The 57,153-nt window shown below is 64.8% G+C and carries 52 protein-coding genes, 1 tRNA gene and 4 pseudogenes (2 of these 57 running past the window's edge); 38 read left to right on the top strand and 19 right to left on the bottom strand.

Annotation, left to right across the window (positions count from 1 at the left end; genetic code table 11):
• From CP958_RS13985 to CP958_RS13975, 3 genes and pseudogenes are all read left to right on the top strand, one after another.
• A pseudogene (locus tag CP958_RS13985) lies at positions 1 to 1,298 on the top strand (DNA translocase FtsK 4TM domain-containing protein) (it extends 1,134 nt beyond the left edge of the window).
• A gap of 91 nt (positions 1,299 to 1,389) precedes the next feature.
• Complete coding sequence (locus CP958_RS13980; protein ID WP_242442649.1) at positions 1,390 to 2,040, top strand: outer membrane lipoprotein carrier protein LolA; 651 nt, start codon at positions 1,390 to 1,392, stop codon at positions 2,038 to 2,040.
• Between the two features lie 244 nt (positions 2,041 to 2,284).
• A complete protein-coding gene (locus CP958_RS13975; RefSeq protein ID WP_096700031.1) occupies positions 2,285 to 3,076 on the top strand; it encodes an exodeoxyribonuclease III in 792 nt (263 codons plus the stop codon).
• Positions 3,077 to 3,236: 160 nt separating this feature from the next.
• Here the strand turns inward: CP958_RS13975 and CP958_RS13970 are convergent, their stop codons facing one another.
• Entirely contained in the window at positions 3,237 to 3,869 is a 633-nt protein-coding gene (locus CP958_RS13970) for a response regulator transcription factor (RefSeq protein WP_096702542.1), read from the bottom strand.
• Between the two features lie 167 nt (positions 3,870 to 4,036).
• Between CP958_RS13970 and ribA the strand changes: the two genes are divergently transcribed.
• Positions 4,037 to 5,149, top strand: a complete 1,113-nt coding sequence (gene ribA, locus CP958_RS13965; RefSeq protein WP_096702541.1) for a GTP cyclohydrolase II — start codon at positions 4,037 to 4,039, stop codon at positions 5,147 to 5,149.
• A gap of 151 nt (positions 5,150 to 5,300) precedes the next feature.
• Positions 5,301 to 6,386, top strand: a complete 1,086-nt coding sequence (locus tag CP958_RS13960; protein ID WP_096700030.1) for a hypothetical protein — start codon at positions 5,301 to 5,303, stop codon at positions 6,384 to 6,386.
• A gap of 3 nt (positions 6,387 to 6,389) precedes the next feature.
• On the opposite strand, the gene CP958_RS13955 is transcribed toward CP958_RS13960, so the two are convergent.
• On the bottom strand, positions 6,390 to 6,998 hold the full coding sequence (locus CP958_RS13955) for a YggS family pyridoxal phosphate-dependent enzyme (RefSeq protein WP_242442923.1): 609 nt from the start codon (positions 6,996 to 6,998) through the stop codon (positions 6,390 to 6,392).
• A gap of 70 nt (positions 6,999 to 7,068) precedes the next feature.
• Between CP958_RS13955 and CP958_RS13950 the strand changes: the two genes are divergently transcribed.
• Entirely contained in the window at positions 7,069 to 7,662 is a 594-nt protein-coding gene (locus CP958_RS13950) for a thiamine phosphate synthase (RefSeq protein WP_096702539.1), read from the top strand.
• Here CP958_RS13950 and CP958_RS27025 read toward each other — a convergent pair.
• The 3 genes from CP958_RS27025 to CP958_RS13935 form a co-directional block, all read right to left on the bottom strand.
• Positions 7,649 to 7,936: a hypothetical protein gene (locus tag CP958_RS27025; RefSeq protein WP_242442896.1), complete on the bottom strand. Its 288-nt coding sequence runs from the start codon at positions 7,934 to 7,936 to the stop codon at positions 7,649 to 7,651. The genes CP958_RS13950 and CP958_RS27025 overlap by 14 nt on opposite strands.
• Positions 7,933 to 9,558: a tetratricopeptide repeat-containing glycosyltransferase family protein gene (locus CP958_RS13940; RefSeq protein ID WP_242442895.1), complete on the bottom strand. Its 1,626-nt coding sequence runs from the start codon at positions 9,556 to 9,558 to the stop codon at positions 7,933 to 7,935. Before CP958_RS13940 ends, CP958_RS27025 begins: the two co-directional genes overlap by 4 nt.
• A 66-nt stretch (positions 9,559 to 9,624) precedes the next feature.
• Complete coding sequence (locus CP958_RS13935; protein WP_096702538.1) at positions 9,625 to 11,016, bottom strand: porin; 1,392 nt, start codon at positions 11,014 to 11,016, stop codon at positions 9,625 to 9,627.
• A 309-nt stretch (positions 11,017 to 11,325) separates the two neighbouring features.
• On the opposite strand from CP958_RS13935, the gene CP958_RS13930 reads away from it, so the two are divergent.
• The 18 genes and pseudogenes from CP958_RS13930 (at position 11,326) to CP958_RS13865 (ending at position 28,009) form a co-directional block, all read left to right on the top strand.
• Positions 11,326 to 11,856, top strand: coding sequence for a DUF3576 domain-containing protein (locus CP958_RS13930; RefSeq protein WP_096700134.1), 531 nt, complete (start codon positions 11,326 to 11,328; stop codon positions 11,854 to 11,856).
• A 78-nt stretch (positions 11,857 to 11,934) separates the two neighbouring features.
• Positions 11,935 to 14,523 (top strand): leucine--tRNA ligase, encoded by a 2,589-nt coding sequence (gene leuS / locus CP958_RS13925; RefSeq protein ID WP_096703037.1) that lies wholly within the window; start codon positions 11,935 to 11,937, stop codon positions 14,521 to 14,523.
• On the top strand, positions 14,510 to 15,082 hold the full coding sequence (gene lptE / locus CP958_RS13920) for an LPS assembly lipoprotein LptE (protein WP_096702537.1): 573 nt from the start codon (positions 14,510 to 14,512) through the stop codon (positions 15,080 to 15,082). Before leuS ends, lptE begins: the two co-directional genes overlap by 14 nt.
• Positions 15,079 to 16,101 (top strand): DNA polymerase III subunit delta, encoded by a 1,023-nt coding sequence (gene holA, locus CP958_RS13915; protein WP_096702536.1) that lies wholly within the window; start codon positions 15,079 to 15,081, stop codon positions 16,099 to 16,101. The genes lptE and holA overlap by 4 nt, the downstream gene beginning before the upstream one ends.
• Positions 16,102 to 16,123: 22 nt before the next feature.
• Positions 16,124 to 17,179, top strand: coding sequence for an SGNH/GDSL hydrolase family protein (locus CP958_RS13910; protein ID WP_242442894.1), 1,056 nt, complete (start codon positions 16,124 to 16,126; stop codon positions 17,177 to 17,179).
• Positions 17,179 to 17,385: a hypothetical protein gene (locus CP958_RS27020; RefSeq protein ID WP_242442928.1), complete on the top strand. Its 207-nt coding sequence runs from the start codon at positions 17,179 to 17,181 to the stop codon at positions 17,383 to 17,385. Before CP958_RS13910 ends, CP958_RS27020 begins: the two co-directional genes overlap by 1 nt.
• A complete protein-coding gene (locus tag CP958_RS13905; RefSeq protein ID WP_242442922.1) occupies positions 17,304 to 17,840 on the top strand; it encodes a 4'-phosphopantetheinyl transferase superfamily protein in 537 nt (178 codons plus the stop codon). The genes CP958_RS27020 and CP958_RS13905 overlap by 82 nt, the downstream gene beginning before the upstream one ends.
• A gap of 103 nt (positions 17,841 to 17,943) precedes the next feature.
• Complete coding sequence (locus tag CP958_RS27360) at positions 17,944 to 18,462, top strand: NAD-glutamate dehydrogenase domain-containing protein (protein WP_277948883.1); 519 nt, start codon at positions 17,944 to 17,946, stop codon at positions 18,460 to 18,462.
• Positions 18,381 to 19,325, top strand: a pseudogene (locus CP958_RS27355) (NAD-glutamate dehydrogenase); the annotation flags it as partial. The gene CP958_RS27360 and the pseudogene CP958_RS27355, both read left to right, overlap by 82 nt.
• 112 nt (positions 19,326 to 19,437) lie before the next feature.
• Positions 19,438 to 22,758 carry an NAD-glutamate dehydrogenase gene (locus tag CP958_RS13900; RefSeq protein WP_277948882.1) on the top strand — a complete coding sequence of 1,107 codons (3,321 nt, stop codon included), beginning with the start codon at positions 19,438 to 19,440 and terminating at the stop codon, positions 22,756 to 22,758.
• A 30-nt stretch (positions 22,759 to 22,788) separates the two neighbouring features.
• Positions 22,789 to 23,367 (top strand): D-sedoheptulose 7-phosphate isomerase, encoded by a 579-nt coding sequence (locus CP958_RS13895; RefSeq protein WP_096700130.1) that lies wholly within the window; start codon positions 22,789 to 22,791, stop codon positions 23,365 to 23,367.
• Positions 23,368 to 23,438: 71 nt separating this feature from the next.
• Complete coding sequence (locus CP958_RS13890; RefSeq protein ID WP_096700129.1) at positions 23,439 to 23,873, top strand: SxtJ family membrane protein; 435 nt, start codon at positions 23,439 to 23,441, stop codon at positions 23,871 to 23,873.
• A 12-nt stretch (positions 23,874 to 23,885) separates the two neighbouring features.
• Positions 23,886 to 24,035: a DUF5989 family protein gene (locus CP958_RS26440; protein ID WP_008616124.1), complete on the top strand. Its 150-nt coding sequence runs from the start codon at positions 23,886 to 23,888 to the stop codon at positions 24,033 to 24,035.
• A gap of 9 nt (positions 24,036 to 24,044) precedes the next feature.
• The gene (locus CP958_RS13880) at positions 24,045 to 25,883 is read left to right on the top strand and encodes a carbamoyltransferase (protein ID WP_096700128.1); all 1,839 of its coding nucleotides are present in this window, start codon (positions 24,045 to 24,047) and stop codon (positions 25,881 to 25,883) included.
• An 18-nt stretch (positions 25,884 to 25,901) separates the two neighbouring features.
• On the top strand, positions 25,902 to 26,159 hold the full coding sequence (locus CP958_RS25945; RefSeq protein ID WP_141400369.1) for a hypothetical protein: 258 nt from the start codon (positions 25,902 to 25,904) through the stop codon (positions 26,157 to 26,159).
• 140 nt (positions 26,160 to 26,299) lie between these two features.
• Complete coding sequence (locus CP958_RS13875) at positions 26,300 to 26,728, top strand: hypothetical protein (protein WP_141400368.1); 429 nt, start codon at positions 26,300 to 26,302, stop codon at positions 26,726 to 26,728.
• The gene (locus CP958_RS13870; protein WP_141400367.1) at positions 26,718 to 26,981 is read left to right on the top strand and encodes a hypothetical protein; all 264 of its coding nucleotides are present in this window, start codon (positions 26,718 to 26,720) and stop codon (positions 26,979 to 26,981) included. The genes CP958_RS13875 and CP958_RS13870 overlap by 11 nt, the downstream gene beginning before the upstream one ends.
• 80 nt (positions 26,982 to 27,061) lie before the next feature.
• Positions 27,062 to 28,009, top strand: a pseudogene (locus tag CP958_RS13865) (IS630 family transposase).
• 1 nt (position 28,010) lies between these two features.
• Here CP958_RS13865 and CP958_RS13860 read toward each other — a convergent pair.
• Positions 28,011 to 28,265 (bottom strand): annotated as a pseudogene (locus CP958_RS13860) (integrase core domain-containing protein); the annotation flags it as partial.
• 137 nt (positions 28,266 to 28,402) lie between these two features.
• On the opposite strand from CP958_RS13860, the gene CP958_RS13855 reads away from it, so the two are divergent.
• Positions 28,403 to 32,734: a hypothetical protein gene (locus tag CP958_RS13855; RefSeq protein WP_141400528.1), complete on the top strand. Its 4,332-nt coding sequence runs from the start codon at positions 28,403 to 28,405 to the stop codon at positions 32,732 to 32,734.
• Positions 32,735 to 32,835: 101 nt separating this feature from the next.
• On the opposite strand, the gene CP958_RS13850 is transcribed toward CP958_RS13855, so the two are convergent.
• Together CP958_RS13850 and CP958_RS13845 are read right to left on the bottom strand one after the other, a co-directional pair.
• Positions 32,836 to 33,474, bottom strand: a complete 639-nt coding sequence (locus CP958_RS13850; protein WP_096702533.1) for an ABC transporter substrate-binding protein — start codon at positions 33,472 to 33,474, stop codon at positions 32,836 to 32,838.
• A 23-nt stretch (positions 33,475 to 33,497) separates the two neighbouring features.
• Positions 33,498 to 34,310 carry a VacJ family lipoprotein gene (locus tag CP958_RS13845; protein ID WP_096702532.1) on the bottom strand — a complete coding sequence of 271 codons (813 nt, stop codon included), beginning with the start codon at positions 34,308 to 34,310 and terminating at the stop codon, positions 33,498 to 33,500.
• 272 nt (positions 34,311 to 34,582) lie between these two features.
• Between CP958_RS13845 and CP958_RS13840 the strand changes: the two genes are divergently transcribed.
• The 8 genes from CP958_RS13840 to CP958_RS13805 all read left to right on the top strand — a co-directional run bounded on the left by CP958_RS13840 (position 34,583) and on the right by CP958_RS13805 (position 44,532).
• Positions 34,583 to 35,545: a metalloregulator ArsR/SmtB family transcription factor gene (locus tag CP958_RS13840; RefSeq protein ID WP_096703034.1), complete on the top strand. Its 963-nt coding sequence runs from the start codon at positions 34,583 to 34,585 to the stop codon at positions 35,543 to 35,545.
• Positions 35,542 to 36,438 carry a methylenetetrahydrofolate reductase gene (metF, locus tag CP958_RS13835; RefSeq protein ID WP_096702531.1) on the top strand — a complete coding sequence of 299 codons (897 nt, stop codon included), beginning with the start codon at positions 35,542 to 35,544 and terminating at the stop codon, positions 36,436 to 36,438. The genes CP958_RS13840 and metF overlap by 4 nt, the downstream gene beginning before the upstream one ends.
• Before the next feature lie 87 nt (positions 36,439 to 36,525).
• Complete coding sequence (metH, locus tag CP958_RS13830) at positions 36,526 to 39,999, top strand: methionine synthase (RefSeq protein ID WP_096702530.1); 3,474 nt, start codon at positions 36,526 to 36,528, stop codon at positions 39,997 to 39,999.
• Between the two features lie 238 nt (positions 40,000 to 40,237).
• Positions 40,238 to 41,218 carry an MBL fold metallo-hydrolase gene (locus CP958_RS13825; RefSeq protein ID WP_096703032.1) on the top strand — a complete coding sequence of 327 codons (981 nt, stop codon included), beginning with the start codon at positions 40,238 to 40,240 and terminating at the stop codon, positions 41,216 to 41,218.
• A 513-nt stretch (positions 41,219 to 41,731) separates the two neighbouring features.
• Positions 41,732 to 41,816, top strand: a tRNA-Leu gene (locus CP958_RS13820).
• Positions 41,817 to 41,841: 25 nt separating this feature from the next.
• Positions 41,842 to 43,170, top strand: a complete 1,329-nt coding sequence (locus CP958_RS13815) for a hypothetical protein (RefSeq protein ID WP_141400527.1) — start codon at positions 41,842 to 41,844, stop codon at positions 43,168 to 43,170.
• A gap of 186 nt (positions 43,171 to 43,356) precedes the next feature.
• Positions 43,357 to 43,683, top strand: a complete 327-nt coding sequence (locus CP958_RS13810; RefSeq protein ID WP_096702528.1) for a DUF3768 domain-containing protein — start codon at positions 43,357 to 43,359, stop codon at positions 43,681 to 43,683.
• Positions 43,684 to 43,759: 76 nt separating this feature from the next.
• Positions 43,760 to 44,532, top strand: a protein-coding gene (locus tag CP958_RS13805) for an IS5 family transposase (protein ID WP_242442893.1) whose coding sequence is annotated in 2 segments (ribosomal slippage) — positions 43,760 to 44,090 and positions 44,090 to 44,532 — 774 coding nt in all. Because the reading frame shifts where the segments join, the coding sequence is not laid out codon by codon here.
• Between the two features lie 101 nt (positions 44,533 to 44,633).
• Here CP958_RS13805 and CP958_RS13800 read toward each other — a convergent pair.
• A complete protein-coding gene (locus tag CP958_RS13800; RefSeq protein WP_141400526.1) occupies positions 44,634 to 45,704 on the bottom strand; it encodes a hypothetical protein in 1,071 nt (356 codons plus the stop codon).
• A gap of 307 nt (positions 45,705 to 46,011) precedes the next feature.
• Here CP958_RS13800 and CP958_RS13795 point away from each other — a divergent pair, with 307 nt between their 5' ends.
• Positions 46,012 to 46,515 (top strand): hypothetical protein, encoded by a 504-nt coding sequence (locus CP958_RS13795; protein WP_096702526.1) that lies wholly within the window; start codon positions 46,012 to 46,014, stop codon positions 46,513 to 46,515.
• A 47-nt stretch (positions 46,516 to 46,562) separates the two neighbouring features.
• On the opposite strand, the gene CP958_RS13790 is transcribed toward CP958_RS13795, so the two are convergent.
• The 4 genes from CP958_RS13790 to CP958_RS13775 all read right to left on the bottom strand — a co-directional run bounded on the left by CP958_RS13790 (position 46,563) and on the right by CP958_RS13775 (position 48,678).
• Positions 46,563 to 47,153: a hypothetical protein gene (locus tag CP958_RS13790; RefSeq protein ID WP_096702525.1), complete on the bottom strand. Its 591-nt coding sequence runs from the start codon at positions 47,151 to 47,153 to the stop codon at positions 46,563 to 46,565.
• A complete protein-coding gene (locus CP958_RS13785; protein WP_096702524.1) occupies positions 47,150 to 47,647 on the bottom strand; it encodes a hypothetical protein in 498 nt (165 codons plus the stop codon). Before CP958_RS13785 ends, CP958_RS13790 begins: the two co-directional genes overlap by 4 nt.
• The gene (locus tag CP958_RS13780; protein WP_141400525.1) at positions 47,640 to 48,098 is read right to left on the bottom strand and encodes a hypothetical protein; all 459 of its coding nucleotides are present in this window, start codon (positions 48,096 to 48,098) and stop codon (positions 47,640 to 47,642) included. The genes CP958_RS13785 and CP958_RS13780 overlap by 8 nt, the downstream gene beginning before the upstream one ends.
• A gap of 250 nt (positions 48,099 to 48,348) precedes the next feature.
• Positions 48,349 to 48,678 carry a hypothetical protein gene (locus CP958_RS13775; protein WP_096702522.1) on the bottom strand — a complete coding sequence of 110 codons (330 nt, stop codon included), beginning with the start codon at positions 48,676 to 48,678 and terminating at the stop codon, positions 48,349 to 48,351.
• Between the two features lie 886 nt (positions 48,679 to 49,564).
• Between CP958_RS13775 and CP958_RS13770 the strand changes: the two genes are divergently transcribed.
• Positions 49,565 to 51,154 carry an MASE1 domain-containing protein gene (locus CP958_RS13770; RefSeq protein ID WP_096702521.1) on the top strand — a complete coding sequence of 530 codons (1,590 nt, stop codon included), beginning with the start codon at positions 49,565 to 49,567 and terminating at the stop codon, positions 51,152 to 51,154.
• A 135-nt stretch (positions 51,155 to 51,289) separates the two neighbouring features.
• Here the strand turns inward: CP958_RS13770 and CP958_RS13765 are convergent, their stop codons facing one another.
• The 6 genes from CP958_RS13765 to CP958_RS27350 form a co-directional block, all read right to left on the bottom strand.
• Entirely contained in the window at positions 51,290 to 52,528 is a 1,239-nt protein-coding gene (locus CP958_RS13765; protein ID WP_170958977.1) for an outer membrane beta-barrel protein, read from the bottom strand.
• A 281-nt stretch (positions 52,529 to 52,809) separates the two neighbouring features.
• The gene (locus CP958_RS13760) at positions 52,810 to 53,268 is read right to left on the bottom strand and encodes a hypothetical protein (protein WP_141400524.1); all 459 of its coding nucleotides are present in this window, start codon (positions 53,266 to 53,268) and stop codon (positions 52,810 to 52,812) included.
• A 394-nt stretch (positions 53,269 to 53,662) separates the two neighbouring features.
• Entirely contained in the window at positions 53,663 to 54,037 is a 375-nt protein-coding gene (locus tag CP958_RS13755; RefSeq protein WP_096702518.1) for a hypothetical protein, read from the bottom strand.
• A 34-nt stretch (positions 54,038 to 54,071) separates the two neighbouring features.
• Positions 54,072 to 54,386 (bottom strand): hypothetical protein, encoded by a 315-nt coding sequence (locus CP958_RS25940; protein WP_141400523.1) that lies wholly within the window; start codon positions 54,384 to 54,386, stop codon positions 54,072 to 54,074.
• Between the two features lie 5 nt (positions 54,387 to 54,391).
• Positions 54,392 to 54,577, bottom strand: coding sequence for a hypothetical protein (locus tag CP958_RS13745; RefSeq protein WP_096702516.1), 186 nt, complete (start codon positions 54,575 to 54,577; stop codon positions 54,392 to 54,394).
• Positions 54,578 to 54,651: 74 nt separating this feature from the next.
• Entirely contained in the window at positions 54,652 to 55,281 is a 630-nt protein-coding gene (locus CP958_RS27350) for a response regulator (RefSeq protein ID WP_170958976.1), read from the bottom strand.
• Positions 55,282 to 55,613: 332 nt separating this feature from the next.
• Here CP958_RS27350 and CP958_RS13735 point away from each other — a divergent pair, with 332 nt between their 5' ends.
• The 3 genes in view from CP958_RS13735 to CP958_RS13725 are tightly spaced (at most 56 nt apart) and all read left to right on the top strand, a layout consistent with a single transcriptional unit that may run on beyond the window.
• Entirely contained in the window at positions 55,614 to 56,186 is a 573-nt protein-coding gene (locus CP958_RS13735) for a site-specific integrase (RefSeq protein ID WP_096702514.1), read from the top strand.
• A 56-nt stretch (positions 56,187 to 56,242) separates the two neighbouring features.
• Positions 56,243 to 57,049: a hypothetical protein gene (locus CP958_RS13730; protein WP_096702513.1), complete on the top strand. Its 807-nt coding sequence runs from the start codon at positions 56,243 to 56,245 to the stop codon at positions 57,047 to 57,049.
• On the top strand, positions 57,049 to 57,153 hold the beginning of the coding sequence (locus CP958_RS13725) for a hypothetical protein (RefSeq protein ID WP_096702512.1). It continues 345 nt past the right edge of the window; 105 of the gene's 450 nt are visible here — the first part of the coding sequence; the start codon lies at positions 57,049 to 57,051; the stop codon falls past the right edge of the window. Before CP958_RS13730 ends, CP958_RS13725 begins: the two co-directional genes overlap by 1 nt.

The raw sequence follows: 57,153 nt of genomic DNA, 5'->3' as shown, positions 1-57,153 counted from the left end.
GGTCTGGCCGACGACATCGCCCGCTCCATGAGCGCGCTCTCGGTGCGCATCGCCACCGTGCCGGGGCGCAGCGTGATCGGCATCGAGCTGCCCAACCAGAAGCGCGAAACCGTCTATCTGCGCGAATTGCTGGCCGCCGAGCAGTTCGAGAAGGCCTCGGCCAAGCTGACCCTGGTGCTGGGCAAGGATATCGGCGGCGCGCCGGTGATGGTCGACCTCGCCCGCATGCCACACCTGCTGATCGCCGGCACCACCGGCTCGGGCAAGTCGGTGGCCATCAACACCATGATCCTGTCGCTGCTCTACCGCCTGACCCCGGAAGAGTGCCGCATCATCATGATCGACCCCAAGATGCTGGAATTGTCGGTCTATGACGGCATCCCCCATCTGCTGGCCCCGGTGGTCACCGAGCCGGGCAAGGCGGTGGTGGCGCTGAAATGGGCGGTGCGCGAGATGGAAGACCGCTACCGCGCCATGAGCCAGCTCGGCGTGCGCAACATCGCCGGCTACAACCACCGCCTGGCCGAGGCCCGCGACCGGGGCGAGGTGCTGACCCGCACGGTGCAGACCGGCTTCGACCCCGACACCGGCAAGCCGCTCTACGAGGAGCAGACCCTGGCGCTGGAGCCGCTGCCCTTCATCGTGGTGATCGTCGACGAGATGGCCGACCTGATGCTGGTGGCCGGCAAGGACATCGAGGCCGCCGTGCAGCGTCTGGCCCAGATGGCCCGCGCCGCCGGCATCCATATCCTGATGGCCACCCAGCGCCCCTCGGTGGACGTCATCACCGGCACCATCAAGGCCAATTTCCCCACCCGTATTTCCTTCCAGGTGACCAGCAAGATCGACAGCCGCACCATCCTGGGCGAGCAGGGCGCCGAGCAGTTGCTGGGCCAGGGCGACATGCTGTACATGGCGTCGGGTGGGCGCGTCACCCGCGTGCACGGCCCCTTCGTCTCCGACGACGAGGTGGAGAAGGTGGTGGACCATCTGCGCTCCCAGGGCGAGCCGTCCTATGTGGAGGCGGTCACCGAGGAGGAGCAGGGCGAGTTCGGCCTGGGCGGCGGCGAGAGCGGCGCGGTTATGGCGGCGGTTCGGGCGACGACCTCTACGATCAGGCGGTGGCCCTGGTCTGCCGCGAGAACAAGGCCTCCACCTCCTTCGTGCAGCGTCACCTGCAGATCGGCTATAACCGCGCCGCCCGCCTGATCGAGCGCATGGAAGCCGAAGGCGTGGTGGGCAAGCCCAACCATGTGGGCAAGCGCGAGGTCCTGGCCCGTACCGGGGTCGAGTATTGAGGAAGGGTGCCGGGTGGGAGGACCATATTTCTTCCATAATCCTGGTGTCTTGCTGTCCTGGCGGTTCACACGGCGAATGGAACGGATGGTGATGAAGAGTTTGAAGATTTGGGTCGTCGCGGCCCTGCTCGGCGTGTTCTCGGCAGGCGTCCAGGCCGCCCAGCCGGCGCGCACGCCCTTGTCGGCCCAGGACAGGGCCGACATCGCCCGCGCCGAGGAGTACCTCAACGGCGTCACCACCCTGAAGGCCCGCTTTCTCCAGGTCTCGCCCAACGGCTCGTCCGTCGAGGGCGACGCCTATCTGTCGCGGCCGGGTAAGCTGCGGCTGCAATACGATCCGCCCAGCCCGCTGCTGGTGGTGGCCGACGGCAGCTTCCTGATCGTCCATGACAGCCAGTTGGGCGAGCCCAGCTATATTCCCCTGGGCTCCACCCCGGCCGGCATCCTGGTGCGGCCCGGCGTCAAGCTGGACGGCGGCGACGTGACGGTGACGCGGGTGACCCGCCTGCCCGGCGTGGTGCGCATCTCGGTGGTGGAAGCCGACGATCCGGCGGCCGGCGAGATCACCCTGGTGTTCTCCGACAAACCCTTCGCCCTGCGGCAGTGGCAGGTCAAGGACGCTCAGCATCAGGTGACCACCGTGTCGCTGTACCAGGCCCAGAGCGGCCTGACCCTCGACGGCAAGCTGTTCGAGTTCAAGAATCCCAAGTTCACCGCACCCGCCCTCAACACCGGCAACTAAGCCATGCCTAGAATGCATAGCGGCCATGCGCTGAATGCGCCTGTGAAGACAAAAACGGCACCCCAAATTCCAAGGAGCACGGCCGAGACTGCAATGGTCCGGCCCTGCGGGGTTGGTTTCCCCTGCCACCCCGCGCTCCACACGGAGCAATAGGGCGCCCGGTTACCCCCCTGACCGGGCGCCCTTTTCGTGTATTCTCCGCGCCTTCGCCAGATCATCCCGGCCATGAGGGAATCCCCGACCCGTGCGTCTCGTCACCTGGAACATCAACTCGATCCGCCTACGTATCGACCTGCTGCGGCAGGTGGCGTCGGTGATGAACCCCGACATCGTCTGTCTGCAGGAGATCAAGGTCGACGACCCGCTGTTCCCCCTGGACGAATGCCGGGAGATGGGGTTCGAGCACGTGGCCTTTCACGGCATGAAGGGCTACAACGGCGTCGCCATCCTGTCGCGACTGCCCATGGCCGAAATCCGGCCGCTGTCGCGCTGCGGCCGCGACGACCGCCGCCACCTGATGGCGCGCCTCGAGAACGGGGTGGAGGTGCATTGCCTTTACATCCCGGCGGGCGGCGACGAGCCCGACCCCGAGATCAACGACAAGTTCGCCCATAAACTGGATTTCGTGCGCGAGATCACCGCCTGGGCCGCCGCCGAGATCAAGCCTGATTCCAAGGCCATCCTGGCCGGTGACTTCAATATCGCGCCCCTGGAAACCGATGTGTGGTCCCACAAGCAGCTTCTCAAGGTGGTCAGTCACACCCCGGTCGAGGTGGAACTGCTCAATGCCTTCCAGGCCTCGGTGCCTTTCGTCGACGCGGTGCGCCATTTCGTGCCGCCCGAGGAAAAGCTGTTCACCTGGTGGAGCTACCGTTCCCCCGACTGGCAGCGGAATGACCGTGGCCGCCGTCTCGATCACGTCTGGGTGACGCCCGCCCTGGCTCCCGCCTTGCGCGGCACCCTGGTGGCGCGCGAGGCCCGCTCGTGGACCCAGCCCTCGGACCACGTGCCGGTGATGGTGGATTTCGACCTGTAGGCGGGGGAGAGCGCGGCCTTCGATGGTTCATCGACACGGATGCCACGGATGCCGCTGCGCGGCCGCGGATAAAAAATCCTCTATGATTATTTCATAGTCATCCGCGAGCGGTGCGCAGCACCGCATCCGTGTCCATGTGTGTCTTATGACACCGTCGGAATCAGGTGGGGTCTGATGACAGCCGGTACCCGCCGTTTTCGCTGACCAGCACACCCCCGCCCAGCTTGCGGCGCAGCTTGTAGATATGGGTCTCCAGGGTGTGGGTATCGATGCCGGCGCCGTAGCCCCAGACCTCGCCCAGCAGGGTCTCGCGGGCCACTACCTGCCCGGCGGCGCGGTGGAGGCGCCCCAGGATGGCGGTTTCCTTGGCGGTAAGGCGCACCAGCGCCCCGCCGTCGCCGTCCAGGACCGAGCGGCCCTCGTCGAAGCGCCAGCGGCCGACGCTGACGTTGGACCGGCGGGCGAGAATGTCGCGGATGCGGGTGACCAGGAGGGGCAGGCGGAGCGGCTTGGACACCACGGCTTCGATGCCGCAGCAGCGGGGCGTGCCGGCCGGCCCCAGCAGCAGCATGGGCAGGACGATGCCGTCCTCGCGCAGCCGCAGGCACAGGGCGGGACCGTCCAGGGCTTCATCCACCACCGCCAGATCGTGATCCCGGGCTCGACCCAGGGCTTCGGCGGCGTCGGTGGCCTCGGTCACCGACCATCCGGCGGTGGCGCGCAGATGCTCGGCGACGCTGCGGCGCAACGGGACGTCGGCGATGGCCAGAAGGATGCGGGGTACAGGGATCATGTTCGGCCTTTCGGACTGTAACCCTATATCACACGGCTTTGTGGTCTGGCGATGGCGCGCGAGTGGCGGGAGTGGGGCGGGGACGGGTTCGGACTCATCGGCTTTTCCTTTTTCCCGCCGGGGAAAAGGCTGTATGGTTCCGGCCGGCCGAAAAACGAAGCCTGTCCATGACCCGAAGCCTCGATACCACTCCCAAGCCGGAAACGGCGGCTCTTCCCTCGCTGATCGTTGTCGATCGCGCCATCGCCGAGCTGCGCCGCGGCGGGCTGGTGCTGGTCGAGCATGCCGACGGGTCGGCGCTGATGATGGCGGCCGAAGCGGTATCGGATGAAAGTCTGGTTCTGCTGGCGACGGCGGCCGGTTCCGATCCTCTGCTGGCCCTGACCGGGCGCCGGGCCGGGGTGCTGGGCCTGGGCGATACCGAGGCCGGAGTGTTCCGGGTGACCTCGGCAAACGGTTTCGATACGGCAACGATTGCCTGGCTGGCCGATCCCGGCGCCCGCTCGCTGCCCATGCCGGCCTTCTCGGGTCTGGATGCCCGTCGCGCCGGCGGCGTGGACGAGGCCTGCGTGGCGCTGGCCAAGCTGGCCCGGCTGCTGCCGGCGGTGGTTCTGGCCCCGACCGGTACCGTTCCGGCCCAGGCGGTGCGGGTGGCGGCGGCCGAGATCACCGGTTATCAGGAGAACGCCGCCCGCTCGCTGCGGCAGGTGAGCCAGGCCCGGGTGCCGCTGGAAAATGCCGAGAACGCCCGGATCGTCGCCTTCCGCCCGTCCGATGGCGGCATCGAGCATCTGGCCATCATCATCGGCGATCCCGATCCCGACCAGCCGGTGCTGACCCGGCTGCATTCCGAATGCTTCACCGGGGACCTGCTGGGCAGTTTGCGCTGTGATTGCGGCGACCAGCTGCGCGGCGCCATCGCTGAAATCGCCCAGACCGGCAGCGGCGTGCTGCTCTATCTCGCCCAGGAGGGCCGGGGTATCGGACTGGTGAACAAGCTGCGGGCCTATCAGTTGCAGGACGACGGTTTCGATACCCTGGACGCCAATCTGCAGCTGGGCTTCGACGACGACGAGCGCATCTATCTGCCGGCGGCGCAGATGCTGCGGCTGTTGGGGATCTGCCGGGTGCGGCTGCTCACCAACAATCCCATGAAGGTGGATGCCCTGGCCCGCCACGGTGTCGAGGTGACCGAGCGGGTGCCGCACGTGTTCCCCTCCAACGACCATAACCAGGGTTATCTGCGGACCAAGGCGACGCGTAGCGGCCACCTGTTCTAGGCTGCCGGGGCTCCCGGCAGGATTTGCCGCACGCTTTCTGCCCCATGGCGGCTCTTGCCGGGGCGGTTTGAATAAAATCGCAGCAATTTCAACGTTATGAAACTGGCATCACGGTTGCAAGGATGGTGGCGTCCTTCATCCGAGGTGCGCTATGTCGCTATCCGCCGTGTCCTCCTACCAGATGTCGAGCCTGCCCGGCTCGCTGGTGCCGACTCTGCCCACCGAGAATGCGGTGACGGCGGCGGAAGCCACGAAGGCCGCCAATTCCTCTCCCGACGTCAAGCAGCTCAGCATGTTCGCCGAGGGCGACGATGAGCCGTCGTTCTGGGACCTTCTCGACGTCATCAATCCGCTGCAGCATATTCCCATCGTCAACGACCTGTACCGGGAGGCCACCGGTGACAAGATCGGCGTGGCCGCCCGTCTGGTGGGCGGTACCCTGTTCGGCGGACCGCTGGGCCTGATCGCCTCGGCGGCCAATTGTATCCTCGAGGAATCCACCGGCCATGATGCCGGCGGGCATGTGCTGGCCCTGTTCCGGGACGATGATCCCGCCACCGGCACCGGCACCGCGCTGGCCTCGGCCGAGGAAAAGGCGCCGGCCCCGGAGGCTCAGGCGGCCCGTCTGGAAGCCTCTTCCCAGCAGCAGAGCCAGGTCCTGGCCGCCGCCGGACCCAAATCTCCCGAAGCGAAGCCCGCCGAATCCAAGACTGCCGAGCCCAAGGCCGATGATTCCACCAAGGCCCGGCCGCTGATCATGCCCGATCTGGTGGGCGACGACGCCCAGCCCGCCGCCGCCGTCTCGGCCGCCGCCGCCTCGGCCGCCGTCGCGCCGGTTCAGGTCGCCTCGGCCTCCGAGCAGGTGGCGGCAGCCGCCAACCGGCCCATGCCATTGGGTCGCGAGCCCCGTTTCATGCCCATTCCCGGACGCACCACGCCGCTCGCCACCCAGGCGCCCCTGGCCATCGGCACCACGGTGTCCACTACCGGCCTGCGTTCCAACGCTCCGATCGTCGGTCACCGTCCCAGCGCCCAGCGCGCCACGTCGGCGGCCACGGCCCAGCAGATGGTGGCCGCCCAGGCCGAAGCCTCGGCCACGTCGGGTTCCAGCGGTTCCGGTGTTCCGGGGGGCCAGTCGGGCGACTGGTTCAGCGCCTCCATGATGCAGGCCATGGACAAGTACGAGAAAAGCTCGCGTCTCGGCGGCGGCGCGACAGGAACCGTTACCGAACAGTAACGGTCAGCCCCGATGGCCGAAAATGGCCGAGCCCACCCGCACATGGGTGGCACCCTCGGCGATGGCCGTCTCGAAATCACCGCTCATGCCCATGCTGACCATGGCAAGTCCATGGCGCGCCGCCATGGCCGCCAGCAGGTGGAAATGGGGGGCGGGGTCTTCCTCGGCGGGAGGGATACACATCAGGCCGGCCAGCGGCAGCCGGTATTGCTCACGGCAAATGGCGACCATGGCGTCCAACTGCTCCGGCTCCACACCGGCCTTTTGCGGCTCGCGGCCGGTGTTGACCTGAATCAGCACCTTGGGACGGCGGCCGCTGCGTTCCATCTCATCGGCCACCGCGCGGGCCAGCTTGGGGCGGTCGATGGTCTCGATGACGTCGAACAGGGCGACGGCGTCGCGCACCTTGTTGGTCTGCAGCGGTCCGATCAGGTGAAGCTCGAGGTCGGGGAAGTCCGCCTTCAGCTCGGGAAACTTGGTCTTGGCCTCCTGCACCCGGTTCTCGCCGAAGACCCGCTGGCCGGCGCCCAGGGCTTCCCGTACCGCCTCGGCGGGGTGGGTCTTGCTGACCGCGACAAGGGTGACGGGGCGGCCATGGGCGGCGGCCTCCATGCGGGACAGGATTGCGGCAAGGCCGGTGGCGACGGCGGACAAGGCGGGGGCTCTCCGATAGAATGCGGCCATGACCGTAGCAAACACCCGACCCGGACTCAACACGGCCCCCAGTATCCTGCTGGTCACCGACGAGATTCGTCTGCCCGATCCCCTGGAAGCCATGGGAATTCTGCCGCCGGGTGCCGGAGTGCTCCTGCGTCATTACGGAACCGATCAACGGCGGAATATGGCCAAGGCGGTGGCGGCCCTGGCCCGGCGTCGGCGTCTTGTCCTGATCGTGGCGGGGGACTGGCGGCTGGCGGCGGAACTGGGGGCCGAGGGAGTGCATTTGCCGGAAGGGCTGGCGCGTCACGGTCTGCTGGCCGGCGCCCTCGGTTGGGTACGGCGTCGCCGGCGTCTGCTGCTGATCGCCTGCCACGGCGCCATGGCTCTGGGGCGGGCCAGGAATCTCGAGGCCGATGCCGCCCTGCTGTCGCCGGTCTTTCCCACCGCCAGCCATCCCGGCGCGGCGTGTATCGGGCCGGTACGGTTTGGATTGTGGGCGCGCCGCGCCGGCTTGCCGATCATCGCCTTGGGCGGCATGAGCAAACGGCACCTGCGCCGTCTGCCTCGCGGTACGGCGGCGGGAATGGCGGCGATCGGTTCACTCAGCGGGTGCTGAGCGCCTCGGCCACGGCCGCGGCCACCGGGCGCCAGTCGCCCACCGACGGCTGGCGGAACAGCCTGGCGGTGGGATACCACGGCGAATCCGTCCGCTGATCCAGCCAGCGCCATTCGGGATAGGCCGAGGCCATCAGCCACAGCGGACAGCCCAGCGCACCGGCCAGATGGGCCGTCGAGGTATCCGACGACACCACCAGATCGCAAGCCTTCATCAGGGCGGCGGTGCCGAGGAAGGCGCCGTCGGCGTCGCAATCCTTGGGCAGCGGGGTCAAGGGAAATGGTGCCTGCCCGACCGGCTCGTCGCCGCCGTGGACGCTGAAGAAATCCACCCGGTCGGCCACGGCGCCCAGGGGCGCCAGATGGGACAACGGCACGGAACGGAAGTGATCCAGATCATAATCCGTGTTGCCCTGCCAGTTGATGGCCACCGCCAGCCGTCGGTGGGCGACTGGCGCCCGGTGGCCGCGGCCGTGGCCGAGGCGCTCAGCACCCGCTGAGTGAACGAGGCCATCAGCCACAGCGGACAGCCCAGCGCACCGGCCAGATGGGCCGTCGAGGTATCCGACGACACCACCAGATCGCAAGCCTTCATCAGGGCGGCGGTGCCGAGGAAGGCGCCGTCGGCGTCGCAATCCTTGGGCAGCGGGGTCAAGGGAAATGGTGCCTGCCCGACCGGCTCGTCGCCGCCGTGGACGCTGAAGAAATCCACCCGGTCGGCCACGGCGCCCAGGGGCGCCAGATGGGACAACGGCACGGAACGGAAGTGATCCAGATCATAATCCGTGTTGCCCTGCCAGTTGATGGCCACCGCCAGCCGTCCGGGACGGCGGATGCGGCGACGCCACTCCTCCACCGCCGCGTCGGGAGCGCGGAGATAAGGGATTCGGGCGGCGCCGAACGGCTCGGTGGGCCATAGCAGCAGGGGAAGGCTGGCGATGCCGACCTTGTGGTCATGGACGGGTTCCGGCGTTCCCATGGCGTGATAATCCAGCCGGGGATGGGCGGGAAAACACACGCGCAGCATGGCGTTCATGCGGGCCGGCAGCGACAGGATGATACGGGCGCCGCGCTCCAGCAGGGGCAGGACGAAGCGGATATACTGGAACGTATCGCCCGCGTATTGATCCTGGTCGATCAGGATGATGCGTCCATCCAGCCGGTCCGGCAGGCGGGCGAAGGGGCGATCATGCCGCGCTTCGTAATCGGCCCAGCCGACGAGGTAATCCTCCTGACGAAGGGCGGCGAAACCGCGATTGAAGCGGGCCAGTCTGTTGTTCGGAGCCAGTTCCACCGCCCGGTCGAGAGCGGCGCGGGCGGCGGCGACCTCGCCCTTGAGCAGATGGGCGTTGCCGCGATTGATCCAGGCGCCCACATGGCCGGGGGCGCCGGCCAGCGCCCGCTCGCACAGGGCCAGCGCCTCGTCGGCCTCGCCCGCCAGATGCAGGGCCGAGGCCAGGGTGGCGGCGACGTCGGGATTGTCGGGGGCAAGGCTCAAGGCCTGGCGCAATTCGCTCACCGCCTCCGGATAGCGGCGGGCGGCCTGCAGGGTCTCGGCCAGGGTCAGGCGAAAGGAAAGGTCGGTCGGCTGGGCGGCGATGGCGTGACGGATGAACTTTTCGGCCTCGTCACGTTCGGCCGCGCCGCGCACGGCCAGCAGCGCGCGGGCCAGATTGGCGTGGGCGGCGGGGTTGGCGGCATCGAGGCCGATGGCGTGGCGGATGTCCCGCGCCGCCTCGTCGGCCCGGCCCAGTTGCAGGCGGGCGCATCCCAGCAGATGCCAAAGGCGGGCATTTTCCGGCTGGGCGCGCAGCAGCGCCTCGGCGGCTTCGGCGGCTTCGGCCGGCCGGCCCTGCCGCATATGAAGCACGGCCTGTTCGAAACTGGGTACGGTCATCGTCGGCTCACAAAAGAAAAAGGGCGGCCGAAGCCGCCCTCTCCCCAACAAGATGTCGACGGCCGATTAGAAGGCCAGCGACAGACCGGTCATCGCGGTCCAACCAGCGTTGTGATACTGGTTGTTGGCATTGGTGGTGTTCGTGCCATAACGCTGATCGGTGTACTCGATGTAGCCGACCGAAGCCAGGACGTCGACGCCCGGGCCGAGGTTGTACTTGCCCGAAGCCTGGTAGGCCTCGATGGTGTCGTCCTTGTCGGCGCCCGGAGTGCCCATGCGCAGGTTGGTGTCGCCAACCACCGAGGACTTGAAGTAGGCGAAGGACACGGCATACGGGCCGGAAGCGTACTGCAGGCCGATGTCGTAAGCCACGCCACCGAAGTCCAGTTCGGAATTGACGGTGCCCCTGGTCGCGGCGGTAGCGGCGTTGGCGTAGTAGCCCTTGCCGCCGTAGTTGCCGACCTGTGCGGTGCCGCCCAGAACGGCGGACTGCACGCCACCGTTCTTCTTGTCGTCAGACGCGCGCTGCACGGAGCCACCCAGGGTGAAACCGGCATAGGACAGCTGAGCGCCATAGGCCTGCTGGGTCAGGGCGTTTTCCGCACCGCCGGTGGCGGTCAGATCGACCCAGACGTAGCCGGCCGAGGCCTTCACGCCCACCGGGCCGAAGGTGTTGGCGTACATGGCGGCGCCGCCGAAGGCGCCCATGCCGCTGGAACCAGCGCCACGGCTGTGCTGGCCACCGAACGAGTTGTTGGTGTTGAGCTGGTTGGTGCTGGCGCCGTTGCCGCTCCACAGGGTCTTGGAGACGTTCGGGATGTACGAGGCGCCCAGGGTCAGACCGTAGAAGGACGGAGCGACATAGGTGATCTTCTCGGCCTTGTCGTCCGAGATGATGGCGGTGGTGCTGGACGAGGTGGTGTAACCCACGCGCTGGTTCATGCCCATCACGCCCGACGGCTTGGCGATGGCCCAGTTGCCCATCATCATGCCGCCGTTGCCGAAGTTGCTGGCGGCGTCGGGAGCCTGCACGTGCAGCAGGGCGGTGCCGTTGGCGTGGGCGCCGATCAGCACCTTACCGAAGCCACCCTCGATCCAGGCGTAGCTCTGGTCGATGCCGTCGGTGACGCCGTCGGTGTGACCGCCGCCTTCCAGGGACATCATGACGCCGACCTTCAGGCCGTTGTCCAGAGCGGTCGAGCCCGAGAACCAGACTTCGTTGTCGCCCTTGACGTCGACGTTCTGGCGCTGCACGCCGCCGGCGCTGCCGCCGTTGGCGCTGGCGCCGATGGTGCCGTTGTTGCCGTTCTGGAATTCCTTCTCCTGCCAGGCGCCAACGACCCACCACTTGGAGTAGCCGCCGACGTTCAGCTTGATCTTCTCAGCGGCGGAAGCGGCGCCGGCGGTCAACATGCCGGCGGCAACCAGCGCGGTGCTGGCGCAAAGAATCTTCTTCATGGTATCTCCTCTCTTTGGCCTTGCGACGACGACCCCCAATGGCCGCAACCGCTATCCAAATGAACGAACGGTCGACATCACGCCATGGCCGGTGATGACAGTCAAGCAAGGCGGGGCGTCCGCTGTATCGAAAACTCCGCACTGTGGCATCGATGCAACACAAGGGGCATCCAGGGGCGTTTGGCGTTACCGCTTGCAGGGCGGGCGTCTCTCGTAGCATTGTTGCCTGTCGCGACGGTGGGGCTCTGCCGTCGGAGGATTTTCGCGTGCCAACAGGCGGCGCATCGGCGCGGCGGGGTGAAGACGGTGATGACGAGGAAGATTTCGGTGGGTGGCCTGGGCGCTCTGGCGCTGATCGGTGTGACCCTGATGCTGTCGGCCTGCGGTGAATCCCAGGCGGTCTATCCGACCAAGGAAAAGGGCGAATCCGCGCCGCGCATGTCCAACGAAAAGCGCGAGACCATCTTCGGGCCGGAAGGACTGTTCGGCAAGAGCAAGCCGGACAACGAAGGCGTGGGTATCGGCGTCAACGCCTTCCTGTGGCGGGCGTCGCTCGACACCGTCTCCTTCATGCCCATTACGACGGCCGATGCCTTCGGCGGCACCATCATCACCGATTGGTATCAGCTGCCCGAGACGCCGAGCGAGCGTTATAAGGTCAACGTCTTCATTCTCGATCGCACGTTGCGCGCCGACGGCGTGAAGGTTTCGCTGTTCAAGCAGGTGCGCGACGGCTCGGGCAACTGGGTGGATGTGCGCGTCGACCCCAAGATGGCGGTGGATCTCGAGAATTCGATCCTGACCCGCGCCCGTCAGCTTCGGGTCGTGTCGACCGAATAGAGTCACTCAAGGTGGCGGGCGGCGCGGAAGTCCGCCCGCCACCTTGAACCTATCCCACCAAAAACAATGGACGGACCCATGTCGCGCCCGGAAGGCATCAGCGGCGACCGCTACAACGTCAAGGAAACCGAAGCCCGCTGGCAGCAGGCCTGGGAAGAGAAGCGCTGCTTCGAGGCCGAGATCGTGCCGGGCAAGCCCAAGTACTACGTGCTGGAGATGTTCCCCTATCCGTCGGGGCGCATTCACATGGGCCACGTGCGCAACTATACCCTGGGCGACGTGGTGGCGCGCTACAAGCGGGCCAGAGGCTTCAACGTCCTGCATCCCATGGGCTGGGATGCCTTCGGCCTGCCCGCCGAGAACGCCGCGATCCAGAACAACGTTCATCCCGCCAAGTGGACGCGCGAGAACATCGCCGCCATGCGCGAGCAGCTGAAGTCCATGGGCCTGTCCTATGACTGGCGGCGCGAGGTGGCCACCTGCGAGCCTGAGTATTACCGCCACGAACAGAAGATGTTTCTGGATTTTCTCAAGGCCGGGCTGGTCTATCGCAAGGAATCCTGGGTCAACTGGGACCCGGTGGAAAACACCGTGCTGGCCAACGAGCAGGTGATCGACGGACGCGGCTGGCGTTCGGGCGCCCTGGTGGAAAAGCGTCTGCTCTCCCAGTGGTTCCTGAAGATCACCCATTACGCCCAGGATCTGCTCGACAGTCTGGCGACGCTGGAGCGCTGGCCCGAGCGGGTGCGCCTGATGCAGGAGAACTGGATCGGCCGCTCCGAGGGTGCCCGGCTGATGTTCGACCTGGGTGGCCGTTCTGATCGGTTGGAGATATTCACCACCCGTCCCGATACCCTGTTCGGCGCCAAATTCGTGGCCATCGCCGCCAATCATCCCCTGGCGGGCGAGCTGGCGGCCGGCAATCCGGCCCTGGCCGGGTTCATCGCCGAATGCAACCGCATGGGCACCTCGGAAGCAGCCATCGAAACCGCCGAGAAGAAGGGCTTCGACACCGGCCTCAGGGCCGTCCATCCCTTCGATCCGGCATGGACGCTGCCCATCTACGTCGCCAATTTCGTGCTGATGGATTACGGTTCGGGCGCCATCTTCGGCTGTCCGGCCCATGACCAGCGCGACCTCGACTTCGCCAACAAGTACGGCCTGGGCTGGACCCAGGTGGTGGAGCCCGCATCCGATGGCGAGGCCGTGTCGGCCGCCATCGCCAGGGGCGAGGCCTATACCGGTGACGGCAAGGCCATCAATTCCCGTTTTCTCGACGGGCTGGCGGTGGATGAGGCCAAGGCCGAGGCTATCCGCCGCATCGAGGAGATGGGCCGCGGCGAGCGCACCATCAATTACCGCCTGCGTGACTGGGGCGTGTCGCGCCAGCGCTACTGGGGCTGCCCCATCCCCATCATCCATTGCGAATCCTGCGGTGCCGTGCCGGTGCCGGCGGAGCAGTTGCCGGTGCGCCTGCCCGAGGACGTCACCTTCGACAAGCCGGGCAATCCGCTGGCCCACCATCCGACCTGGAAGGATGTGGACTGCCCGTGCTGCGGCAAGCCCGCCCGGCGCGAGACCGACACCTTCGACACCTTCTTCGAATCCAGCTGGTACTTCGCCCGCTATACCTCGCCCGACCGCGACGATGTCGCCTTCGACCGGGCGGCGGCGGATTACTGGATGAGCGTCGATCAGTATATCGGCGGCATCGAGCATGCGGTGCTGCATCTGCTTTATTCCCGCTTCTTCACCCGGGCGCTCAAGGAGTGCGGCTATCTCGGCGTCAAGGAGCCCTTCGCCGGCCTGCTGACCCAGGGCATGATCTGCCACGAGACCTACAAGTCCGAGGATGGCGCCTGGCTCTTCCCCACCGAGGTGGTTTCCGGCCCCGACGGCAAGCTGGTCCATACCGGGACCGGGGCGCCGGTGATCGGCGGCCGTTCCGAGAAGATGAGCAAGTCCAAGAAGAACGTGGTGGACCCGGCCGGTATCATCGACGGCTACGGCGCCGATACCGCGCGCCTGTTCATGCTGTCCGATTCTCCGCCCGAGCGGGATCTGGACTGGACCGAGGCCGGTATCGACGGCGCCTGGCGCTACGTCAACCGGCTGTGGCGCATGGTGGTCAACGCCGAATTGCCGCCGGCCGGCGCTCCCATGCCGGAACTGTCGCCGGAAGCCGCCAAGGCCCGCCGTCTGGTCCACAAGACCATCGCCCAGGTGGGCGAGGATCTGGAGCGCTTCCACTTCAACAAGGCGGTGGCCCGTATCCGCGAGATGACCAACGGCCTGGGCGAATTGCCCGGGGCCGATGCCGGGGCCGCCTGGGTGCTGCGCGAGGGACTGGAGGCCACCGCCCGGCTGATCGGCCCCATGATGCCCCATCTGGCCGAGGAGATGTGGCTGGCCCTGGGTGGGGACGGACTGCTCGCCGAAGCCGCCTGGCCGGAAGCCGATTCCACCTTGCTGGTCGATGACAGCGTCACCGTGGCCGTTCAGGTCAACGGCAAGCTGCGCGCCACCATCGAGTTGCCCAAGGACGCCGATGCCGCCCTGGCGGAGCAGACGGCTCTTGCGCAACCCCAGGTGATTTCGGCAATGTCGGGAAAGCCCGCGCGCAAGGTCGTGGTCGTGCCCAATCGGATCGTCAATGTGGTGGTCTAGAGCGCTTCTTCTGTTCGCTGTTCTGGCGCTGGGTCCGGCGGGCTGCGGCTTCAGGCCCATGTACGGCACGCCGAGCGGCGCGGCATCCGGCGTGGATGCCGATCTTGCCGCCATCCGCGTCGGTCCGATCAAGGACCGCGTCGGACAGCAATTGCGCAACGCCCTGCTGCAGCGCCTGTCGCCCCGGGGCGAGGCGGCCGACTACACCTACAATCTCGACGTTACCTTGAGCGAGACGGTGAGCAATCTCGGGTTCCGCAAGGATACCTTCGCCACCGCCGCCAATCTCGCCATGACGGCCCAGGTCATATTGACCCGCAACGGCCAGAGCATTCTGGGCGAAAACGTCACCACCACCGTCTATTTCGACCATCTGGGGCCGCGTTACGCCAGTGTGGCGACGGAGCGCGACGCCGAGGAGCGGGCGCTCAACCAGCTGGCGGACGATATTCGCAACCGTATCGCGGCGGCCATTCAACGATATCAGGCCAATCCCAACGACGAACGCTATCGCCAGCGCTCGATTTTCCGCAACGAAGCCGGCGAGGCGCGCCGATGAAGCTGAGCGGGTCGCGGGTCGAGGCGTTCGTCAAGGCGCCGGACCCGTCCGTCCGTGCCGTCCTGGTGTTCGGCCCCGATCTGGGGCTGGTGCGCGAAAGGGTGCAGCGGCTGATCCGCTCGGTGGTCCCTGACGCTTCCGATCCCTTCCGGGTCGCCGAGCTTTCTCCCGCCGCGCTGAAGGAGATTCCCTCCCGTCTCGCCGACGAAGCCGCCGCCATGGCTCTGGGCGGCGGACGGCGCGTGGTGGTGCTGCGCGATGCCGGCGATGGCCAGAGCGGGGCGGTGTCGTCGTTCCTGGCCCGGCCCATGGGTGATGCCCTGGTGGTGGTGGAGGGCGGCGAGCTCGGGCCGCGTTCGTCGCTGCGCAAGCTGTTCGAAGGCGCCGACAACGCCGCCGCCCTGGCCTGCTACGGCGACGAGGGCGGTTCGCTGGCCGGGGTGATCCAGGAAGAACTCAAGGCCGCCGGTCTGATGGCCGAACCCGACGCCATGGCCTATCTGGTCGAGCATCTGGGCGGCGACCGCCGTCTGACCCGTGCCGAGTTGGGCAAGCTGGCGCTTTACATGGGGGGGCCTGGGCGGGTGAGCCTGGACGACGCCGTCGCCTGCGTGGGTGATACCGCCGCCCTGGGTCTGGACGATCTGGCGTTGTCCACCGCCGATGGGGATCATGCCGGGGCGCAGCGGGTCCTTGACCGCCTGCTGCGCGAGGGTGGCCAGCCGGTGGGCATGCTGCGTTCGGTGTCGCGGCACTTTCAGCGCCTGCATCTGGCCGCCGGTCTGATGGCCCAGGGCAAGTCGGCGGATCAGGCCATGGCCGCCCTGAAGCCGCCGGTGATCTTCAAGGCGGCGGACCGGTTCCGCCGCCAGTTGTCGCGCTGGCCCGCCGACCGGGTGGGCAAGGCGCTGGACCTGCTGACCGAGGCCGAGGTCGATTGCAAGACCACCGGCATGCCGGCGGCCGAGATTACCTCGCGGGCGCTGATGATGATCGCCCGAGCGGCAGCGAGACGATGATGACTTCTGCGGCAGCGAGACGATGATGGCCGGGCGTACCTCCATGGGGCGGGTCGTCGCCATCAATCTCGGGGTTCTCCTGGCCGGGCTGGTGGTTGCCGAACTGGTGTTCGGCAGTTGGCTGTTCGGCCCCAGTTGGGGAACCATGAACATTCCCCGCGACGTCCATCGGGTCTTCGATGTCAGCGGCCTCTACGGCGGACCCAAGGATGCCGTCTACAGCCGCGACCGCTGGGGATTGCGTGGTTCTTACAAGGACCCGGGCGCCATCCAGATCCTGACCATCGGCGGTTCGACCACGGACCAGCGCTTCATCGGCGACGGCCAGACCTGGCAGGATTACCTGTCGCAGGCCCTGGGCGGTGCGGTGGTGGTCAATGCCGGCATCGACGGCCAGTCGACGGTGGGCCATCTGCGGGCCTTCGATCGCTGGCTGTCGCAGATTCCCGGCCTGAAGCCGCGCTTCGTCCTGGCCTATATCGGGGTCAACGACGCCCATCTGCAGGGTCGGCAGCAATGGGACGAGATGGCTTCGCCCACCGTCTGGCGCCGTGTCGAGCGCTATGTCGCCAATCATTCCGCCCTGGTGCAGGTGGTCTCGACCATCCAGGGGACGCTGAAGGCCCGCAACGCCCACGTGGTGCACGGCGGCACCGACGTGGCGCACGGTCCCTGGGTGGCGGGGCCGGCGCCCGCGCCCGGACAGGCGGTCGACCCCGTCCTGCTCGACGCCTATCAGCAACGGGTCGCCGCCCTGATCGCCCGTATCAGGACCATGGGAGCCCAGGCGGTCATCGTCACCCAAAGCCGTTCCGACTACCGGGTCGATGGCGACGGCCGGCCGTTGGGACGAGTGTCGGCCTCCGGCGCGGTGGATTTCGGCTCCTGGGCCATGCAGACCGCCTTCAACCGTCGGGCTCTGGCCGCCTGCGAGCAGGCGGGTGCCGTCTGCATCGACCTGGGCGGCCGGCTGACCTTCGAGGACGGTGATTTCTACGACTGGGTCCACACCACGCCGGCCGGCAACCGCCGCATCGCCGACTGGCTGGCATCCCGGCTGGCGCCGACCCTGCGCTGATGGAGGCGCCCCGTCTGGCCCTGGCGCCTTTCGCCGCCTCGCAGGCCGAGGGCGTCTATTCCGAAGACGATCTGCGCCGCGCCGCCCCCCCGTTCGGCAGCGAGGCGAGGAACGGCGGCAGTTTCTGGAAACCCGGCGTCTGGCCCGCTCGCTGCTGCCGCCCGGCCGCTGGGGCATCGGTGCCGATAAGGACGGGCGCCCGCTGATTCTGCCCGCCGGGGCCGGAGACCTGTCCCTCTCCCATGCCGGGGGCTGGGCGGCGGCGGCGCTGGTCGAAGACGGGCGCGTCGGTGTCGACATCGAGGTCGTCCGGGAGGGACGGAATGTCCGGATTCTGGCCGAGCGTTTTCTGTCTCCCGCCGAGTGCCGCGTGGTGGTCGCCGAGGGCCAGCCCGCCTTTCTGGCCTTCTGGACCATGCGGGAAGCGGTGTCCAAGCTGTGGGGCCGGGGACTGGCCGAGGCTCTGGCCCTGGACGGATCGATTCTGCCCGCCGGCCGCAATTCCCGCTGTGCCGGCCTATCGCAGGGACGGCCCTGGGTGATGGCCCACCGCCAGATGGGCGAGGTGCAATTGGCCCTGGCCTGGTCGCCGCCGGATTCCGTGCCGGGCGAGCAGGCGGAGGCGCTGGTATGGGACGCCGTGACGGCCCTTGCCGACTGAATTCCTTGGCCGTCTTGTACAAGCGGCGGAACTGCCCCATTCTTCCTAGAACGATACGTCCAGACCTTGCGGGCAAGGGGTGGGCCGATGGGAGGGGTGGGCCATGGAAATCTCCGCTTATCTGGATCGGCGCATCGCCGACTTGTCCGATACCCTGGCCAAGGCTGGCGCCGAACGCCTGATCCGTGCCTATGCCTCCGGCATTCCCCTGGCCGATCTGGCCGAGGCCGATCCCGAGTTGGTTTATGGCGCGGCGCTGGGCCTGTTCGCCTTCATGCGCGAGCGTCAGCCGGGGGTTCCATCCATCCGGGTGTTCGATCCCGATCTTGACCGCCACGGCTGGGTGTCCAGCCATTCGGTGGTGGAAATCGTCAACGACGACATGCCGTTCCTGGTGGATTCGGTGGCCATGGAACTGGCCCGGCGCGGCATCAAGGTGCATCTGCTGGTCCATCCCGTGGTGCGGGTCGACCGCGACGGGGCGGGAATGCTGCGCCAGGTGACGGCCAACGGCTGGCGGGCGCCTTGCAGGAATCGGTCATGCATGTGGAGATCGACCGTCAGCCGGTGGAAGTCCAGGAGCAGCTGGCCGCCACGCTGGCCGATATCCTGGGGCAGGTAAGACTGGCCGTCGCCGATTGGCGCCGCATGCTCGACACCCTGTGGGCGGGAGTGGCCGAATTCGAGGCGGTGGCCGCCAAACTGCCGGCCGATGAAAAGCAGGAGACCCTTGCCTTCCTCGACTGGCTGGCCGACAACCATTTCACCTTCCTGGGCTACCGCCGTTTCGACCTGTCCAAGGGGGTGGTCGCCGATTCGGCCAGCGGGCTGGGGATATTGTCCGACGCCGGCGCCCATGTGTTTGATGAGACCGTGACCCTGGCCGACATGCCGGTGGAACTGCGGGCCTTCGTCCAGCGCCCCGATCCCCTGATGGTCACCAAGTCGGCCCGCCATGCGGTGATCCATCGGCCGGTGCGCATGGACATCATCGGGTTGAAGCAGTTCGACGCCAAGGGGCGGGTGGTGGGGCTGCACGCTTTCCTCGGACTGTTCACCTCGGCCGCCTATAACGACCGCCCGGCGCAGATTCCCCTGCTGCGGCGCAAGATCGCCCGCGTCGAGGCGCGGGCCGACTTCAACAAGTCCGGTCACGATGCCAAGGCACTGGTCAATATCCTGGAGACCTACCCCAGAGATGAGCTGTTCCAGGTATCCGAGGATGCCCTGTTCGAGACCAGCATCGGCATCCTGCACCTGCAGGACCGTCAGCGGGTGGCGGTGTTCCTCAGGAACGACGAGTTCGAACGCTTCGTCTCCTGTCTGGTCTTCGTGCCGCGTGACCGCTACGACACGCCGCTGCGCCTCGCCATCACCGCCATGCTGGAGGAGGCGGTGGGCGGCACGCTCGACGCCTTCTATACCCAAGTGGCCGATCTGCCCCTGGCCCGGCTGCATTTCATCATCCGCACCACGCCCGGCCACCTGCTCCGGGTGGACGCTCCGGCGCTGGAAATGCGTATCGCCGACGCGGCGCGGACCTGGTACGAGCATCTGCAGGACGCCCTGGTCCAGACCCACGGCGAGGCGGCCGGGCGTGGCGCTGGCGCGGCGCTGGGGCCGGGCGTTCCCGGCGTCCTACCGCGAAAGCCATGGTGTCCTGGCGGCGGTGGCCGACGTGGGACGCATCCAGGCGGCGTCGGGCGGCGACATCGTGCTCAACCTCTACCGTCCGGTGGAGGCCGAACCTTATCAGGGCCGGCTGAAGCTCTACCGCTCCGGCCATCCGGTGCCCCTGTCCGGTATCCTGCCCATGCTGGAGGCCATGGGGCTGGTGGTCATCGCCGAGGTCCCTCACGAGATCGTTCCCGCCTCCGGCGGCGGGACGGTGTGGGTCCATGATTTCGAGGTGGAAAGCGCCGATGGCTCGCCGCTCGACGTGGCCGAGCGGCGCGACCTGTTCCACGACGCCCTGGCGGCGGTGTGGCGGGGCGACGCCGACAGCGACGGCTTCAACCGGCTGGTATTGTCGGCCGGCCTGTCGTGGCGGGAAATCATGGTGCTGCGCGCCTACACCAAGTACCTGCGCCAGACCGGCATCACCTACAGCCAGGCCTATATCGAGCAGGCCCTGAGCGGCAATGCCGACATGGCGGCCGCCTTGGTGCGGCTGTTCCTCGCCATCTTCGATCCCAAGGGGGAATCGGGCGACGGGGGCCATATCGAGGCGTCGCTGCTGGCCGGCCTGGACAAAGTGGTCAGCGCCGATGACGACCGCATCCTGCGGCGTTTCCTCAACCTGATCCGTTCCACTTTAAGAACGAATTACTTCCAGACCGATGGCGGCGGCAGGCCCAAGGCCTATCTGTCCTTCAAGCTGGATTCCAAGGCGGTGGACGAGTTGCCGGCCCCCCGGCCCCTGGTGGAGGTGTTCGTCTACAGCCCGCGTGTCGAGGCCATCCACCTCAGAGGCGGCAAGGTGGCGCGCGGCGGCATCCGCTGGTCCGACCGGCGCGAGGATTTCCGTACCGAGATCCTGGGCCTGATGAAGGCCCAGATGGTCAAGAACGCAGTGATCGTTCCGGTGGGCGCCAAGGGCGGTTTCGTGGTGAAGCGCCCGCCGGCCACCGGCGGGCGCGAGGCGTATCTGGCCGAGGGCATCGAGTGCTATAAGATTCTGATGCGCGGCCTGCTGGACCTCACCGACAACCTGACGCCGGAAGGGGTCAGGCCGCCCCCGGACGTGCTGCGCCGGGACGGCGACGACCCCTATCTGGTGGTGGCCGCCGACAAGGGCACCGCCACCTTCTCCGACATCGCCAATTCGGTTTCGCTGGAATACGGCCACTGGCTGGGCGATGCCTTCGCCTCCGGCGGTTCCCAGGGCTACGACCACAAGAAGATGGGCATCACCGCCAAGGGGGCCTGGGTGGCGGTGGAACGCCATTTCCGCGAGATGGGCGTCGATACCCGGAGCGAGGATTTCACGGTGGTGGGCGTGGGCGACATGTCGGGCGACGTGTTCGGCAACGGCATGCTGCGCTCGCCCCATGCCCGGCTGGTCGCCGCCTTCAATCACGCCCACATCTTCCTCGACCCCGATCCCGACCCGCAAAAGACCTTCGCCGAGCGCGAGCGGCTGTTCGTTGCCGCCAAGGCCTGGCCCGATTACGACACCTCGACTATCTCGGAAGGCGGCGGCATCTGGCCGCGCACCGCCAAGACCATTGCCATCAGCCCTCAGGTCAGGGCTCGTTTCGGTATCGAGTCAGATAGTCTGACGCCGACCGAGCTGATCCGCGCCCTGCTCAAGGCGCCGGTGGACCTGCTGTTCCTGGGCGGCATTGGCACCTATGTGAAGGCGTCGGGCGAAAGCAACGCCGAGGCCGGCGACCGGGCCAACGATTCCCTGCGCATCAACGGCGCGGAGGTTGGTGCCAAGGTGGTGGGCGAGGGCGCCAATCTGGGCTTCACCCAGCTGGGCCGCATCGAATACGCCATCGGCGGGGCGGGCGGCGGGGGCGGGCGCATCGATACCGACGCCATCGACAATTCCGCCGGGGTGGATTGCTCGGACCACGAGGTCAACATCAAGATCCTGGTCAACGACCTGGTGGCGGCGGGCGATCTTACCCCCAAGCAGCGCGACAAGCTGCTGGTCGAGATGACCGGGGAAGTGGGTGCCCTGGTGCTGCGCGACAATTACCTTCAGACCCAGGCGCTGACCATGCTTCAGGCCCAGGGCGCCGAGCTGCTGGACGCCGAGGCCCGCTTCATGCGCCTGCTGGAAAAGAGCGGGCGGCTGGACCGGGGCATCGAGTTCCTGCCCACCGACGAGACGCTGACCGAGCGGGCGGCGAAGAAGCAGGGCTTCACCCGTCCCGAACTGGCGGTGCTGCTGGCCTACGGCAAGATCTGGCTCTATGACCATATCCTGGCCTCGGAACTGCCCGACGATCCCTTCATGGCCATCGACCTGACCAACTACTTTCCCACGGCGCTCCGGGATCGTTTCGGTCACGATGTCCAGCGCCACCGGCTGCGGCGGGAAATCGTCGCCACGGTGGTGACCAATTCCATGGTCAACCGGGTGGGCGGCGCCTTCGTCTCGGAACTGATGGAGACCACCGGCCATCCCCCGGCCCAGGTGGCCAGGGCCTATATCGTGGCGCGCGACGCCTTCCGCATGCGCGAAGTCTGGCGGGCCATCGAGGAGCTGGACGGCAAGGTGCCGGCCGCCGCCCAGACCGCCATGCAGATCGAGGCCAACCGGCTGGTGGAGCGCGCCACCATGTGGGTGCTGCGTTCCATGCCGTCGCCCTTTGCCCTGGGGGCGGGCATCGCCGAGCTGTCGCCCGGTGTCAAGGCGCTGGAAGGCGCCGTGCCCACCATCCTGCCGCCCGATGCGGCCGCCGCGGTTCTGGCCCGCATCGAGTATTTCGTCGGCCAGGGCGTTCCCCACGATCTGGCCCAGCGGGTCGGCAACCTGATCGTCCTGGCCTCGGCCGCCGACATCCTGCGCATCGCCACCCGTCAGGACCTGTCCATCGAGACGGCCGGGCGCCTCTATTTCGCGGTGGGAGCCCGGTTCTCGCTGGGCTGGCTGCGCGCCTCGGCCGAAAAGCTGTCGGGACAGGGCCACTGGCTGAAGCTGGCGGCGGCGGCGGCCATCGAGGACCTCTATGGCCATCAGCGCGATATCACCAGCGTGGTGGCGGCCTCCTATCCCGGCCTCGAGCCCGACGCGGCGGTCCAGTCCTGGCTGGAGGCCAACCGGGCGGCGGTGGAGCGGGCCGAGACCCTGCTGGCCGAGCTGAAGGCGGCGTCCCATATCGATCTGTCCATGATCACGGTGGCCAACCGGCAATTGCGTACCCTGACCGAGTCGGGTGTTGCGGCGGCAGGCGGGAAGGGCTAAGGAGGTTCATTCCACAATGAGGATCGCCCCATGAAATACGCCGCCTTTCTCGATCAGCAGATCGCGGAGCACGCCGAGACACTGGCGGTTACCGGCGCGGCGGTGCGCGAACCCTTTCAGCGTCTGGTCCAGGCCTGTCTCGACAGCCTGGCGGCGGGTGGCAAGATCCTGTTCTTCGGCAACGGTGGCTCGGCCGCCGACGCTCAGCACCTGGCGACCGAACTGGTGATCCGTTACCGCTACAACCGCAAGGCCCTGGCGGCGCTGGCGCTGACCACCGACACCTCGCTGCTGACCGCCTGCGCCAACGACTTCTCCTACGAGGAAATCTTCTCGCGCCAGATCGAGGCGCTGGGCCGGCCCGGCGACGTGGCCATCGGCATCACCACCTCGGGCAACAGCCCGAACGTGCTGACCGCCCTGGCGGTGGCCCGCGACATGGGTCTGGTGGCGGCCGGCTTCTCGGGCCGCGACGGCGGCAAGATGGTGGGACTGGCCGACCCGCTGCTGGTGGTGCCGTCCAGCGTCACCGCCCGTATCCAGGAGATGCATATTCTGATCGGCCATGCGCTGTGCGACCGGGTGGAAGCCGTGGCGGCTCCGGCCTGAGCGGTTTGCCTCAACTGGTTGGGCTGTGGTAGAAGTCCGGCAACCTTCAGCAAGGGGATCGTTTCCACAGCATGAGCACGTCACAGGGCGCCATCGACGGTGGGTCCCATGCCCGCAAGGTCGAGATGGGTTCCGAGCGGTCGTTCGGTCTGGTCTTCGCCGCTGTCTTCGCCGTCGTCGCCCTGTTGCCGCTCAAGGATGGCGGTGAGCCCCGGTTGTGGGCCGGAGCGGTCGCCGTGGGATTCCTGCTGGCGGCCCTGGTGGTTCCCAAGGCTCTCAGGCCGCTCAACAGGCTGTGGTTCCTGGTCGGCATGGCGTTGCATCACGTGGTGACGCCGCTGGTCATGGGGCTGCTGTTCTTCCTGACCGTGACGCCCATCGCCCTGATCATGCGCGCGCTGGGCAAGGACCCGCTGCGCCTGAACCGCGATGACGCCGCCGCCAGCTATTGGATCAATCGCACCCCGCCGGGCCCGGCGCCCGACAGCATGCGGCGCCAGTTCTAGGAGAGACCACCCGTGAGCTTCCTCATCGAGCTTTGGCAGTTCCTGCGCGAACGCAAGAAGTTCTGGCTGCTGCCCATCCTGATCATGATGGTGGTGTTCGGCGGCCTGATCGTGCTGTCGCAGGGCTCGGCGGTGGCACCCTTCATCTATACCCTGTTCTGAGGTCCTCCCTTGCGCATTCTCGGCCTATCCGCCCTCTATCACGATAGCGCCGCCGCCCTGGTCGAGGATGGCCGCGTCATCGCCGCCGCCCAGGAGGAGCGCTTCACCCGCAGGAAACACGACGCCGCCTTCCCCGAGAAGGCCGTGGCCTATTGTCTGGCCGAGGCGGGAATCGGCCTGGACGACGTGGATTCCGTGGTGTTCTACGACAAGCCGTTCCTCAAGTTCGAGCGGCTGCTGGAGACCTATGTCGCCTTCGCGCCCAAGGGCTTTTCCTCGTTCAAGACCGCCATGCCGGTGTGGCTGAAGGAAAAGCTGTTCCAGAAGGATCTGCTGACCCGCGAGATCAAGCGCTTCGCACCTGATTTCGACTGGATGAACAAGCTGCTGTTCGCCGAGCACCATCTCAGCCATGCGGCCAGCGCCTTCTTTCCCTCGCCCTTCGAGGACGCGGCGGTGCTGACCATGGATGGGGTCGGCGAGTGGACCACCACCTCGCTGGCCATGGGGTCGGGCAACCGGCTGGACATCCACAAGGAACTGCATTTTCCCCATTCCCTGGGGCTGCTCTATTCCGCCTTCACCTATTACACCGGCTTCAAGGTCAATTCCGGCGAGTACAAGCTGATGGGTTTGGCGCCCTACGGCGAGCCCAAATACACCAGGCTGATCCTCGACAATCTGGTCGATGTGAAGGAGGACGGTTCGTTCCGCCTGGACCAGTCGTATTTCGACTACTGCACCGGGCTGACCATGACCAACCAGCGCTTCGCCGCGCTGTTCGGGCAAAAGGTGCGCCAGGCCGACGAGGACCCGCTGACCCAGTTCCACATGGATATCGCCGCCTCCATCCAGGAGGTGACCGAAATCATCGTTTCCAAGCTGTGCCACGGCATCAAGAAGGAAACCGGGGCGAAGAATCTCTGCCTGGCCGGCGGCGTGGCGCTGAACTGCGTCTCCAACGGCAAGGTTCTGCGCGAAGGCATCTTCGACAACATCTGGATCCAGCCGGCTTCGGGCGATGCCGGCGGCGCGCTCGGCGCCGCCCTGGCCGGCTACCACATCCACAAGGGCCAGCCCCGCAGCGTGACCCCCGGCAAGGATGCCATGAGGGGCTCCTATCTCGGTCCGGTGTTCGAGCAGGCCGATATCGAGGCGCGCCTGACCGCCGCCGGCGCCAAGTTCGCGGTGATGGGCGAGGCCGAGGTGACCGAAGCCACCGCCCAGGCCCTGGCCGACGAAAAGGCGGTGGGCTGGATGCAGGGCCGCATGGAATTCGGTCCGCGTGCCCTGGGCGGCCGCTCCATCCTGGGCGACCCCCGCTCGCCCTCCATGCAGAAGACGCTGAACCTCAAGGTCAAGTACCGCGAGAGCTTCCGCCCCTTCGCGCCCAGCGTGCTGCGCGAGGATGTGGCCGAGTGGTTCGATCTGGACGGCGACTCGCCCTACATGCTGCTGGTGGCCCCGGTGGCGGAAAAGCATCGCCGCGCCATGACCGCGGACGAGGAGAAGCTGTTCGGCATCGACAAGCTGAACGTGCCGCGTTCGGCCATTCCGGCGGTGACCCACGTGGATTACTCCGCCCGCGTCCAGACCGTCCATGCCGACACCAATCCGCGCTATCATGCGCTGATCTCGGCGTTCAAGGCCCGCACCGGCTGCCCCGTGGTGGTCAACACCAGCTTCAACGTCCGGGGCGAGCCCATCGTCTGTACCCCCGAGGACGCCTTCCGCTGTTTCATGGGCAGCGAGATCGAAGTGCTGGTGGTCGGCAATTGCTTCCTCAGGAAAGAGGAGCAGGACCCGGCGCTGAAACTGGATTATAAGAACGCCTTCGAACTGGACTGATCTCGGGGAGGACGGGGCTTGGGCCTGAGCGTTTCCCTGCTTCTTTGCCTGTCCGTCGGTCTGGGGTTGGGGGCGTGGTGGCATATCCCGTCACCCGGTACCCGCCTGATGCTGGGTATCATGACCATTCCGGCCGTTCTGCTGGTGGGTAATATGGCCCTGGGGTTGGGCTTGCGGGTCCTGGCCTGGGGCTTGCTGGTTCCCACTCTGGCGGGATTGGCCCACCGGCGGCCCGGAGCGGATCTGTGGCGCCTCCGGCCGTGCTGCTGCCCCTGACGGTGGCGCTCCTGGCCGGATGGCGCGGGGACTTCGTCTATCGGGTCCATTCGTGGGATGAATTTTCTGCCTGGCTGACCTAGCCGCACGAGGCCTTTCTCGAGGATGGGTTCCTGTCGGAGGACTCCACCTGGGTGGGCATGGGCTACACCCAGGGCCTGCCGGCGTTGCTGGCCTTTCCCAATCTGCTTTTCGGGCAGTTCGAGCCGGGCCGCTCGCTGGCCCCCTTCGTCGTCCTGCACGCGGTGCTGATGGGGCTGATCTGGGAGATGCTGGCCGAAACCCTGCGCGGGCGGGGAGCGGGGGCGGGTGCCGCCGGACTCGCCGGCTGGGCCACTATCCTCGGGCTGCTGGGGCTGGAAGCGGCCTGGACCCTGGTGCCCCAGCTGATGCTGGTGGAAAAGCCGCAGATCTATCTGATCGCCGCGATGCTGCTGCTACTGGTACGGGCCGGCCGTGGCCTCGATGGGGCCTTGATCGCCGCCGGCATGTCCTACCTGATCAAAGGCTACCGGGGCGGCTTTGGCCCCGGCCCTGGCGGTGGGGGCCCTGGCGCTGATGATCGCTGATCCCCGTCTGCGCCGCCCGGGACCGGCCCTGGCCCTGCTGGGGCCGCTGGTGGCGGTGATGCTGGCTTGGCGCGGCCTAGTCCCGGTGGCCGGGGCGGGAAATTGCGCCAGCAACCCCCTGGCCACCCTGGCCGACTGGAACGCCCTGGATGCGGCATTGGAGACCGCCCGGCGCATGCTGGCCGGCATGGGGGCCTATGCCCTGGCGTTCAAGCTGCCGCTGAGCGGGGCCGCGCTGCTAGAGTCAGTCTGAGTTAAGCGGAATCGGAATTGGGATTCCCCTGGGGCCGAGAATGTGATTCAAACTGCTGGCTGGATAGGAGGCCAGCAGGGATGGCAGGACCTCTTTCGCAAGACCTTCGGCAGCGGATAGCCGCAGCCCTGAATTCAGGCGAGACGACACGCTCGGCAGCGAAGCGCTTTGGGGTTTCGGTGGCGACGGCGGTTCGGATCGGCCAGAAGTGGCGATCCGGGCGCGGTCTTCAGCCCAGCAAGATGGGCGGGCATCGCCGCCCACTTTGCTGAGCGGAGAGACCGCCGATTGGATACAATCCCGGCTGGCCGAGAAGAAGGACCTGACCATGCGGGCTCTGGCGGCAGAACTGGCCGAGCGGGGTGTCGTCGTCACCCACGATACCGTCTGGCGTTTCGTCCGTGGTCTGGGCTTGAGCTTCAAAAAAAACGCTGATGGCCAAGGAACAGGATGGGCCGAGGGTAGCGCGGCTGCGCCATCGCTGGAAAACCCATCAACACAGGCTTGATCCCTCGCGCCTGGTCTTTATCGATGAGACCTGGGTCAAGACCAACATGACGCGTCTGCGCGGATGGAGCCCTCGGGGAGAGGCCCTCCTGGCCAAGGTTCCCCACGGCCACTGGAAAACCCTGACCTTCCTGGCGGGCCTGCGCCATGACCGGATCATCGCTCCCCTGGTCCTCGACGGCCCCATCAATGGGGCGACCTTCACCGCCTGGGTGGAGCAATCCTTGGCACCGGCCCTGGAACCCGGTGACGTCGTCATCCTCGATAATCTGGGAAGCCACAAAGGAAAGCCGGCACGCCAAGCCATTCGCAAGGTCGGTGCTCATCTGCTCTTCCTGCCGCCCTACAGCCCCGATCTCAATCCCATCGAGATGATGTTCGCCAAACTCAAGACCCTCGTCCGAAAGGCTGACGAACGAACCATCGAAACCACATGGAGGCGCGTCGGTAAACTCCTGGACGCTTTCCCTCCGCAGGAGTGCGCCGCATATCTGCGGCACGCAGGGTATGCTTCAATCTAAGTCAGACAGACTCTAGGGTGTTTAGTCCCGGCATTTGATGGATCGGATCGAGTCTGAAGCGTTCAGGCTCGGCTGCCCAGATTCTGCAGATGTATTCGTAGGGCGTGAGGCCCTTCAGGGTTTTGAGCCGCCTGGCAAAATTGTAGGCCATGACGAAGTCGCCAAGGTGGGCACGCATCTGTGCGTGGTCATCGTAGTGATAGCGTTTGACGGTGGCGCCCTTGATGGTGCGGTTCATCCGCTCAACTTGACCGTCGGCTCCACCAAAATCAAAGGACCCGGTCGCAGACGCGACCGGGTCCTTTCGATTCCCGCGCCGCGTTAACCCGGCGTTATGACCACACCTGCTATTGGGTGAAGGTTACAGCTCTCCCGAACTGGAACCGCTGCGCCGTGGTGTCGTCCATCTCGTTTCTCACCGCCACTCAGATTGCCGGACTTACGGTCACGGCGGTGCAGTCGTTGTCGTCGACCTCGCTCTCGGCGCTCAACGCCACCCAGGTCCGGGCCTTCTCCGTCACCGGCATCCAGTCGCTCTCCTCCACCCAGGTCGGCCAGTTGGGCACCACCCAGACGGCGGCGCTGACCACGACCCAGATTCAGGCGCTGGGTCCGACGCAGATGGGTTTTTCCGCCACCCAGTTGGCGGTCCTGAGCGCCGCCCAGGTCGATGCCTTCGACGCCGCCGAGATCGCGGTGCTGTCCACCCAGCAGATCCGGGGATTGACCGTCACCGAGGTCGGGGCGCTGAACACCACGCAGATAGCCGTTCTGGCTTCGTCGCAACTGGCGGCGCTGACGGCAAGCCAGATGCGCGGCATGACCTCCACCCAGTTGAACGCCATCACCACCACCCAGATGGCCGGCCTGACCGTCACCCATCTGGGCATGCTGAACGCGACCCAGATCAGCGGCTTGACCACGGCGCAACTGGGCGACCTGTCCACCACCCAGGTCACCGGATTTTCCTCGGCCGGCGTGGCCGGCCTTTCCACCACCCAGCTGACCTCGCTGAGCTCCACCCAGCTGGCCCGGTTGACGGCCACTCAGATCAAGGGACTGAGCTCGACCCAGGCGGCGGCGCTGGACACCACCCGGTTGGGAGCCTTGACCGCCACCCAGATCGGCGGACTGACCGTCACCCAGGTCCGGACCCTGACGACCACGGTGGTGGCGAATCTGACCTCCACCCAGGTGGTGGCCCTGTCCGTCGCCCAGATCGCCGCCCTGACCACCACCCAGGTCGGCGGCATGGAGACCACCGATCTGGCCGCCCTGACCACCACCCAGGTGGCGGCGCTGGAGCGCACCGATCTGGGAGCCATATCCACCACCCAGTTGGCCAGCCTGACGGCGACGCAATTGGGGGCGCTGACCGCCACCAACGTGACCGGCCTGACCACCACTCAGGTGGCCGCCCTGTCCACCACCCAGATCGGCGGCCTGATCAGCACTCAGGTCGGCATGCTGACCGCCACCCAGATCGGCGGACTGACCACCACGGGGCTGGCGGCCGTCAACACCACCCAGTTGAACCAGCTGTCGGCCACCAGCTTGCGGGCGCTGTCCACCACCCAGGTCCTGGCGCTGTCCACCACCCAGATCGGCGGACTGAGCATCACCCAGGTGCCGCAGTTGACCACCACCCAACTGGCGGCGGTCACCACGACCCAGTTGGCGGCGCTGACCTCCACCCAGACGGTGCGCCTGACGGCCGTCCAGATGGCGGGCCTGACCACCACCGACGTGGCGGCGCTGTCCACCACCCAGTTGAGCGGCCTGACCGCCGCCGGCATCGCGGGGCTGAGCACGACGCAGATCGGGGCGGTTTCCACCACCCAGGTGGCGGCCCTGTCGGTCACCCAGATGGGCGGCCTGACCCTGACCCAGGTGGCCGGACTGAGCACCACTCAGTTGTCGGCGTTGAGCTCCACCCAGATCAATCGCCTCAGCATCAGCCAGATGCGCGGGTTGAGCACCACCGACATGGCCGCGCTTTCGACGACGCAGTTGAACGGCCTGACCGCCGCCCAGATAAGCAGCCTGACCTCGGCCCAGTTGGGCGCGCTGTCCACCACCAGCCTGACGACGTTGACCACCACCCAGTTGAGCGGACTGGCCTCGGCCGTTCTGGTGGGCTTGACCTCCACCCAACTGACCTCCCTGACCACCACCCAGATGGCCGGGCTGAACGCCACCCAGGTGCGGGGATTTTCGGCCACGCAATTGGGGGTGTTTACCACCACCCAGGTCGCCGGGCTGTCCACCACCCAGGTCGCCGGACTGTCCACCACCCAGGTCAACGGCCTCGGCACCACCACCCTCGACGCGCTGACCACCACCCAGTTGCGCAGCCTCAGCGTACTGCAGGTCGCGGCGCTGTCGTCCTCGGGACTGGCGGGATTGACCACCACCGACCTCGCGGCGCTGACCACCATGCAGATGACCGGGCTGGAGGCGACGGACATCGCCGCCCTCGGCACCACGCAGGTCGGGGGGTTCTCCACCACCCAACTGGCGGCACTGACCGCGTCCCAGATCGGCGGCCTGTTCACTACCACCATCTCGGCACTGTCCACCACGCAGGTCCGCGGCCTGACCGTCACTCAGGTCGCGGCGCTGACCTCGAAGCAGATGGCGGCGCTCGATACCACCGATCTGGTCCAACTCTCCACCGGCCAGTTGGCCGGCCTGAGCGCCACGGCGACGGCGGCGCTCAGCACCACCCAACTGGGAGCGCTGGCCCCGACCCAGATTGGCGGATTCGCCGCCCTGGCCTTCGCCGCGCTCAGCAGCACCGATCTGGCCTCCCTGTCCACCACCCAGATCAGCGGTATTGCCGCATTCCAGCTGATGGCGCTGACCACCGCCCAGGTGCCCGGCCTCTCGACCACCGCCCTGGCCACCCTCGCCACGACCCAGGTGGCCGGCATGTCCGTGACCGGTCTGGCCGCACTGACCTCCACCCAGTTGAACGGCGTATCGACCACCCAGTTGACCGCCCTGACCGCCACCCAGGTGGGACGGCTGACCTCCACCCAGGTCGGCGCCCTGGACACCACGGGCCTGACCGCGCTGACCACCACCCAGGTGGGCGCGCTGTCCATCACCCAGGTGACGGCGATCACCACCACCGGCCTGGTGGCCATGTCCACCACCCAGATCAGCAGCCTGAAGCCCACGGCGATCGCCCAGCTCGCCACCACCAAGCTCGCCACGCTGACCACCACCCAGGTCGGCGGCCTGTCCTCCACCGCCATCGCCGCACTGAGCGCGTCCGGCATCGGCGCCCTGACCACCAGCCAGGTCGGGCAACTGAGCACCACCCAACTGGCGTCGATCACTGCCGCCAATGTGCGGGGCCTGACCACCACCGGGCTGAGCGCGCTGTCCATCACCCAGATGGGCGGCCTGACGGCCACCCTGGTTGCCGGCCTGACCGCCACCCAGCTCAACGGGCTATCCACCACCAGCCTGACGGCCCTGACCACCACCCAGATCGGCGGGCTGGTCGCCCTTCAATTGTCGGGGCTGAGCTCCACCCTGGTGAATGCACTGCCCTCCACCGATATCGCGGCCCTGACGGCGACCCAGATGCGCGCCCTGTCCGTCACCAATCTGGAAGCGCTCAGCACCACGCAACTGGGGGCGCTCGGCACCACCCAGATGGCCGCACTGAGCCCCACCCAGGTCCGTGGCCTGTCCACCACCACCCTGGCGGCCTTGTCCACCACCCAGGCGGCCGGGCTGTCCCTGGGCAGCGTGACGGCGCTCACCACCACTCAGTTGGCCGGCATCACCACCACGGCCATCGGCGCCTTCACCACCACCGGCATCGCCCAGCTAAGCTCCACGGCGGTAACCGCCCTGACATCGACCCAGATGTCGGCGCTGTCCACCACCCAGTTGTCCAGGATCAGCGCCACCGCCATCCAGGCGCTGACCACCACGGCCCTGACCAGCCTGTCCACCACCCAGGTCGGTGGACTGATCGCCAGCCAGATCGCCGTCCTGACCATCACTCAGATCGGCGGACTGACCTCCACCGAGGTGAGAGCCCTCTCCACCACCCAGATGGCGGCCCTGACCGCCACCGGCATCTCCGGCCTCAACACCACCCAGTTCGGGACGCTGAGCACCACCCAGGTGGCCAGCCTCTCCGGCGCCCAGGCTCGCGGGCTGGATTCCACCGATCTGGCCGCGCTGTCCACCACCCAGATCGGCAGCCTGACGGCCACCGTCCTGGGCTCCTTGTTCTCCACCGCCGCCGCGGGCCTCAACTCGGTCACGCTGGCGGCGCTGTCGACGACCCAGGTTCTCGGGCTGACCGCCACGACCCTGGTGACGCTCTCCACGGCCCAGTTGCAGGGCTTGACCACCACCCAGGTGGCGGCGCTCACCCCCACCCAGATCAGGGGATTGAGTTCGACCGGAATCGGCGGATTGACCACTACCCAGTTGGGCTCGGTGACATCGGCCCAGATGGGGTCGCTGACCACGGCTCAGTTGGCCGCCCTCAGTTCCACCGGCGTGGCGGGGTTGACCACCACCCAGATCGATGGGCTGACCGCCACCCTGATCGGGTCCATCCCCACGACCAGTCTGGCCGTGCTGAGCACCACCCAGATTCTGTCGCTGACCGCCACGCAGGCGGGAGGCTTCACCGCGACGCAGGTGGCGGCCATGGCCACCACCCAGATCGAGAGTCTGGTGGCTCTGTTCTAGGATTCTGTCTGTACGAAAAAGCTCCGCCTTTTCAGGGCTCAAGCGCCGCTCGGGCTTAAGAGTTCTTCGACGTCCCGATTCAGCTTGAGTGCGAAGATACCCTAGTTGGTCTTGGTGGTTCCCTTGACCGACTGCATCTCGGCGATCTTGGTGCGCATGGCACCCAGCAACCCGTCGATCTTGCCGCCATTGGCCTGAATCACCGCCGAGTACTCGTTGCGGTAGGTGATGGCCATGGAGGCTCCCTCGACCACCAGATCGACGACCCGGAGATCGGGCTCGCCCTTCTTCAGCTTCCACTGCAGATTGATCGGTGTCTGGTGATCGCGTTCGACCATGGATTCCACCACGATGCCACGTTCGCCATCGGGCATGGCGTTGGTCACCACATGACGCAGGTCGCCGCCGTAATCCTTGAAGCGGGTCGCCCAGGTCAGGACCACGATCTCCTCGAACGACTTGATGAATTCCTGCTGCTGCTCCGGCGTGGCGGCACGCCAGTGCCGGCCCAGGACGAACTTGCCGATCTCGGGCAGATCGACATCCGTGGTGAACTGGGTGCGGAAGCGCTGGCTGCGCTCGCCGTCCGAGATCCCCTTGGCGGTCATGGTCTCCATGGCCTTGCCGGCCAACTGGGCGACAAAGGCCTTGGGATCTGCCTCGGCGGCGGCGATGGGATTGAGCGCAAGGCCGAGAAAGAGCCCGACCAGGACGGCGAGAAAGAAACGACGGGAAATCATTGTCTTGTCCAGCTTATGGAATGTCACTGCGCCGACTGGGAAAGCTCTTCAACCTTGGAGACGCCGGAGAGCCCGGGAGCCGGGACCTTCTCCCCGCCGCCACGGCCATTCTTGATTTCCGAGGCGCGATACTGGCGATAGAGCGAACGCAGCGAGGCATAGTAGTCGAGCGAGGTCCGCTCGATCTCGTCCAGGGTATCGATCAGTGCCTCGCGCTTGTCCAGGCCGGTCATGCCCATGCGGGTATAGGTGATGTATTCCCTGCCGATATTGGCCATGGCCAGGTCGAAGGGGTCGGCGAACATCTCGGCCACCAGGCCGACGGTATCGCGGGGATTGGACGGCCCGAAGATGGGCAGCATCAGGAACGGACCCTCGCCCACGCCCCACACCGCCAGGGTCTGGCCCAAATCCTCCTCGTGCGGGGGGATGCCCGCCGGGGTGGCCACGTCGATGAAGCCGGCCAGGCCGAAGGTGCTGTTCAGCATGGCGCGGAAGAAGGTCTGCACCGCGCGGTCGGTCTCGCCCTGCAGCACGTCGTTGGCGAAGGTCAACGGACTGTTCAGGTTGGTCAGGACGTTGTGCACCCGCTCGCGGCCGAATTTCGGCATGACGGCGCGATAGCCCTCGGCCGCCGGCTTGATGGCGTACTTGTCGGCGGCGCGGTTGAAATCGAAGATCGCCCGGTTCATGGGCTCCAGCGGGTCGTTGACCTGCTCCCATTCGGCGACGGCTTCCGTGTCGTCGGCCGGCGGGGGCGTGGCGCAGCCGGCGACCAACGCCAGGGCGAGCACGGGGGCGACGAGGTGGGCGATGGTCCGGCGCGAGGCATTCATGGGCTACGTACCTTCTGTACCTTACGGTCTAAGGAAACGGGCGCGCAAAAGCATCGCCCGGACTCGGGAGCCACTCGCCCCTCCGTATTCCGAGGTATCACAGTCCCGATTTAATGGCTAGAGGGGAAAGGGAATTTCGCCCTCCGGGCACCGAATCCCGTGGCAATTCCGCATCATCCGGCAAACACCCGATGCCCCGGGGACAAAGAACGCTTCATATCCGCATAAAGATATGTTTATATGTTTTCAGAACTCGAACGGGAGCCCCTGTGGTGGAAACCTTGCTGACGGGATTGCGCGCCGCCGCCGAGCCGACCAGGCTTCGGCTGCTGCACCTGCTTGCCCAAGGCGAGCTGACCGTCACCGAGATCACCCAGATTCTCGGCCAGAGCCAGCCGCGCGTGTCGCGCCATCTGAAACTGATGTGCGAAGCCGGGCTGCTCGACCGCTTCCCCGAGGGAGCCTGGGTGTTCTACCGGCTGGCCGCCAAGGGACGCGGCGGCGCCGTGGCCCGCCGCCTGCTGGAATTGCTGCCCGAGGCGGGCGACCAGACCCTGACCCTCGACCAGCAGCGATTGTCGGCCATCCGCGCCGTGCGTGCCGACCGGGCCCAGGCCTATTTCCGCGACAACGCATCACGCTGGAACGAGATCCGCTCGCTGCAGGTGGACGAGGCCGAGGTGGAGAAGGCGCTGCTGGCCGTGTTCGCCGGGCGCCGCATCCACGATCTGGTGGACATGGGTACCGGTACCGGCCGGGTGCTGGAGGTGCTGGGCCCCCATGTGGAGCGCGCCATCGGCATCGATCTGTCGCGCGAGATGCTGAGCGTCGCCCGCACCAACCTGGAACGGCTGTCACTCAGCAATTGCATGGTGCGCCAGGGCGACATCGCCCAGCTTCCCCTGCCGGCCGCCACCGCCGACGCGGTGACCATCCATCAGGTGCTGCACTACGCCACCGATCCCGCCGCCCTGGTGGCCGAGGCCGCCCGCGTGCTGGAGCCCGGCGGCAGGCTGGCCATCGTCGATTTCGCCCCCCACGGCGAAGAAGCGTTGCGCGACCAGCACGCCCACCGCCGCCTGGGGTTCGAGGATGCCGAGGTGGAAGGCTGGCTGCGCGCTGCCGGGCTGGAGCCCGGCCCGGTATCCCGCCTGCCCGGCAAGCCCCTGACCGTGGTGGTCTGGACCGCCCACAAACCCCATCCGCACATCAAGTCCACAGGAGCGACGCGTTGAGTCTCCCCCGTTCCGAACTTCCCATCGCCGCCGCCAGCCGCAAGCCGGTCAGCGTCTCGTTCGAGTTCTTTCCCCCCAAGACCGACAAGATGCAGCAATCGCTGTGGGAGTGCATCGAACGCCTGGCCCCCCTGGCGCCGCAATTCGTCTCGGTGACCTATGGCGCCGGCGGCACCACGCGGGAGCGGACCCACGAGACCGTGGTGCGCATCGCCCGCGAGACCAGGCTCAAGCCCGCCGCCCATCTCACCTGCGTCGGCCACGCCAAGGGCGAGGTGGACGACATCGCCCGGCGCTACTGGGACGAGGGTATCCGCCACATCGTCGCCCTGCGCGGCGACATGCCCGACGGTCAGGCCTATGTGGCCCATCCCCAGGGCTATGCCTATGCCGTCGATCTGGTGGCGGGCTTAAAGCGCATCGCCGATTTCGAGATTTCGGTGGCCGCCTATCCCGAGACCCATCCCGACGCCCCCTCGGCGGGGTTCGATCTGGACAATCTGAAGCGCAAGATCGACGCCGGCGCCAACCGGGCCATCAGCCAGTACTTCTTCGATCCGGCGGTGTTCCTGGCCTTCCGCGAGCGCGCCGCCCAGGCCGGCATCACCGTGCCGATCCTGCCCGGCATCCTGCCGGTGACCAACTTCGCCCAGGTGCAGAAGTTCTCCGCCGCCTGCGGCGCCAGCATCCCCGGCTGGATGGCCGACCTGTTCCAGGGCCTGGACGACGACCCGGAAACCCGCCGTCTGGTGGCCGCCACCATGGCCGCCGAGCAATGCCGCATCCTGGCCGCCGAGGGGGTGGAGCAGTTCCACTTCTACACCCTGAACCGCGCCGACCTGGCCTATGCCATCAGCCACATCCTGGGCGTGCGGCCGAAGGCGGCCGGCTGATTTTTCGCGTCATCGCCGGGCTTGATCCGGCGATCCATGGATGCCCGGGGCAAGCCCGGGCATGACGATTTCGAAGGAAGACCACCGATGACCAACATTCTCGATCATCTCTCCCAGCGTGTTCTCCTGTGCGACGGCGGCACCGGCGCCCTGGTGCAGGCCATGAACCTGTCCGTGGAAAAGGATTTCCAGGGGCTGGAGAACTGCACCGAGATCCTGGTCAAGTCGCGGCCCGACGTGATCCGCGGCATCCATGCCCGCTATTTCGAGGCCGGCGCCGACATGGTGGAGGCCGACACCTTCGGCGCCTCGCCCATCACGCTGGCCGAGTTCGGCATCGCCGACCGGGCGCACGAACTGAATCAGGCGGCCATCGAACTGGCCTGGGAAGCCGCCGAACAGTTCAAGGGCGATGGCCGCACCCGCTTTGTCCTGGGCGCCATCGGGCCGGGCACCAAGCTGCCCAGCCTGGGCCATATCGGCTATGACGCGTTGGAAGCCGCCTACGTCATTCAGGCGGCGGGCCAGATCGCCGGCGGCGTCTCCGCCTTCCTGGTGGAGACCTGCCAGGACCCGCTGCAGATCAAGGCCGCCGTCAACGGCTGCAAGATCGCCAACGCCGCCGCCGGCACCGATGTTCCCATCTTCGTGCAGGTGACGGTGGAGACCACCGGCACCCTGCTCGTCGGCGCCGACATCGCCGCCGCCGCCACCGTGGTGCAAAGCCTGGACGTGCCCTTGATGGGCCTCAACTGCGCCGCCGGACCGCAGGAGATGGGCGAACACTTCAAGTGGCTGATCGAGAACTGGACCGGCTTCGTCTCCATCCAGCCCAATGCCGGCCTGCCCGAACTGGTGGACGGCCAGACCCGCTATCCCCTTCTGCCCGCCGAACTGGCCATCTGGCACGAGCGTTTCGTCGCCGCCGGCGCCAATCTGCTGGGTGGCTGCTGCGGCACCACGCCGCCCCATATCAGCGCCACCAACGAGATGCTGAAGCGCATCGGCAACGGCTATCGTCCCGCCCCGGTGAAACGCTCCGTCCACTGGGTTCCCTCGGTGGCGTCGCTCTATACCCAGGTACCGCTGCGCCAGGAAAACGCCTTCCTGTCCATCGGCGAGCGCTGCAACGCCAACGGCTCGAAGAAATTCCGCGACCTGCAGGATGCCGAGGACTGGGACGGCATCACCGCCATCGCCCGCGAGCAGGTCAAGGAAGGCAGCCACACGCTCGACGTCTGCACCGCCTTCGTCGGCCGCAACGAGGTCTCCGACATGACCGAGGTAGTGAGCCGCCTGCGTGGCGCCGTCACCACGCCGCTGGTCATCGATTCCACCGAGCTGCCGGTTCTCGAGGCCGGTCTCAAGCTCTATGGCGGCAAGGCCATCCTCAACTCCATCAATTTCGAGAACGGCGAGAAGGATGCCGCCGACCGCCTCAAGCTGGCCAGGAAGTTCGGCGCCGCCGTGGTGGCGCTGACCATCGACGAGGAGGGCATGGCCAAGGATGCGGCCGCCAAGCTGCGCATCGCCAGACGCCTCTACGACTTCGCGGTGAACCAGCACGGTCTGCCGGCCAGCGACCTGCTGTTCGACCCGCTGACCTTCACCATCTGCACCGGCAACGAGGATGACCGCAAGCTGGCGGTGGAAACCCTCGACGCCATCGAGATGATCGTCAAGGACCTGCCCGAATGCGGCATCGTGCTCGGCCTGTCCAACGTGTCGTTCGGCCTGAAGCCGGCGGCCCGGCAGGTGCTGAACTCGGTGTTCATCGACCATGCCATCAAGCGCGGCATGACCGGCGCCATCGTCCACGTCTCCAAGATCGTGCCGCTGCACACCCTGCCCGAGGAAGAGGTCAAGGCCGCCGAGGACCTGATCTATGACCGCGATCCCCAGGCGTTGTCGCGCTACATCGCCCTGTTCGGCGACCGCAAGGCCTCCGAGGTCAAGAAGGAGCGCCCGGCCAAGGCCGAGGACCGCCTCAAGCAGCGCATCATCGACGGCGACCGCACCGGCCTGGAAGACGATCTGGCCCAGGTGATGGCCGAGGGCTGGAAGCCGCTGGACATCATCAACACCCTGCTGCTGGACGGCATGAAGGTGGTGGGTGAGCTGTTCGGCTCGGGCAAGATGCAGTTGCCCTTCGTGCTGCAATCGGCGGAGACCATGAAGGCTTCGGTCTCCTTCCTCGAGCCCCATATGGAAAAGGCCGAGGGCCAGCAAAAAGCCACCATGGTCCTGGCCACCGTGAAGGGCGACGTCCACGACATCGGCAAGAATCTGGTGGACATCATCCTGACCAACAACGGCTACAAGGTGATCAACATCGGCATCAAGCAGCCGGTGACCGAGATCATCAAGGCCGCCAGGGAGCACAAGGCCGACGCCATCGGCATGTCCGGCCTGCTGGTCAAGTCCACGGTGATCATGCGCGAGAATCTGGAGGAGCTGACCACCGCCGGCATCGACGTGCCCGTGCTGCTGGGCGGCGCGGCGCTCACCCGCAAGTACGTGGAGGAGGATTGCACCAAGGCCTACGGCTCGGGCCGGGTGGCCTATGCGCGCGACGCCTTCGACGGCCTCGACCTGATGGCCAAGGTGGCCGACGGCGGTTTCGACGATCATGTGGCGGCCAAGGCGGCCAATCCCCACCGCCCCGGCTCTCCCAGCCGCACGTTGGGCGAGGCCGCCCAGCCCGCCACCCGTCCGGTGGATTGGGACGAGATCAACCTGCGCCGCGCCGAGCTGCACAAGGACGTGCCCGCCCCGGTCCCGCCGTTCTGGGGCGCCCGGGTGATCGAGTCGGCGCCGCTGCAGAACCTGATCCCCTTCCTTAACGAGACCATGCTCTACCAGTTCCACTGGGGCTATCGGAAGCAGGGCAAGTCCCTGGAGGAATTCAAGACCTGGGCCCACAAGGAAATCCGCCCCATCGCCATGGACATGCTCAAGCGCTGCGCCAAGGAGGAGATCCTGCGGCCCCAGGCGGTCTACGGCTACTGGAAGGCGGCCAGCGACGGCGATTCCGTGGTCCTCTTCGCCGAGGACGGCAAGACCGAGGTGGCCCGTTTCCCCTTCCCGCGCCAGGCCAAGGAAGGGGGCCTGTGCATCGCCGACTTCTTCCGCCCCATCGGCGACAGCGTGCGCGACGTCATCGGCCTGCAGGTGGTGACCATGGGCAAGCGTGCCACCCAAGTGGCGCAGGAGTGGTTCAAGGCCGACAAGTACCAGGATTACCTCTACCTGCACGGCCTGTCGGTGGAGATGGCCGAGGCCATGGCCGAATACGTCCACAAGCGCATCCGCTCGGAACTGGGCTTCGCCGCCGAGGACGCCGCCGACATGGACCGGCTGCTGAAGCAGAACTATCGCGGCTCGCGCTTCTCGTTCGGCTATCCCGCCTGCCCGCGCGTCGAGGACCAGACCCAGTTGCTGGCCCTGCTGGGCTCGGAGCGTATCGGGGTGACGCTGTCCGAGGAGTTCCAGTTGGAGCCGGAACAGTCCACCTCGGCCATCGTCACGGTGCATCCGCAGGCCAAGTACTTCAGCGTGTGAACACCGTCGCCACTCGTCACCCCCGGGCTTGACCCGGGGGTCCCACGCTGTTTCGCCGGAATGCTCTGGGAAACAAAGTGTGGAGTTGCGCCGCGTGGATGGCCGGGCCAAGCCCGGCCATGACGATGAAAGACCGGGTACCCGTGCGGCAAACGCAGCGCGGGTGAAGGATTTTCCTTTGACCTCCCCTTTTGTTCGCGTTGAGATGCCCCGGTCCCTTTCATTGGAGGTGCCGGTCATGGCCTTGTCGTCCCTGTTGCGAAATGCCCTGGTGGGTGCCGTCCTGGTGTTGTCCGCCGCCGCTCCGGCCTTGGCCGAACCGCCGGCCCAGCGCGCCGATCAGGTGGGCGGCTGGCACCGCTTCAAGCTGGGCGGTTTCCAGGTGACGGCGCTCTATGACGGCTATATCGACCTGGACCGCAAGACCCTGCTGGGCACCGAGGCCAAGACGGTGGAGGCCCTGCTGTCGCGCATGTTCGTCGATTACGGCAAGGGCATGCAGACGGCGGTCAACGCCTATCTGGTCCATACCGGCTCGCGCCTGGTACTGGTGGATGCCGGCACCGCCAAGGCCTTCGGCCCGACGCTGGGCTACATCCTCGAGAATATCAAGGCGGCGGGCTACGATCCGGCCCAGGTGGATACGGTGCTGCTCACCCATCTGCATCCCGACCATGCCTACGGCCTGCTGACCCCGGACGGCGCCGTCGCCTTCCCCAATGCCCAGGTGTGGGTCGACAAGGACGAGGCCGGTTACTGGCTGGACGAGGCGGTGGCCGCCAAGGCACCCCAGGCCATGCAGGGCATGTACAAGCTGGCCCGCGACGCCGTGGCGCCCTACAAGGCCGCCGGCCGCTTCAGGACCTTCAGCGGCCAGGCCGACCTGCCGGCCGGCATCGCGGCCGTCGCCACCCACGGCCACACGCCCGGCCACACCTCCTATCTTTTCACCTCCCAGGGCCAGAGCCTGCTGGTGCTGGGCGATCTGGTACACAGCCACGCCACCCAGTTCGCCCGCCCCGACATCGCCTTCGAATACGACAGCGACAAGGCCCAGGCGGTGAAGACACGCAAGCAGGTCTTCGCCGATGCCGCGAAGCAGCGCCTGTGGGTGGCCGGCGCCCATCTGCCCTTCCCCGGCATCGGCCACATCCGCGCCGAGGGCAAGGCCTTCGCCTGGGTGCCGCTGGAATACAGCCCGATCCGCAGCGATCGATAGGCGGATGGCATGGAGAGGGGGACGCCCCTCTCCATTTCCCGTTGACCCGCCCACCGCACCCGCTATGATCCGCCCACCATTCTTGCGGTGCCCCAGTGGCGGAATGGTAGACGCGGCAGACTCAAAATAACTAGCAGCTATCTTTTAGCCGCATTAACACATTGTAATAACAGCGTTTTATAGCTCTTGATCTTTCTGCACAATCATAGCACATTTTTGCACAAACGTGCAGTTCCTCTCCGCTTTGCGCATTGCGGCCAAACTTCCGGTGTGCTAGACGTTCAGGCTCTGCACGACCCAACGTGCCCCGTTGGCGGAATTGGTAGACGCACCGCACTCAAAATAGATCTCCCCCAGTCTAATAGCGGAAATATCTCGCAGAATTACGCGATTTTTGATCCATTGACGTAATCGCACACATATAGCACACTTTGCACACTCGGCAGTTCGCATTGCGCATTGCGGCCCTTAGGCCGCTGTGTTAGATGTTCGCGCTGCTGCGCAGGACATATTGCCCGTCTGTCGGAATTGGTAGACGAACACGACTCAAAATCGTGCGCCGTAAGGCATCCCGGTTCGAGTCCGGGGACGGGCACCAACTCATACGGTTGGGATCGCAGCACGTGCCCAAACGCATCGAAGACCCTTGGCGTAAGATGCGCGACGGCAATGTCGTGCTCAAGATGCGAAAGGGCTCCTCATACTGGCAAGCCCATTTGAAGGTGCGCGGCGAGTGGCTGCGCCTTTCCACCGGCACCAGCGATCTCCGTCAAGCCGCCCAATGGGCCTGCGATCAGTACGACGACATGATGTACCGCGTGCGGCACAATCAGGTGCCGCGCACCAAGCTGGTGCGGGACGCGACGGCACAGTACCTGAAAGAGCTTGAGACTGGCACGCTCGCCAGTGCCGAAGACTATCGCTGCACAATCAGGAAATGGGTCGATCCTTTCCTCGGCGGCAAGAAGCTAGACGACCTAAGCCATCAAGACCTTATGGCCTGGAATGCCTGGAAACGGGAAAAGCACGGCAAGCCGTTCGTCAAATCCACCATCACCAGCCACAACGCCTGCCTTCACAACGTGCTCAAGCTTGCCGTCCGTTATGGCTGGCTCAATGAATGGCAGATTCCGAAGATGCCGAATGACGGCGAGGCTGGCCTCCGTCGTCCGCACTTCGACGAGGACGAGATTGCCCTCTTGCTGATCCGGATGTGGGAGCTGATCCCCCAAGGGCGGAAACAGCGCACCCGCGAAATTCGGCAACTCCTCTACTACTACGTCATCATCCTGCTGCTGACCGGAGCCCGTCCAGGCAAGGAGTTGGACAATCTGCGATGGCGGCATGTGGATGTGGCTTGGGAACACGGCGGCCAAAAGTACGTAAAGCTGACCATCACCGCCGGCAAGACCATCAAATACAGCAAGGTGCGGCAGCGGGTGATCACCGCCCCGGCCAGCGTCGCCGCCCAACCGTTCAAGGCGTTGATGGCATGGCAGGGCGCGGACAAGACCCCCGATGATTTCGTTTTCCGCTTGCCCGATGGAACATTGCCGGGAAACGTGCAGCACAGTTTCCAAACGATCCTCAAGAACATCGGCATGCTGTGGGACAAGGGCGATCCGCCGTCGCGCCGCACGCTCTATTCCCTGCGCCATAGCTACGCGACGACGCAGATCGTCCACGGCACGATGTCGCTGATCGAGTTGGCGACCCACATGGGAACCAGCGTCGCCATGCTGGAGCAGCATTACGCGCATCTGGGGCCGCTGACGATTGCCCCGAAGGCGGCTGCAAACGCCATGCTGATCAGCCCGCATGTTGCTGCTGGCGCATTTGGCGTCGGACAACCCCACGATACCAGCAAGAAGCGGCAGAGGTCCGAAACTCGCAAAGCCCCTCCCGCAATCCCGAAGAGCTTGGCCGCCGCGCTGGCCGAGACAGAGGATTAATCCCTTCCGCGCCTCGGCGCAGCCCTGTCGCGCTCGCACGCTGCTCATCGTGAGATGCCCTGCTACCAGGGGCGCTGGAGCAGGCAAGAGCAGCCCGTAGACGCCCTCCGCGTCCCGCCGCTATAGCAGCAGTCCCGGGCGCAACGCCCAATCCCGGAAACGTGCCCGCGCAACAGCGAGGGCCGCATGGACCGGACGGAACGTATCGCCGAACTGAACGACCGGCGTCGCCGGGACCACAGTTACGGCAAGGTGGTGATCACCAGGGGCATTCAGGCACTCGGCCACCAGGCTGTCATGGAGGTGCTCACTGCCGTCGCCGCGTTTTCCGATTTCACCCCCGACAACGACCCCTACGGCGAGCACGATTGCGCGGTGATGACCGTAGGGGACCATCGTGTCATTTGGAAGATCGACTACTACGACCCGGACCTGAACTTTGCCTCCGACGATCCGGCAAACCCTGCCGTGACCATCCGCGTGCTGACGATCATGCTCGCCGACGAATACTGATCGGGCTAGGTTCTGTACCTATAAACAGGATTCCCATTGAGGCGCGGTTGTGATTCAAACTCCGAAACTTGGGAGTTTGGTCATGGCCCGCTTCGACCTTTCGGAAAAGGAATGGGAAATCATCGCGCCGCTGCTGCCGAACAAGCCGCGTGGCGTGCCCCGAACCGATGATCGCCGGGTGCTCAACGGCATCTTCTACATCCTGCGGACGGGTTCGCCGTGGCGCGATTTGCCTGAACGCTACGGCCCCTACACGACCGCATACAATCGCTTCAATCGCTGGGCGAAGGCAGGCGTTTGGCTGAACATTTTCGAGGCGTTGGCGGCACAATCGCCACAGTCGCTGCAATTCATCGACAGTTCGATCATCCGTGCCCACCAGCATGCCGCTGGGGGTAAAAAGGGGGCGCGGATAACGCCATCGGCCGTTCTCGTGGAGGACTGAGCACCAAAATCCACGCCATCGTGGACGAGTGCGGCTTGCCGGTAAAACTACTGCTGACGCCGGGCCAGGCCTCGGACAAGGCGGCGGCGCCAGCCATGCTTGAGGGCTTGCCGACCGCCCAGGCATTTGTCGGTGACCGTGGCTACGACTGGCAGGCGCTGGTTGATCTGGTCAAATCCAAGGGCGGCTGCGCCCACATCCCAACCCAGCGCGACCGCAAGGTCCAACGCTCCGTCGATCATGGGCTTTACCGGAAACGGAACCTCGTCGAACGGTTCTTCAATAAGCTGAAGCACTTCAGGCGAGTCGCGACGCGCTTCGACAAGTCGGCCAGGAATTTCCTCGCCGCAGTCATGCTCGCCTCAACCCGCCTGTGGATGCGGACTTATGAGTCCAGAACCTAGGTCCTACTCGGCACACCGCACCAACAAGTTCGCTTTTACCCAGTTGTATGAGAAGGCGACGCCCCATCTGCGGCCACGGAATGTAAGCAGGTAGGCCAAGATCATGCGGCTGCCTCCTCGCGCTCTTTGACGTAGCCCTCATAATGCGGGCCAGCAGCCTTGCCGGTGGCCTTAAGCGCCACTTGGAACTCCCCAAAGGCCTGGTCATCGACGAAGGCTACCAGCGGCGCGCCCTGGTCGTCATAAGACACGGTGAACAATTTGCCGGGTAACGGCTCGGAGTACAGGTGCCTGCCGTCCCAGACGCGATAGACGCAGGACACGCCCCATTTCTTGAACGCCCGGTAAGCCCCGAGCAGCGCGCTGTGCCAGCCCTCCTTCCAGCCCGCGAGCCCCGGCAACTTGTCCAGTTCGCTCCCGAATTCGCTGACCGCCACAGCGCGGACATAATATTTTGCGCCATCAATCTCCACCTCCCCGCGCCCGAACTTATGACGGTCGTTCCAGATAGAAATCTGACAGCCCTTGCGGGTCTTGGGCTGCTTCTTGGCCCGCGACACCACCTTGTAGTCGTCATGTGCCGCATCTGCAGAGCGAGGCGGCTGGCGAGCGTCGTAGTGCGAAGAAGGTGGCTCTGCCACGTTGGGCGCGTCAGCGCCGTAGTGCTGGCCGTCAGGCTCATGTTCGCAGTCGTTGTTGGCCACGTCTCCCGACGCGCGAGCGTCCAGGTCCGAACTACCTACTTTACATACCATACTTAAACTACTTAGCGGCTCGCGAAATCCCAGCGTTTCCGCCAGTCTGAGGCCCATTTTGGTTGGGTTCTGGTTGGGTTTTGGTTGGGTGTCGGTCAGGTTTTGGTTGGGTTCTGGTTGGGTTTCGGTTGGGTTCTGGTCGTGGTTCGGTCGGGTCTTGGGATGCGACTTCGACTTGTCGAGGAAGCCATATGCAGCGCGGAATCGCACACTCTGGTCCTTGGTCAGCACCAGCGACTTAAGGTTCAGATCCTTTCCGGTGTGCCGCGCCACGTTGGCGTTGAACCAGTCCAGCGTGCGGACCAGTCGACCAGTCGTAGCGAGTTCGAGAACGCAGTTGTTGAAATACCGCGCGAAGCGATGGTCGGCTTTCGCGATAACTTCCAGTTTGCGGAAGTAGTTAATATAGTTTGTCATTGAAAGCCCCTTAAAGACCAAAGCCCGCTGGCGTTGTTGAAGGGGACACAACTAAAACTGCCAGCGGGCTTGCCATGCTGCCTACCCCGTCGAGTGGCAGCTGAATTCATTTTCTTGTGTCCCGATGATATTTAGCGGTCGCCCTCGGCAATTTATTGAACCTCCGCGCAGGCCGAGGCCACCGGGGGTTCGTCCCGCGATAACCTGGCAAAATCGCCGCAAATCCACGTGCGATTCCAGCGGCTTAGTTGACCGCTAGAGCCGTCCGCGCTACCAACGTGCTGGACGCGTCCGATCTGAGGGGAAAATGACAAAAATCGAGGAAGCCCTGCTGATGATGGCAATGCAGGCCAAAGAAGGCCCGCGCGCCCAAGAGGCTTTCGTCAAGGCGCTCTACTGGCTTCACGAGCACACGCCCGAGCAACTAGAAAAGCACCTGCTCACGATGCTTACCCAAGACCTTATCGTGGGGTTTACCGACCGCGCGCAGCCTGAGTGGTCGCTGCCATACATCGGTCCCATGCCGGAAGGCGGATGGGGATACGCGCCGGGCGCAAAGCACACCGCTCCTCGCATAGAGCCCAAGCCGATCTGCGGCGAGAATGCGGACGACCTATATGTGTTCGACTTCCACGAGGCCGCGCGCGCGTTTTTGGACAACGAAACCGGTGCGGCGATTTACGAAGCAAGCAAGACCTGGCTCACGCCCCTCCACGCGACCTTCTTGGTGGAACTCATGATCTGGCTGGACATTTTGCCCGACGAACCATTCGAGCCGAGCGACATGATGCCGCCTTTCGTTTTCCTCTGAACGCGGCAGACGGCCAGCAGCGTTGTCGCCACTGGCCGTTCTTGTCGTCACCCGAATTTGAATTCCGGGATGTCCACTAAAGTCGGCATGCTTGCCACAAATTGGAACTCGGGGATGTCAACGAGCGTTAGCGGCTCCACCACCAGTTCTGGGGCGGGCGTGCAAGCCGTCACATTGACGGGACTACGTTTCGGTCGCCGGTCTTTGACGAATTTCGGTTCGCATCGCCTTGGGCCGGTGTCGATGTGCAGTAGGTCGAACCAGATCGAGCCGCCGGCTTTGCCGCATAGCGTCTTCTCGAAATAGTATGTTCGCCCGAACTGCGCCATGAGATTGCGCGGTACGTGCTCACACAACGCTATCGGGGTCAGACCGATAACGCCGGCATCCACTCCATACTCAAAGCCGTCCGAGCCGCGATATACGCCGTCGCCGGAAGCGGTCGGGAACGCAACAACATTCTGCCCGCTTACGGTCCCGATAGGACGTTCGAACCAATTGTTGCTCGCACCAAGTTCGTCCCATTGGTCGCCGGTGATGACCGTGCAAGGGTCGCCGACCCAGTAGTAGCCAGGCGGTACCACCACGGCCTTGTAGGTCGGGTGGTACGTCATGCGGGCGATGGCCTGCTCGCTCATTGCGCGGCCTCCGCGTATGGTGGCAACCTCTCGGGATATTTCGCGGCGTAGGCCTCGTATTCCTCGTCGGTCATGTCCTCGAACGCCTGAGGGGCATCTTTCCACGGGTTAAGGTCGGGCTCCTCCAGGCGCGTGCTGAGATCGCCTTTGCGCCCCATCATCCAATAGAGCATGGGGAGGTCGCCAACATCGCGCACGCGCTGCCGGCTATAGGACGTTTCCTCCACGTCGTACTGGAGAATGCTCAGTAAGTCGTTGACCACGTAGACGCAGACCCAATAGCCGTTTGCGGCGGCGAACTCGGTTAGGTCAGCAAGGTCGAGCCCCGTAACGCCGTTCCAATAAGCCTGCTCGAACTGCGACCAGATAATGTCGTCCATCGACTCTGCGTTCACAAGCGCATAGGCCTGCATAAGCCGAGCCATGGCCGGGTCGTGTTGCCACCACAGATCGCGCAAGATGGTGTTGCCATAAGCCGTCCAGAGGTCACGCATGGGCCACCTCCTTGCCCGCGAAGCCCTGATAGGAGGCGTTGAAGGCCTTGAGCGCGTCAGCAACCGTATCCTCGAAGGAAATGCTCTCGATGTCGTGCTGATTGACCAACCAGGCGCTCCAAGGCGCAGTGATCGCTACGCCTTCGGTGAGGCCGTATTTACGCATCGCCTCATGGAAGCAGACGGCCAAGATGTCGGCCGACGCGAACTCGTCGTAGTCCACAAAAACCGACTGCGCGTCGTGGACAAATTCGAAATTGTTGAACGACATAAGACCTTGATGGTCAGCGACGATGCGCTGTGCGACTTTGACAGTCTGCGCCCATTCGTCCGCGTCCTCGGGCTCCACCTCCGACATAAATTCGTCGTTGCCGTCCTCGATGTTCCAGACCAACCAATCCAAGTTGGCCGCATAGATAAACGCATCCGCAGGCCACTTGACCTGCGCCAAACAAAACATACCCATAGTTTTACCGGAAATTTTGGCCGCTGCCCTTGCCTCGGCCTCTTGTCGAAAACGACGATAGCCTGGGCGCGGGTGCCCGAGTCGATATGTTTTTCCACATACCGAAGTATAGGGCACTGCCGATCCTCCCTCGAATATTCATCCGGCTGCGGCTAGCGGAAATCCACGACGGATATTGCCTTGGGCTAAGACGCCTACGCCCGCCTCTGGAACGCCGTAGCCGGGTCCGTTTAACTCAGATCGTCCATTCGCGCTTGAAGCCGCGAGCCTCCAGCCAATTCTCGACCTTCGTGGCCTCCTCGTGACGGAGCGCCATGCCGTTGCCGGTGAAGTGCATGTACACGGCGTTGCTGGGCGCGTCTTCGTCCCGAGCATCCAGCAGCGGTTCGAACACCGTCTGGAGCGCAGTGATGCGCGCACCGGCCTTGGTAGTGTCGGGACCGCGCGACCAAATCAAACAGGTCAGCGCGTCAAAGGCCCTTTCGGCATTAGCCATGCGCGACGGCACATGGATAATGTTCTCGACGATTTCGTGAACCAAAAACTCAGCAGCATCGCCGATCATTACTGTACTCACATTCTGTATTGTGTTTTGTGAAGCGCATAAAAAGTCTTCAGTTGATCGCTTCCATGTTTAAGACGCTAGCATACTTCCAAAAATGTGTGTTGATATTTTTTGACAACCTGGAGTTGTGCAAATAATTCCAGCAAGGATTTGTGATTAATTACCGCCACAACAAAATACCCGAGTAATGCCGGCTCCAAGCCTGCGATGTCTAGTTGCATCAATAATCCCGACCCTCCAAAAATATTTTTCCACCGATATATCAATGGGTTACGCGGCACGCCTTGCCAAAAAAATCGGCATTTTTCCTGCTTTTATGATTGTGAATCAATGGCTTGCCTTGCCACCCCTCCGCCTTCGCAACTTCACTTGACAACACAGCACCATACAGATCGTAGCTAAGCAGTAGCAATCAACAAGAGAGGTTGCCACTTTGGATGTATCGCAAAACACGATTGACGATTAGGACGGCCTACGCCGATCCGGTCGGCCCGCTGACCTTCGGGTATGGCTATTACCTGAGAACACCCGAGCAGCGCACCGCGCGGGCATACCATCGAGAAGAGCTAACAGCCACGAGCGGGGATGTCAGAGACGCCGCTAGCGGTACGCTCGTTCGCACCGTCGCAGGCCTTCCGAAGAAAGGTCGTTCCCCACTGTTTGGTTCAAGCGAGCCGAGCCCACAGGCGTTGTACCTGGACAGCTTGCCATTTCCCGCCTAGAGATATGGCTGAATTGCTGGTTCGCATTGATCGAGGCACTGCTACCGAGCTTTTCCTTCTATTCGATCCGTGTAAGCTGCACACAGTCCACCTTTCCCCCGAGAGGACGGCTTGCAGCGAGGCATCGTGCCGTTTTGAAAGAGCGGTCTGGTTGATGGGGAATTATGCGTAGCGCGGTCACCTCCAAACTCATGCCCCAACAGGTCGCCACTGCGGTCCTTTATCCTGTTATCTGGGTCTTGGCCCACAAGGCGGCGGTGGCAATGAATGTTGGCCCCGGTGTCAGCATCTGGTATCCGCCGGCCGGACTGACCTTCGCCTTTCTTCTTCGCTTTCCCCGGTTCTGGCCGCTGGCTTACGTGGGCATCGGCACTGTGGTGCTGCTCAGCCCCTATGCCGTCACCACGCCGGGCGCGTGGTTGTCGTGGCTGATCCCGCCGACCGGCTATGTGGTCGGCGTTGCGCTGCTACGGCGCTGGCTTAATAGCCCGCTGGACCTCAGCCGTCAGGCGCACATCCATCGCTTTATCGCGGCCTCTCTCGCCACCCCAGCCATCGTCGCGGCTATCAATGTCCTAAACTTCTGCGCCGATGGGACAATTCCATGGTCGGAATACGGCCCATTGGCAGCTCGCTTCTTCATTGGCGATGCGCTGGGCATTGTGACCTTGGCACCCATGCTGTTGTTGCTGAACCGTCCGTGGCGATCCCACTTCCGGCAAAAGGATGGGCGCGTGCTGTTCCTCGGCCTGCTGGCGACCGCCTTGATCCTGTACCTGGAGGTGGCGGAACTGCTGTTGGGGCATGATCAGGGGCGCTTTTCCTATTTCGTCATGCTGCCGGTGGCGTGGAACGCGGTGGCCTTCGGCGTGCTGGGCGCGGCCTTGTCCACCTTGCTCGCCAATATCTCGATCACGGCGGCCAGCTTGCTGCGGCCTGACCAAACAGTCTTGGCCGGTGCTCCTTATTTCATGCTGTCCATCGGCTATCTCAGCCTGATCCTCGCCGGGGCGATCGAGGACCGCGAAGGGGCGTTGCGCAAGCTGCGTAAGCAGGATCGCGCCTTGGACAAGGCGTACCGCCACTTCACTACCCACGAAACGGCGTCCAAGCTGGCGCACGAGATCAGGCAACCCCTGGCCTCGGCCTCCACTTATGCCCAGGCGCTGCACACCATGGCGGAGCGAGGAAACATCGATCCAGCGGAACTGCCAGAAATCACCGGACGACTGGAGCGCGAGGTGCAGCGGGTGCGCGAGATCATCTCCGCCAATCAGGCGCAATTAGACCAAGCCGCCGGCAGGCGAGAAGTGCTGCCGCTGGCGACGGTGATGGGTGATGTTGTGCCGCTGCTGCGCCAGATTTGCGACGATAGCGGCGCATCGGCCCAATTCGAGTTGGGCAGGTGCACTGCCAAGGTCTTGGGCGACCGCACCACCCTTCAGCAATTGGCGGTCAATCTGGTCCGCAATGCCTGCGAGGCTATGGTCGCTGTGCCCCAGCGGACCTTGTTGGTGGCGCTGACGGAAGAGAACGGCAAGGCGGTGTTGCGCGTTCGGGACAGCGGCCCCGGCTTCCAGGAAGAGACGTTGCGCAGCGGCCATGCACTGTTCGCGTCAGCCAAGCCCGGCGGCAGTGGCTTTGGCTTGCCTATCGCGCGGGCCATCTTGACCGCCCACGGCGGCGATCTGGAGATCGCCAACAACGCCGATGGCGGCGCCTGCGTCAACTGCTGGCTACCGGTCGCATCATGACTGAAGCGCCCTTTGTTGTTGCCGTCGTCAATGACGATATCAGCTTCCGTGAAGTGTCATAGCCCGGCGCGATGCACCCGGCGCTCCATTGAGGCCGGATCACCCAATGATGACCCGGCTAGATGACTTTTCGCCTCAGAACTTATAGGCAATGCCTACTCGGAACAGATTCTCCCGGGGAGCCAATTCATCCGGCTGACCGTTGGCGTCGAGATAGGTCATCTTCTCGTAGGCCGTGTGAGTGTACTCACCCCGCACCATCACCTTGTCGGTCATGGCGATCTCCATGCCGACGCCCATCCTGAGGCCCCAAAGCTCTTCCTCGCTGTGACGGCCTCGATTGCTTTTGTATTCCACGCCGCTGCGGACGGCTCCGACACGGCCATACAGCAGTGCGGTGTTGGTGATGCGATAGCCGCCCCGCAGGGACGCCCCATAGGTGTAATTCATGCCCCACCGATTCCGGGTGCCGTCGGCGACGTCTTCCTTCATCTCGTAGCCGTCCAGGTTGGCTTCCGCCTCGCCGCCGATATAGACCCGGCCGGGCATCCATCCGTATCCGGCGTACAGGCCGCCGGTAAAGCCGTGGGCGGGGCGGCTGTAGTAGAAGGTGTCGTTCTGCCTCTGGTCGCTCATCAGCTCCTTGGCGGATGCATCGCCGTAGCCGGATTGCAGGCCGACATAGAAGCCGCCGAAATCCACCGGCTTCTCGTTCTGCACGGTCGTGTCATCGATGCCGAAATGGTAGGCCACACCCAGGCGGGCCATGCCGATGGACGGTTCATAGGAATTGGTCGGCCGCGTGAAGGTCTCGAACTGGCTCCAGAGATATTCGCCGCGAACGCTGAATCCGCTGCCGACCGCCAGTTCTGTTCCGATACCGGCGTCCCAGCCATCCAGGGTTCGGGTGTCGTTGGTTCCGTCACCGGTAAATTTCAGCTTGAAGCGGCTTCGCAGGTAGTCGCCGCGTACATAGACCAGCGTGTCCCGTCGGGCCAGATAGCCAAGGCGTAGACCGCCGCCATAGGTGAACTCCTGCCGCAGGCTAAACGTGTTCGAGACGCTGGGATGCACCTCCAGCGTGGCGTCATTGTCGGTCTGAATCTTGAATTCGGGGGCCACGAACCAATTCCCGAACGCCTTGCCGTATCCGGCGAAGCCACCAGGGCGCGGCTCATTATAGGAGCCGAAATCCTGCGTATAGGTCTCGCTTGCCGTCGTTCCCCGATTGCTGCCTTGGTAGAGAGTTTGGCCGTAGCCAATATCCATGCCCGCGTAAGCCCCCTCAAGCGGGCCAGTACCGGCTTCGGCGCCCGTCGCCAGGAATAGGGCGCACGTCGCAAGCCCGGAGGTGGCGCCAAGCAGCTTCTTCATCGGAATCCCCTCTCGCATCAAAGAACAATATCAGCCCGCCGCCACCCCGGATAAGGAAGGCGCAAGCCCTTACGGAACGAATGCGTGCATCTCCGCCCCTCGCCCCAACAATAGAGGCAGGCTAAAGATGCATTGGGGTTTGGTGTATTGTGGAAAACTACGGATAGACGGGGGGGCCTCAGCCAAGTCGGGCAACAACGATTTTGGCCTTCCCATCGGGCATGACATCGTGCCGACTATGGCGCCTGCACGGCTGCTGTGGGCAGCATCTATTCAGCCAACTATTTTAGAATTTGCTCTTTGAGATTCCTGGCGTTCTCGCAGCGGCTGCGGCTGCCTTCCAGTACCATCTCGCGATTGATCCCGGGGAGGTTGATCACGGTATCCTGATAGACCAGATAGGACGCGCAATCGGCCTCGGCGAGGATTGACCAGCAGACGCTCCTCGCTTCTGGGTCGCCGTCGTTGTATTCGCGAATGGCATTGACCAGCAATTTATCATACCAATCCGCCTGCTGACGGAACTTCATGGTCGCCTGAACATCCGCTTCGGCTGTGATCTTCAGATTGATGTCTCGGTGGTACATATGCTGGCTGAGCCGCTCAATCAGCTGCTGATAGATGGGAGGAAGTCGCAGTCGCATGTTTTCGCAGGCGGCATTGGTCGCATAGGCTTTGCACGCTGTGAATAGCAACGCCACAACGGGCAGGCTGATCCCTAGACCAAACTTTCGCCTCACCCGTTGCCATCTTATGCTACCGACCGCGGATGGCGTCATAGGTCGCACTCCGGGGGTCATTGATGCTGCATTCCCTAGATACGGACGGACTGACACCATGCGAGGAAAAGCACTGGTCGAGAGCATTGGTCATGTCATTCATTGTCCAGCCGCGCTGAAGCCAGTCATCGGGAACTGCACCTCGGCAACCGCCTTGTGACAGCGCCTTTCTGGTCAGGTCAAAATACGTAGCGCATGGATCATATTTCGGCGCCTCTCCCTTTGTCGGTTTGTCAGCCTTCCTGTCACCTGAGAGCAGGCCATAGAGCACGGCAACGGCGAAGCTCAGAAGAAGAAATTTCCGCATGTTACCGTATCCGGAACTGTGGCCGATTATGGCCGCGTGGTGCCAAGGCTACCTGCACTTGATGTAGCTCGCGGTCGGCTTTCCGGCCTTGTTTTGCACGGTGGCGGTGATTTTTTCGCCCCCTTTGCCTCCGCTTACATGCTCAACTTCAAGTTTCCGACCATCGGCAAGGTCGAAATAGAGCGTCGTAAAGGTAACGGTCGTGCCGCCGGATTGCCGGTCCACAAAAGATATAGCCGTCTTCTGGTTGCCCATTCCGGTCTCGGTCACGGCATCCTTGGCGATAACAAAATCAGTCGTGCCAGCCTTGCAAGCTTTCGCATAGTTCCCGAGCATTTCACCATTATAGGTCCACCAGTTGCTTTCCTGGGCGAGGGCGGGCACAGCAAGCAGGGCACATGCCAAGCTAATCAACCACTTCATTGCGATTCTCCTTAAGGAAGTTGATGCCGCCTATTCATCGAAGCTGCTGCCTGCAATTTCCCCAAATCTGCTGCATCTGAAAGGAGATTTGGGGCAGGCTTGCCGATGCGGAAAGCTGGTATCGCCCCGTTATGGATGAATAAAGATCGAGTAACGTTTTCTGCATCTGCTCACAGACCAGTGCGCAGGTGCTGTTGCCGCTCTCGAGGCATTTATCTGCGATATTCTCCATGCTGGAATAGACAGATTGGGGGCGATTAAAATCCGGCTGATCCGCCGCCGCCACGGGATGGGCAATGGCCGCAGCACAAAGGCCCGCGATAGCTGCCAGTCTGGCTGATATCCACATCGCCGTTACCGCCGCTGCATCTGCTGCATGAGTTGGCGCTGCATTTCCTTCTGATCTTCCATGGCCTTACTCATCGCCTTGGCACCGTCTTCGGCGGCACGGTTGGTCACATAGACCGAATAGGCAAAAGAACCGCCAATAAGCAGCACCACGGCCACCAAGGCGACAATCATCTTCTGGACACCAGACATAGCGTTTCTCCGCGCTCCTCAATCACGACTTTTGCACGGTACTGGGCTGTGCTAGGAAGAGGTATAGTGGAAAATTACGGATAGACGGGAAGGCGAGACAGGAAATACGCGGCCTTGTGCAACTCAGACAAGCCACTCGCCGCCATCTTCTCGAAAACCCGCGAGCGATGGATTTCCGTTGTCCGGATACTGATCCCGAGTGTCTTTGCGACTTCCTTGGTCAGCTGTCCATCGATCATCAGCCAGAACACCTGCCGCTCTCGCTCGGTCAGCTGACCATAGCCCTTCATGGCGTTTACCGAACGCCCATGCTCACGGCATTGCCGCCGATGCGCAGTGCAAGCCGCCGCGACGGAGGCGATCAGCTTATCGTTGTCCACCGGCTTTTCGATGAAGCCCGCCGCGCCAAGCTGTACTGCTTTGACAGCGGTGGGGATGTCGCCATGGCCTGAGATCATCAGGACGGGCGCATCATGGCCGCGCTGCCGTGCCACCACGAAGGTGTCGATGCCGCACGCCCCGTCCAGGCGCAGGTCGAGCAGCACGCAGCCGATGGATGCAGAGTCATGGCCGTCGATGAAGGACGGGGCATCGCCATAGCTCCGCACCATGTAGCCGTTAGCTGTGAGCAGCCAACCGATCGCATCCCGGAATCCGGCATCATCATCAATGACTGCGACGACGAAAGGCTGTTCTGGCGGCATCTCGACCTTATCCCCCTCGCGCGACCGGCACGACCGGACGCGAATATGTACTTCTGTATGTTTCATTAGGTTTCTGCCGCCCAGAGGCGCGGCCGCCAAGGCGAGGCGTTTTGCCCAGCCGGAAATGTGCAAGGACGCACATGGAAGAAATCAGGCGGCAGCACCTTGGATTTCATTGCTGAACACCGGGCCTTGTCTTATTTACAAACATACATTTTCTTATGTTATGGCTATGCCATTGAAATAACGCATAGATCAACGCCGTTGCGACTTCGGGCGTTTGTCACATATAACGTTTTACACGAATGCGTTGATTTCTCAAGGTTCCAGCCATGAAACAGGCCAAGGTCCTGAGCGAGAGCGAACTGAAGCGCGTGCTGGCCATCATCGCCGGCCGGAAGCACGCGGCCCGCAACCGTGCCGCCCTGATGCTCAGTTTCTATGCCGGCATGCGAGTCGGCGAGATCGCCGCCTTGACCGTCAAGGACGTGCTGGACGGTGAGGGGCGGGTCAAGGATCAAATCCTGCTGCGGGGCGCCATCACCAAGACCGGCGAGGCGCGGGCCGTGTTCGTGGGCGACAAGCTGCGCAAGGAACTGGAACGCTACATGGCCGCGCTGAAGGTGGCCCATCCCTCCGGCGACACCCCGTTCCTGTTGACGCAGAAGCAGACGGCATTCTCGCCCAATACACTGTGCCAGTTGTTCACCCATCTCTACGCGGCGGCGGGCATCGACGGCGCCAGTAGCCACAGCGGGCGACGCTGGTTCATCACCCGGCTCGCCCATTCCGGCGTATCGGCCAAGGTGATCATGACCCTGGCCGGGCACCGCCACCTCAGCACCACGCAACGCTATATCGAGGTCAACGACGCCATGATGCGGGCGGCGGTGGAAATCCTCTGAATGGGAGCGCCGCTAAATACCGTGGTCATCAACACTGCGGATATCGAGGCGCTTTCATGAACATCACCACCACCGACGACGTTACGGCTGCAGCACGCCGATTTCTCCACCTATGGATCACCATGCTGGGGCTGACTGATAGGCCCGACCGCACTCATGTCGAACAACTGGTCAAGGATGCCTACCGCGCCGCCGGGCTTCATCATCCGCGCCGTATCGTCTGGTGCTCGTCACCGCTGGCTATGACCTGGGTGAGGTCCATCACCACTGATATCTGGCAGGAGCAGGTCGGGCAGGATGTCAGATCCTTGCTGATCCAAGATCCCCTGCGGAGAACCTGGCCCGGCATCCTGCGGAAGATGAGCCGCGAGTTCCGCCAGGACCTGCGGACATGCCTTGAAGGCGGCCTCAAGGATGCCGTGAGAGCCAGGGAGCAAGCCCTGTGGGACGCGCTGGCCGACGCCGTGGTCATGCCATTCGATGACATGGGCCCCGGACTCCAGGCCGCCATCGTGGAGTCCCTGGAGAGCTGTGGCCTGCGGCAAACGGCTGCCATCCGGGACAATTACGGTAGCGGGGGCGTCATCCGGGGACAGGTGGAGGATCACGCGATCACCTTGGCGTTCCTGCGCAGACGGTTGGGGCTGGTGGCCGAAACCCAGCCCATAGAGCCGCTGATCGCCTTGCTGCAAGACGCGCATGCCTTCATCGCCCATGAGAATGTCTGCTGGATATCGGAACCGCCAACGGTGGTTGCCGATGATTGCCTGCGATACGGAGACGGCTGGACGATTCCCATCAGCGAGACGCTGCGGGCGTGGACCAGGGAGTGGGCCAACGGCACCCCTGCTGTGGAGGCGTAATGGCACTGCTCTATCTTGATATCGACGGTGTGTTGCTGCGCTCGGCCACGCCCGGAGCGGTGTGGAACGCGGGATGGGAAATCGCCCCGCATGCAGGGGAGTTC

Source organism: Magnetospirillum sp. 15-1 (assembly GCF_900184795.1).
GTDB lineage: Bacteria > Pseudomonadota > Alphaproteobacteria > Rhodospirillales > Magnetospirillaceae > Phaeospirillum.
Note: the sequence above shows the minus strand (reverse complement) of the source record. Positions and strands in the feature narration are given on the sequence as shown.

Bases quoted from the DNA above. Each gene is read 5' to 3' on its own strand.
- CP958_RS27350 (WP_170958976.1), bottom strand. From the start codon at position 55,281: ATGCCGCCAGAACAGCCTTTCGTCGTCGCAGTCATTGATGATGATGCC.
- CP958_RS13790 (WP_096702525.1), bottom strand. From the start codon at position 47,153: ATGAGCGAGCAGGCCATCGCCCGCATGACGTACCACCCGACCTACAAG.
- CP958_RS13940 (WP_242442895.1), bottom strand. From the start codon at position 9,558: ATGACCGTACCCAGTTTCGAACAGGCCGTGCTTCATATGCGGCAGGGC.
- CP958_RS13875 (WP_141400368.1), top strand. From the start codon at position 26,300: ATGGGCTACACCCAGGGCCTGCCGGCGTTGCTGGCCTTTCCCAATCTG.
- CP958_RS13935 (WP_096702538.1), bottom strand. From the start codon at position 11,016: ATGAAGAAGATTCTTTGCGCCAGCACCGCGCTGGTTGCCGCCGGCATG.
- CP958_RS13735 (WP_096702514.1), top strand. From the start codon at position 55,614: ATGAAACAGGCCAAGGTCCTGAGCGAGAGCGAACTGAAGCGCGTGCTG.
- CP958_RS13950 (WP_096702539.1), top strand. From the start codon at position 7,069: ATGACCGTAGCAAACACCCGACCCGGACTCAACACGGCCCCCAGTATC.
- holA (WP_096702536.1), top strand. From the start codon at position 15,079: ATGAAGCTGAGCGGGTCGCGGGTCGAGGCGTTCGTCAAGGCGCCGGAC.
- CP958_RS25940 (WP_141400523.1), bottom strand. From the start codon at position 54,386: ATGTGGATATCAGCCAGACTGGCAGCTATCGCGGGCCTTTGTGCTGCG.
- CP958_RS13810 (WP_096702528.1), top strand. From the start codon at position 43,357: ATGGACCGGACGGAACGTATCGCCGAACTGAACGACCGGCGTCGCCGG.
- CP958_RS13800 (WP_141400526.1), bottom strand. From the start codon at position 45,704: ATGACAAACTATATTAACTACTTCCGCAAACTGGAAGTTATCGCGAAA.
- ribA (WP_096702541.1), top strand. From the start codon at position 4,037: ATGACCCGAAGCCTCGATACCACTCCCAAGCCGGAAACGGCGGCTCTT.
- CP958_RS13765 (WP_170958977.1), bottom strand. From the start codon at position 52,528: ATGAAGAAGCTGCTTGGCGCCACCTCCGGGCTTGCGACGTGCGCCCTA.
- CP958_RS27020 (WP_242442928.1), top strand. From the start codon at position 17,179: ATGGAGGCGCCCCGTCTGGCCCTGGCGCCTTTCGCCGCCTCGCAGGCC.
- CP958_RS13960 (WP_096700030.1), top strand. From the start codon at position 5,301: ATGTCGCTATCCGCCGTGTCCTCCTACCAGATGTCGAGCCTGCCCGGC.
- CP958_RS13770 (WP_096702521.1), top strand. From the start codon at position 49,565: ATGCGTAGCGCGGTCACCTCCAAACTCATGCCCCAACAGGTCGCCACT.
- lptE (WP_096702537.1), top strand. From the start codon at position 14,510: ATGTGGTGGTCTAGAGCGCTTCTTCTGTTCGCTGTTCTGGCGCTGGGT.
- CP958_RS13970 (WP_096702542.1), bottom strand. From the start codon at position 3,869: ATGATCCCTGTACCCCGCATCCTTCTGGCCATCGCCGACGTCCCGTTG.
- CP958_RS13850 (WP_096702533.1), bottom strand. From the start codon at position 33,474: ATGATTTCCCGTCGTTTCTTTCTCGCCGTCCTGGTCGGGCTCTTTCTC.
- CP958_RS13825 (WP_096703032.1), top strand. From the start codon at position 40,238: ATGGCCTTGTCGTCCCTGTTGCGAAATGCCCTGGTGGGTGCCGTCCTG.
- CP958_RS13910 (WP_242442894.1), top strand. From the start codon at position 16,124: ATGATGGCCGGGCGTACCTCCATGGGGCGGGTCGTCGCCATCAATCTC.
- metH (WP_096702530.1), top strand. From the start codon at position 36,526: ATGACCAACATTCTCGATCATCTCTCCCAGCGTGTTCTCCTGTGCGAC.
- CP958_RS13870 (WP_141400367.1), top strand. From the start codon at position 26,718: ATGATCGCTGATCCCCGTCTGCGCCGCCCGGGACCGGCCCTGGCCCTG.
- CP958_RS13775 (WP_096702522.1), bottom strand. From the start codon at position 48,678: ATGATCGGCGATGCTGCTGAGTTTTTGGTTCACGAAATCGTCGAGAAC.
- CP958_RS27360 (WP_277948883.1), top strand. From the start codon at position 17,944: ATGGAAATCTCCGCTTATCTGGATCGGCGCATCGCCGACTTGTCCGAT.
- leuS (WP_096703037.1), top strand. From the start codon at position 11,935: ATGTCGCGCCCGGAAGGCATCAGCGGCGACCGCTACAACGTCAAGGAA.
- CP958_RS13930 (WP_096700134.1), top strand. From the start codon at position 11,326: ATGACGAGGAAGATTTCGGTGGGTGGCCTGGGCGCTCTGGCGCTGATC.
- CP958_RS13745 (WP_096702516.1), bottom strand. From the start codon at position 54,577: ATGTCTGGTGTCCAGAAGATGATTGTCGCCTTGGTGGCCGTGGTGCTG.
- CP958_RS13955 (WP_242442923.1), bottom strand. From the start codon at position 6,998: ATGGAGGCCGCCGCCCATGGCCGCCCCGTCACCCTTGTCGCGGTCAGC.
- CP958_RS13795 (WP_096702526.1), top strand. From the start codon at position 46,012: ATGACAAAAATCGAGGAAGCCCTGCTGATGATGGCAATGCAGGCCAAA.
- CP958_RS13785 (WP_096702524.1), bottom strand. From the start codon at position 47,647: ATGCGTGACCTCTGGACGGCTTATGGCAACACCATCTTGCGCGATCTG.
- CP958_RS13890 (WP_096700129.1), top strand. From the start codon at position 23,439: ATGAGCACGTCACAGGGCGCCATCGACGGTGGGTCCCATGCCCGCAAG.
- CP958_RS13730 (WP_096702513.1), top strand. From the start codon at position 56,243: ATGAACATCACCACCACCGACGACGTTACGGCTGCAGCACGCCGATTT.
- CP958_RS13895 (WP_096700130.1), top strand. From the start codon at position 22,789: ATGAAATACGCCGCCTTTCTCGATCAGCAGATCGCGGAGCACGCCGAG.
- CP958_RS13755 (WP_096702518.1), bottom strand. From the start codon at position 54,037: ATGAAGTGGTTGATTAGCTTGGCATGTGCCCTGCTTGCTGTGCCCGCC.
- CP958_RS13980 (WP_242442649.1), top strand. From the start codon at position 1,390: ATGAAGAGTTTGAAGATTTGGGTCGTCGCGGCCCTGCTCGGCGTGTTC.
- CP958_RS13845 (WP_096702532.1), bottom strand. From the start codon at position 34,310: ATGAATGCCTCGCGCCGGACCATCGCCCACCTCGTCGCCCCCGTGCTC.